The organism is Herbaspirillum camelliae, from assembly GCF_001929405.1.
GTDB lineage: Bacteria > Pseudomonadota > Gammaproteobacteria > Burkholderiales > Burkholderiaceae_D > Herbaspirillum > Herbaspirillum seropedicae.
The window spans coordinates 2,151,932-2,209,602 of the sequence record NZ_KV880769.1 but is presented as its reverse complement, the minus strand read 5'-3'; the positions used below and the strand labels follow the sequence as shown (position 1 = coordinate 2,209,602).

52 protein-coding genes (2 of these 52 running past the window's edge) are annotated in these 57,671 nt (G+C 63.9%); 28 read left to right on the top strand and 24 right to left on the bottom strand.

Annotated features, from left to right (window positions below; all coding sequences use genetic code 11):
• From tssF to BGK68_RS09860, 6 genes are all read right to left on the bottom strand, one after another.
• Positions 1-1,398, bottom strand: the 5' portion of a protein-coding gene (tssF, locus tag BGK68_RS09885; RefSeq protein WP_075256957.1) for a type VI secretion system baseplate subunit TssF. It extends 447 nt beyond the left edge of the window; only the first 1,398 of its 1,845 coding nucleotides appear in the window; the start codon lies at positions 1,396-1,398; its stop codon lies beyond the left edge, outside the window.
• The gene (tssE, locus tag BGK68_RS09880) at positions 1,399-1,887 is read right to left on the bottom strand and encodes a type VI secretion system baseplate subunit TssE (RefSeq protein ID WP_075256956.1); all 489 of its coding nucleotides are present in this window, start codon (positions 1,885-1,887) and stop codon (positions 1,399-1,401) included.
• 142 nt (positions 1,888-2,029) lie between these two features.
• Entirely contained in the window at positions 2,030-2,521 is a 492-nt protein-coding gene (locus BGK68_RS09875; RefSeq protein ID WP_013232779.1) for an Hcp family type VI secretion system effector, read from the bottom strand.
• 32 nt (positions 2,522-2,553) lie between these two features.
• Complete coding sequence (gene tssC, locus BGK68_RS09870) at positions 2,554-4,041, bottom strand: type VI secretion system contractile sheath large subunit (RefSeq protein ID WP_013232778.1); 1,488 nt, start codon at positions 4,039-4,041, stop codon at positions 2,554-2,556.
• Positions 4,042-4,052: 11 nt separating this feature from the next.
• The gene (gene tssB, locus BGK68_RS09865) at positions 4,053-4,553 is read right to left on the bottom strand and encodes a type VI secretion system contractile sheath small subunit (protein WP_013232777.1); all 501 of its coding nucleotides are present in this window, start codon (positions 4,551-4,553) and stop codon (positions 4,053-4,055) included.
• Between the two features lie 84 nt (positions 4,554-4,637).
• Entirely contained in the window at positions 4,638-5,270 is a 633-nt protein-coding gene (locus BGK68_RS09860; RefSeq protein WP_075256955.1) for an outer membrane protein assembly factor BamD, read from the bottom strand.
• A 406-nt stretch (positions 5,271-5,676) separates the two neighbouring features.
• On the opposite strand from BGK68_RS09860, the gene tssJ reads away from it, so the two are divergent.
• The 9 genes from tssJ (at position 5,677) to BGK68_RS09815 (ending at position 16,114) form a co-directional block, all read left to right on the top strand.
• On the top strand, positions 5,677-6,315 hold the full coding sequence (gene tssJ / locus BGK68_RS09855) for a type VI secretion system lipoprotein TssJ (RefSeq protein WP_216665912.1): 639 nt from the start codon (positions 5,677-5,679) through the stop codon (positions 6,313-6,315).
• 93 nt (positions 6,316-6,408) lie between these two features.
• The gene (tssK, locus tag BGK68_RS09850) at positions 6,409-7,755 is read left to right on the top strand and encodes a type VI secretion system baseplate subunit TssK (RefSeq protein WP_075256954.1); all 1,347 of its coding nucleotides are present in this window, start codon (positions 6,409-6,411) and stop codon (positions 7,753-7,755) included.
• Between the two features lie 2 nt (positions 7,756-7,757).
• Complete coding sequence (icmH, locus tag BGK68_RS09845; RefSeq protein WP_171941712.1) at positions 7,758-8,543, top strand: type IVB secretion system protein IcmH/DotU; 786 nt, start codon at positions 7,758-7,760, stop codon at positions 8,541-8,543.
• 37 nt (positions 8,544-8,580) lie between these two features.
• Positions 8,581-11,445 (top strand): type VI secretion system Vgr family protein, encoded by a 2,865-nt coding sequence (locus tag BGK68_RS09840; RefSeq protein ID WP_075256953.1) that lies wholly within the window; start codon positions 8,581-8,583, stop codon positions 11,443-11,445.
• 98 nt (positions 11,446-11,543) lie between these two features.
• A complete protein-coding gene (locus BGK68_RS09835; protein WP_075256952.1) occupies positions 11,544-11,978 on the top strand; it encodes a hypothetical protein in 435 nt (144 codons plus the stop codon).
• A gap of 21 nt (positions 11,979-11,999) precedes the next feature.
• Positions 12,000-12,203, top strand: a complete 204-nt coding sequence (locus BGK68_RS09830) for a hypothetical protein (protein ID WP_075256951.1) — start codon at positions 12,000-12,002, stop codon at positions 12,201-12,203.
• A 130-nt stretch (positions 12,204-12,333) separates the two neighbouring features.
• Positions 12,334-13,833, top strand: a complete 1,500-nt coding sequence (locus tag BGK68_RS09825) for an FAD-binding oxidoreductase (protein WP_075256950.1) — start codon at positions 12,334-12,336, stop codon at positions 13,831-13,833.
• Between the two features lie 4 nt (positions 13,834-13,837).
• Positions 13,838-15,238 carry a GGDEF domain-containing protein gene (locus BGK68_RS09820; protein WP_075256949.1) on the top strand — a complete coding sequence of 467 codons (1,401 nt, stop codon included), beginning with the start codon at positions 13,838-13,840 and terminating at the stop codon, positions 15,236-15,238.
• Between the two features lie 30 nt (positions 15,239-15,268).
• Positions 15,269-16,114: a TIGR02285 family protein gene (locus BGK68_RS09815; protein ID WP_075256948.1), complete on the top strand. Its 846-nt coding sequence runs from the start codon at positions 15,269-15,271 to the stop codon at positions 16,112-16,114.
• 29 nt (positions 16,115-16,143) lie between these two features.
• On the opposite strand, the gene BGK68_RS09810 is transcribed toward BGK68_RS09815, so the two are convergent.
• From BGK68_RS09810 to BGK68_RS09785, 6 genes are all read right to left on the bottom strand, one after another.
• On the bottom strand, positions 16,144-17,334 hold the full coding sequence (locus BGK68_RS09810; protein ID WP_075256947.1) for an AGE family epimerase/isomerase: 1,191 nt from the start codon (positions 17,332-17,334) through the stop codon (positions 16,144-16,146).
• Positions 17,335-17,355: 21 nt separating this feature from the next.
• A complete protein-coding gene (locus BGK68_RS09805; protein ID WP_143433005.1) occupies positions 17,356-18,390 on the bottom strand; it encodes an ABC transporter permease subunit in 1,035 nt (344 codons plus the stop codon).
• Positions 18,383-19,948, bottom strand: a complete 1,566-nt coding sequence (locus tag BGK68_RS09800; RefSeq protein WP_075256946.1) for a sugar ABC transporter ATP-binding protein — start codon at positions 19,946-19,948, stop codon at positions 18,383-18,385. The genes BGK68_RS09805 and BGK68_RS09800 overlap by 8 nt, the downstream gene beginning before the upstream one ends.
• A 118-nt stretch (positions 19,949-20,066) precedes the next feature.
• Positions 20,067-21,017, bottom strand: a complete 951-nt coding sequence (locus BGK68_RS09795) for an ABC transporter substrate-binding protein (protein WP_075256945.1) — start codon at positions 21,015-21,017, stop codon at positions 20,067-20,069.
• Positions 21,018-21,080: 63 nt separating this feature from the next.
• The gene (locus tag BGK68_RS09790; protein WP_075256944.1) at positions 21,081-21,698 is read right to left on the bottom strand and encodes a nucleoside/nucleotide kinase family protein; all 618 of its coding nucleotides are present in this window, start codon (positions 21,696-21,698) and stop codon (positions 21,081-21,083) included.
• A 381-nt stretch (positions 21,699-22,079) separates the two neighbouring features.
• Complete coding sequence (locus BGK68_RS09785) at positions 22,080-22,688, bottom strand: cysteine hydrolase family protein (protein ID WP_075256943.1); 609 nt, start codon at positions 22,686-22,688, stop codon at positions 22,080-22,082.
• Between the two features lie 94 nt (positions 22,689-22,782).
• On the opposite strand from BGK68_RS09785, the gene BGK68_RS09780 reads away from it, so the two are divergent.
• From BGK68_RS09780 to BGK68_RS09725, 12 genes are all read left to right on the top strand, one after another.
• Positions 22,783-23,700, top strand: a complete 918-nt coding sequence (locus BGK68_RS09780; protein ID WP_075256942.1) for a LysR family transcriptional regulator — start codon at positions 22,783-22,785, stop codon at positions 23,698-23,700.
• 230 nt (positions 23,701-23,930) lie between these two features.
• The gene (gene miaB / locus BGK68_RS09775; protein ID WP_075256941.1) at positions 23,931-25,271 is read left to right on the top strand and encodes a tRNA (N6-isopentenyl adenosine(37)-C2)-methylthiotransferase MiaB; all 1,341 of its coding nucleotides are present in this window, start codon (positions 23,931-23,933) and stop codon (positions 25,269-25,271) included.
• A gap of 30 nt (positions 25,272-25,301) precedes the next feature.
• On the top strand, positions 25,302-26,426 hold the full coding sequence (locus tag BGK68_RS09770) for a PhoH family protein (protein WP_075256940.1): 1,125 nt from the start codon (positions 25,302-25,304) through the stop codon (positions 26,424-26,426).
• A complete protein-coding gene (gene ybeY / locus BGK68_RS09765; RefSeq protein WP_075256939.1) occupies positions 26,413-26,868 on the top strand; it encodes an rRNA maturation RNase YbeY in 456 nt (151 codons plus the stop codon). Before BGK68_RS09770 ends, ybeY begins: the two co-directional genes overlap by 14 nt.
• 288 nt (positions 26,869-27,156) lie before the next feature.
• A complete protein-coding gene (locus tag BGK68_RS09760; RefSeq protein WP_075256938.1) occupies positions 27,157-28,800 on the top strand; it encodes a methyl-accepting chemotaxis protein in 1,644 nt (547 codons plus the stop codon).
• Positions 28,801-29,062: 262 nt separating this feature from the next.
• Entirely contained in the window at positions 29,063-29,941 is an 879-nt protein-coding gene (locus BGK68_RS09755; protein ID WP_075256937.1) for an HlyC/CorC family transporter, read from the top strand.
• 23 nt (positions 29,942-29,964) lie between these two features.
• Positions 29,965-31,590: an apolipoprotein N-acyltransferase gene (gene lnt / locus BGK68_RS09750; protein WP_075256936.1), complete on the top strand. Its 1,626-nt coding sequence runs from the start codon at positions 29,965-29,967 to the stop codon at positions 31,588-31,590.
• Between the two features lie 111 nt (positions 31,591-31,701).
• Entirely contained in the window at positions 31,702-32,619 is a 918-nt protein-coding gene (gene glyQ, locus BGK68_RS09745) for a glycine--tRNA ligase subunit alpha (RefSeq protein ID WP_069373073.1), read from the top strand.
• 75 nt (positions 32,620-32,694) lie between these two features.
• Entirely contained in the window at positions 32,695-34,815 is a 2,121-nt protein-coding gene (gene glyS, locus BGK68_RS09740) for a glycine--tRNA ligase subunit beta (protein ID WP_075256935.1), read from the top strand.
• A gap of 90 nt (positions 34,816-34,905) precedes the next feature.
• Positions 34,906-35,463, top strand: coding sequence for a D-glycero-beta-D-manno-heptose 1,7-bisphosphate 7-phosphatase (gene gmhB, locus BGK68_RS09735; protein ID WP_013232751.1), 558 nt, complete (start codon positions 34,906-34,908; stop codon positions 35,461-35,463).
• A gap of 61 nt (positions 35,464-35,524) precedes the next feature.
• Positions 35,525-36,328 carry a lysophospholipid acyltransferase family protein gene (locus tag BGK68_RS09730; protein WP_075256934.1) on the top strand — a complete coding sequence of 268 codons (804 nt, stop codon included), beginning with the start codon at positions 35,525-35,527 and terminating at the stop codon, positions 36,326-36,328.
• 37 nt (positions 36,329-36,365) lie between these two features.
• Positions 36,366-37,355: a M48 family metallopeptidase gene (locus BGK68_RS09725; RefSeq protein ID WP_075256933.1), complete on the top strand. Its 990-nt coding sequence runs from the start codon at positions 36,366-36,368 to the stop codon at positions 37,353-37,355.
• Between the two features lie 39 nt (positions 37,356-37,394).
• On the opposite strand, the gene BGK68_RS09720 is transcribed toward BGK68_RS09725, so the two are convergent.
• From BGK68_RS09720 to BGK68_RS09685, 8 genes are all read right to left on the bottom strand, one after another.
• On the bottom strand, positions 37,395-39,515 hold the full coding sequence (locus BGK68_RS09720) for a TonB-dependent receptor (RefSeq protein WP_075256932.1): 2,121 nt from the start codon (positions 39,513-39,515) through the stop codon (positions 37,395-37,397).
• 221 nt (positions 39,516-39,736) lie between these two features.
• On the bottom strand, positions 39,737-41,020 hold the full coding sequence (locus BGK68_RS09715; RefSeq protein WP_075256931.1) for a chloride channel protein: 1,284 nt from the start codon (positions 41,018-41,020) through the stop codon (positions 39,737-39,739).
• 105 nt (positions 41,021-41,125) lie between these two features.
• Positions 41,126-41,530 (bottom strand): lactoylglutathione lyase, encoded by a 405-nt coding sequence (gene gloA / locus BGK68_RS09710; protein ID WP_233149277.1) that lies wholly within the window; start codon positions 41,528-41,530, stop codon positions 41,126-41,128.
• Between the two features lie 204 nt (positions 41,531-41,734).
• Positions 41,735-42,109 carry a hypothetical protein gene (locus tag BGK68_RS09705; protein WP_075256929.1) on the bottom strand — a complete coding sequence of 125 codons (375 nt, stop codon included), beginning with the start codon at positions 42,107-42,109 and terminating at the stop codon, positions 41,735-41,737.
• Positions 42,110-42,294: 185 nt separating this feature from the next.
• A complete protein-coding gene (gene rsmA / locus BGK68_RS09700) occupies positions 42,295-43,077 on the bottom strand; it encodes a 16S rRNA (adenine(1518)-N(6)/adenine(1519)-N(6))-dimethyltransferase RsmA (protein WP_075256928.1) in 783 nt (260 codons plus the stop codon).
• 26 nt (positions 43,078-43,103) lie between these two features.
• Positions 43,104-44,126: a 4-hydroxythreonine-4-phosphate dehydrogenase PdxA gene (gene pdxA / locus BGK68_RS09695; RefSeq protein ID WP_075256927.1), complete on the bottom strand. Its 1,023-nt coding sequence runs from the start codon at positions 44,124-44,126 to the stop codon at positions 43,104-43,106.
• Between the two features lie 96 nt (positions 44,127-44,222).
• Positions 44,223-45,719 carry a peptidylprolyl isomerase gene (locus BGK68_RS09690; protein ID WP_075256926.1) on the bottom strand — a complete coding sequence of 499 codons (1,497 nt, stop codon included), beginning with the start codon at positions 45,717-45,719 and terminating at the stop codon, positions 44,223-44,225.
• Between the two features lie 23 nt (positions 45,720-45,742).
• Positions 45,743-48,043, bottom strand: a complete 2,301-nt coding sequence (locus BGK68_RS09685) for an LPS-assembly protein LptD (protein ID WP_075256925.1) — start codon at positions 48,041-48,043, stop codon at positions 45,743-45,745.
• A 97-nt stretch (positions 48,044-48,140) separates the two neighbouring features.
• Between BGK68_RS09685 and BGK68_RS09680 the strand changes: the two genes are divergently transcribed.
• The 5 genes from BGK68_RS09680 (at position 48,141) to upp (ending at position 53,269) form a co-directional block, all read left to right on the top strand.
• Complete coding sequence (locus BGK68_RS09680; protein ID WP_075256924.1) at positions 48,141-49,172, top strand: aminoglycoside phosphotransferase family protein; 1,032 nt, start codon at positions 48,141-48,143, stop codon at positions 49,170-49,172.
• A 10-nt stretch (positions 49,173-49,182) separates the two neighbouring features.
• Positions 49,183-49,899, top strand: a complete 717-nt coding sequence (gene murU / locus BGK68_RS09675; RefSeq protein WP_069373062.1) for an N-acetylmuramate alpha-1-phosphate uridylyltransferase MurU — start codon at positions 49,183-49,185, stop codon at positions 49,897-49,899.
• On the top strand, positions 49,896-51,242 hold the full coding sequence (locus BGK68_RS09670) for an aminopeptidase P N-terminal domain-containing protein (protein WP_075256923.1): 1,347 nt from the start codon (positions 49,896-49,898) through the stop codon (positions 51,240-51,242). The genes murU and BGK68_RS09670 overlap by 4 nt, the downstream gene beginning before the upstream one ends.
• A gap of 107 nt (positions 51,243-51,349) precedes the next feature.
• The gene (locus tag BGK68_RS09665; RefSeq protein WP_075256922.1) at positions 51,350-52,498 is read left to right on the top strand and encodes an FAD-dependent monooxygenase; all 1,149 of its coding nucleotides are present in this window, start codon (positions 51,350-51,352) and stop codon (positions 52,496-52,498) included.
• Positions 52,499-52,621: 123 nt separating this feature from the next.
• Complete coding sequence (gene upp / locus BGK68_RS09660) at positions 52,622-53,269, top strand: uracil phosphoribosyltransferase (protein WP_075256921.1); 648 nt, start codon at positions 52,622-52,624, stop codon at positions 53,267-53,269.
• 90 nt (positions 53,270-53,359) lie between these two features.
• Here the strand turns inward: upp and BGK68_RS09655 are convergent, their stop codons facing one another.
• The 4 genes from BGK68_RS09655 to BGK68_RS09640 form a co-directional block, all read right to left on the bottom strand.
• The gene (locus BGK68_RS09655; protein ID WP_075256920.1) at positions 53,360-54,799 is read right to left on the bottom strand and encodes an NAD(P)(+) transhydrogenase (Re/Si-specific) subunit beta; all 1,440 of its coding nucleotides are present in this window, start codon (positions 54,797-54,799) and stop codon (positions 53,360-53,362) included.
• The gene (locus BGK68_RS09650) at positions 54,796-55,110 is read right to left on the bottom strand and encodes an NAD(P) transhydrogenase subunit alpha (RefSeq protein WP_013232734.1); all 315 of its coding nucleotides are present in this window, start codon (positions 55,108-55,110) and stop codon (positions 54,796-54,798) included. The genes BGK68_RS09655 and BGK68_RS09650 overlap by 4 nt, the downstream gene beginning before the upstream one ends.
• A gap of 67 nt (positions 55,111-55,177) precedes the next feature.
• Positions 55,178-55,540 carry an aspartate 1-decarboxylase gene (panD, locus tag BGK68_RS09645; protein WP_006461708.1) on the bottom strand — a complete coding sequence of 121 codons (363 nt, stop codon included), beginning with the start codon at positions 55,538-55,540 and terminating at the stop codon, positions 55,178-55,180.
• Between the two features lie 69 nt (positions 55,541-55,609).
• Positions 55,610-56,725, bottom strand: coding sequence for a Re/Si-specific NAD(P)(+) transhydrogenase subunit alpha (locus tag BGK68_RS09640; protein WP_075256919.1), 1,116 nt, complete (start codon positions 56,723-56,725; stop codon positions 55,610-55,612).
• A gap of 164 nt (positions 56,726-56,889) precedes the next feature.
• Here BGK68_RS09640 and BGK68_RS09635 point away from each other — a divergent pair, with 164 nt between their 5' ends.
• Together BGK68_RS09635 and mnmA are read left to right on the top strand one after the other, a co-directional pair.
• A complete protein-coding gene (locus tag BGK68_RS09635) occupies positions 56,890-57,381 on the top strand; it encodes an NUDIX hydrolase (RefSeq protein ID WP_075256918.1) in 492 nt (163 codons plus the stop codon).
• Positions 57,382-57,417: 36 nt separating this feature from the next.
• A protein-coding gene (mnmA, locus tag BGK68_RS09630; protein WP_075256917.1) for a tRNA 2-thiouridine(34) synthase MnmA crosses the window boundary here: on the top strand, positions 57,418-57,671 show its 5' end (the start). The gene runs 853 nt beyond the window's last position; the window shows 254 of its 1,107 coding nt (coding positions 1-254); it begins with the start codon at positions 57,418-57,420; its stop codon lies off the right edge, out of view.

Below are 57,671 nucleotides of genomic sequence, written 5' to 3'. Positions count from 1 at the left end.
CAGCGCGGCCGAACGCACTAGTCCGCCGCCTTCCATCTGCAGATCGCCGCCGGGCAGGCCATAGGTGAGCGAGGCCGGCAGGTCGCGGTTGGTGCAGGTCAGTTCGATGGATAGCGTATCGGTCTCCACCTCGGCGGGATCGAAATCGATATCGACGATGGAGATCTCGGTCTCGTAGCCGGGGCTCTTCAAGGCCACCAGCTCGTCGCGGCGCATGGCCCAGTAGTGCCCTTCCTTTTCCGGCGACTGCCCATGGCGCAGCGAGTAGAAGGGACGGAACTGGGTCACCGATTCGCCCTGCGGGGTCTGCCGCACCAGTTGCACCGAATCGATGGAATAGACCTCATAGCCGAAGGCGCGACGGGCGTCCGGCACCACCGGATAGGAGGCGCCGGCATGGGTCAGGCGGATCGGGTCACCGCGCTGGCGGAACAGGTTGATGACCGGGGTGCAGCCCAACAGCAGATTGGCCGCGCTCACGCCGCCCAATTGGCGGGCTACGTGGGAATCGGCGCGCAGGCCCGACAGGCCCAGGTGCAGCGTGAACTTGCGCGTGCCGGTGGGCAGCACGGCCAGGATGGCGGCCAGGTCCAGGTCAAAGAAATTGAATTTCTCGGGGAAGCTGAAATATTCGGTCAGCAGCCGATAGGCCGGGTGCGAACGCGCGGGGAAATCGATCAGCGCATCGTCTTCGGCAAAACCCACCTCGGCCAGCGGTACCTTGCGCAAGGCGGTCCAGCGACCACTGTTGGGCAGTTCCACCCAGGCTGCGACGCTGCGCATGAACAGGCTGTCACGCAAGGCTGCGCAGAACGAGGCCTCGCCATCGATGAACACGCGCAGCGAGGACAGGCCCAGTTGCGCCAGCGTGAGCTGTTCGGAGGTGGTGTCGATGACGATGGACAGCGACGAGCTCACCGAGGTCGGCAGCGTGACTGCCTCGGGGGCTTCGATGATGGGGGCGAAGGTGGCGTGCGAGAGGCGGATCGGCGCTACGGTGACGTCGTAGGCGGTCTGGAACTTGCACGCCACGCCCTTGACCTGGCGCGTGGTCAGCGCAGTGCCGCGCGGGATCACGCTGGCGGTGGTCAACTGGGCGGCCGAGGCGGCGTAATCCATGCGCGCAATCGAGCAGGATGGGAAAGGCCGCAGGTAGTGCGGATAGAGCACCTCGAAGAGGGCTTCGGTGAATTCCGGATAATCGTCGTCGAGCCGCTTGGAGACGCGCGCATTGAGCAGTGCATAGGACTGGATCATGCGCTCGATGTGCGGATCTTCGCAGACCTCGCCGGACATCAGCAGGCTGCCGGCGATCTTGGGATAGCGTTCGGAAAACTCCCGCGAGTAGCGCCGCAGGAAGCTCAGTTCGCGTTCATAGTAGGGAAGCAGCTCTTGCACTTAGACTCCTATGCGCGTGGCGCGCCCCTTGCTGATCGAATACTGCAGGCTGGAAGGCTGCAGCACGGCGTCGAAGCTGACCGCCTCGCGGGCCGCATTGACGACCAGCAAGGCGCTGATGGCGAAATTGAGACGGTTGATGCTGCCTTCCTGCACCTCCAGCGAGGCGCGCACATTGCGCAGGCGCGGCTCGTGGCGGGCGATCGCCTCTTCCAGCGAGCGACAGATGGCGGTGCGGTCATCGAGGCTGGCCAGGCTCATGCCGGCGAAGTCGTTCAGACCATAGGCCACGATGGATTTGCCGCATTCGGGGAAATGCCGGAACAGCTGCTCCGGGACCACGGCGCGCGTATTGAGCATGGCCTCCAGATCGCGGGCCACGGCGTCCTTGAGTTCTTCGATCGACAGGCGGCTGACCACGGTATTGGGCGACACCCGGTCGCTCTCGTGCATGAGCCTGTCAAAGAGGCTGGGAGCAAAGCCTTTCATATGCCTTATCCGACGTTTAAGGTGTTCGAATTATTCAGCCGGGAACAAGCAAGACCCGCTGGCGCTGATGCCGCCGCGGGTCTCTTGCAACAGCGCGTGCGCCGCCGCCCAGGACGGCTGCGCACGCAGGTACAGCCAGGGATCAGATGACCTTGTTGGTCGACAGGTCCCAGCCGCCCGAGGTGTTGCCGGCGGTGCCGCCATCCTTCTTCTGCTGGGTGTACTTCCACTTGACGGTGGAGTACTTCAGGCCGACGGTTTCGTTGAGGATCTCGCCGGACTCGATGCTGGGCTTGACGCTGCTGATCATCACGTTGGTCAGTTCGATCTCGAAGTAGCGCACGCGCTCGCCCTTGCCGTCGGCGCGCATGAATTCGAACTTGGCCTTGGGAATGGTCTTGCCCGAGGACGAGTTCTGCAGCAGCAGCGGAGAGGCCAGGTCAGCGACCTTGGTGAAGACGATATCCTTGTGCTCGCAACGCTCGGCGGTGTGACCGCCGCCGGTGGAGGCCGTAGCCGACTTCGGCTGCAGGACTTCCCAGTCGACGGTCTTGCACTCGATCCAGTCCTTGTGCAGATCATCGGTCGATTCGCCCTTGATACCGTCGATTTGGAGGTAGACGTCAATTGCCATAACTTATCCTGTAAGTGTGAGGGAGGGAAAAATCAGGACTTGCCGGCCTGCGGCAGCTCCGCCACCAGGCGCAGCGACACAGACAGTTCATCCAGCTGAAAATGCGGACGCAGGAACGACACGGCGCGATACACACCCGGCCGTCCCGGCACTTCCGACACCTGTACCGAAGCCTCGCGCAGCGGGAACTGCGCCTTGGCTTCCTGCGTGGCATTGTCATCCAGCAGCACGTATTGGGAGATCCAGCGATTGAGGAAATCTTCCACGTTCGAGGCAGCGGCAAAGCTGCCGATCTTGTCGCGCATCATCGATTTCATGTAATGCGCGATGCGCGAGACGGCGAAGATGTATTGCAGCTGGGACGACAGGACTGCATTGGCATTGGCCGAATCGGTGTTGTACTTCTTCGGCTTCTGCGCGGACTGCGCGCCGAAGAAGGCGGCGTAGTCGGTGTTCTTGCAATGCACCAGCGAGATGAAGCCCAGGTCGGAGAGCTCCTTTTCACGGCGGTCGGTGATGGCGATTTCGGTGGGGCACTTCAGCGCCACTTCGCCCTCGTCGGTCTTGAAGGTGTGGGTCGGCAGGTCTTCCACCAGGCCGCCGCCTTCCACGCCGCGAATCGCCGCGCACCAGCCGAAGTCTTCGAAGGCCTTGGTCAGCTTGGTGCCGAAGGCGTAGGCGGCGTTGCACCAGAGGTACTTGGAATGGTCGCTGCCGTCGACGTCCTCGACGAAATTGAAGCCCTCGACGGTGGTGCCGTCCTTGGGATTGAACGGCAGGCGGCCCAGGAAGCGCGGCAGGGTCAGGCCGACATAGCGGGAATCCTCGGATTCACGGAAGGACTTCCACTTGGCGTATTCCACCGTATCGAAGACCTTGGACAGATCGCGCGGCTTGCCCAGGTCGGCATAGGACTCCAGGCCGAACAGTTCGGGCGAGGCGGCCGTGACGAAGGGTGCGTGCGAGGCCGCGGCAATGCGCGACATCTGCTCGATGAAATACATGTCCTCGGGCTGGCGGGTGATCTCGAAATCGCCCAGCAGCACGCCGAAGGGAGCGCCACCGAAGGTGCCGAATTCTTCTTCGTAGACCTTCTTGAACATGGCGCTCTGGTCGAATTCCAGTGCGGAGTTGAAGTCCTTGACCAGTTCCTTCTTGGTGGCGTTGAGGATCTTGATCTTCTGGTTCTCGCCCACCGTGGTGTTGCGCACCAGGTAGTTCAGGCCGGTCCAGCTGCCTTCCAGCTTCTGGAATTCCGGCGCGTGCATGATGGCGCTGACCTGGCTGGAGATCAACTTGTCCAGCTCTGCAATACGGGCATCCAGCGTCGCCGAGAGATTGCTGGAGACCACCACCGTCCCCTCCATGACCTGGTTCACCAGTTCGGTGATGAGGTCCTTGGCACGGTCATGTTCAGAGGCGGACTTGGCGACCTTGCTCTGTTCGACGATATCGTCCAGCAGGCTGGCGCTGGCCGCTGCGGGGGCAGCGGCCGTTTCGGAATGGAGTTGAGCGGACATGGCGTTCTCTTTTACTTGTTGGTTTGCTGACGCAGCTCGGCGAGCTTTTCGGTACTGTTGAGTACATCGTTGAGGATGTCTTCCAGCTTGTCATTGCCGGCGATCTTGTTGCGCAGGTCGGCCAGCTTGGTGCGGGCTTCGAGCAGCTTGCGCAGCGGTTCGACCTGTTGCACCACCGCCTCGGGACGGAAATCCTCCATCGAGCGGAACTTCAGTTCCACCGCGAATTCCCCGCCCTTGTCGGAAAGTTCGTTGGGCACGCGATAGACGGCGCGTGGTTCGATGGCCTTCATGACCTCATCGAAATTGTCGGGATCGACATTGACGAACTTTCGATCCTTCAGGCGCGGCTGCGGCACTTCCGAATTGCCGCCGAAATCACCGACCACGCCGGTGACGAAGGCCAGTTCCTTCTTCTCGATCGCGTCGCCGATCTCGACGTCATAGGTCATCTGCACACGCGGGGGACGGACCTTCTGGAGTTTCTTCTGGATGCTTTCTCTTTTTGCCATGACTGCTCCGCTGCTAAGGAATTAGGACGCCCCACCGCGATGAGGCCTTTCTGGAGGCGGGAGCACGCTCCCGCCCGCACTGCTTCACTTCAGGTTGCCGAAGGGATTGGGGCCGCTGCCGCCGCTGCTGGGCGCACTGCTGCTGCCAGCGTCGTCGTTGTCAGGGGCGACCGGCTGGGGCGCGGCCTTGCGTAGCACGCGGCCACGCTTGGCCACCGGGGGCTTGGCCGGCGGCGGCACCAGGGCGGCTTCGCCCAGGCTTTCGCGCAGGATCTTGGTCAGGTCCTGGGCTTCGGTCTTGACAGAACCGTTCAGGGCGTTCTGGGTGCGCAGATCGCCCAGCGCCTTGGTCGCCAGGCGCAGGCTGGCCACGGTCACGATGCTGTTGGCCACCTTGTCGGTCGGGTCACGCTTGAGGGCTTCCTGGGCGTTGACGATGGCGTCGCTGTAGTCGCCGCTGTCGAAGCGGATCTGGGCAATGCGCACCCACGGCGTCTTGTCAGCAGGGAAACGGGCGGCCACCACCTTCAGCACCGAAACGGCTTCATCGGTCTTGCCTTCGGTCTGTGCGGCATTGGCCTTGGCCACGCCGCTTTCGAGGGTGTTCTTGGCCTCGTCTTCCGGGCCGGGCTTGGATGAGGTATTGGCGCAGCCGCTGAGGACGGCCAGCAGTAATGCCGGGATGACCAGGCCTGTTTTTATTTTGTTAATGCGCATGCGGGATTACTCCTTTTTGTTTTTCGACAAGAAAAAACATCTGCGCGCGGGGCGCGCAAACGATCCATGCAGCACCCGGACATCTCCGAACGCTTACTATTCGAACTATTCAGACTTCAATGAATTCCCTGAGCGAGCTTTGCGCGAAAATCTGTGCGAAAAAAATGCACTTTTTATCCATCCCGCGCTCCAATCGCGACCAGCCGGTTGATGAGGCTGGTAACCAACTAATTAATTAAGTTTTAAGTTTTTTAAGTTAATTGTTTTTCGTAAGTTGAACTTAATGTTGCTCAAACGTATCGCATAGACAGAACAGTAGCGGGCCAGTTCCGCAATATGTAAAAACTTTCTAAATCGAGTGCATCAGGCACCTCCCGCTTACACAAATAAAACGCACGGGGCAGAGTTGAAAAGACCATCGATTACTAACAGCCTGGCCATCGGGACTGTTATTTTTTCCCTTTCCGGCTGCGCCGCCGTCGGCGCAGCCTCTGCCGTAGGGCAGGTTGCCAAATCGACAATGGAGGCGCTGGGCCTGAAGAAGCCCGATGCGCCCGAAGTACCGGATTCGATGAAGCAGCCCCGCTCGGTCTTCATCAAGCTGCACGCCTCCAAGGCGCTCAACCTGGATGCGCAGAAGCGGCCGCTGGCCCTGGTCGTAAAAATTTATAAGCTCAAGCAGAACATTAGTTTCCAGCAGGCGTCATATGAGACGTTTCTAAGTCCGCAGAAGGAAAAGGAACTGCTCGGGGCCGATCTTCTGGAGGTCAAGGAAGTTACACTGGTGCCCGGCCAGCGTTACGAAGCGGTCGAGAAAGTCAGTTACGAAGCCGGTTACGTTGGCGTGGTGGCGCTGTATGTCAACCCCGCCCAGCAACGCTGGCGCCTGGCTTTCAAGGCGGACGAGAGCGAAAAGAGCGGCATCACCGTCGGCTTGCAGTCCTGTTCAGTCACCGTCGGGGCAGGCGCCGCCGCCATCGACGCCCAGGGCCAGCCGCTGGAAAAGAACCTGATGCTCGCGCCCGTGCAGTGCCCGTCAAGCTGATCCGTGGCGGTGTCGATGGGCAGGCAAGGGCAATAGCAGAAAGATGGACATGACAGCAATAACAACATCATCACGTCAAATGGGGCAATACAAGTGAATCATTCCAATAAAGTCCTGTGGGGAGAAGGCCTGTTCCTGCGGCCGCAGCACTTCCAGCGCCAAGACCTCTATCACGAGACCCGGCTGCGCCAGACCGCCTCGGCCCTGCATCCCTATTGCTGGGGCGTATCGGCCCTGCAGGTGGACCGCGATGCACTGAACAACAATACCCTGCGCATCCTGGAGCTGTCGCTGATCTTCCAGGATGGCGAGATCTACAAGGCGCCCGATGGCGACGACCTGCCCGATCCCATCGAGCTGGGCGAGATCGCCCTGACGCAGCAGTCGGTCACCTTCTATGCGGCGCTGCCGGCAATGAAGAGCTTCGGCAGCAATTTCGCCCAGGCCGCTGGCGGCAACCAGTCCAATCGTTACCTGCTGGACAATAGCGAGACCCCCGATCTGTTCACCGAGGCCGCCAAGGCTGAGATGAGCTACCTGAAGAAGGCGGTGCGCCTGGTCTCGGAAAACGAACCGCGCGACTCGCTGGTGTGCATCCCCATCGTGCGCCTGCGTCGTTCCAATTCCTCGGGCTTCGAGATGGATCCCAACTTCGTGCCGCCCAGCCTGTCGGTGCATGCCGCGCCGCTGTTGCTGCTGCGCCTGCGCCGTCTGATGGATGCGCTGCAGGCCAAGGTCAGCGCGCTCTACGGCCATCACCGCGAGCCCAGCAAGAGCGTGGTGGAATTCCGTTCCGGCGACATCACCTCGTTCTGGCTGCTGCACACCGCCAGCACGGCCTACGCCAGCCTGTCGCATTACCTCCACAATCCCTTGCTGCACCCGGAACGTCTCTACGAACAGTTGCTGACCCTGGGCGGCTCGCTGATGACCTTCTCGCGCAGCGTCGCGCTGGCCGACCTGCCGGCCTACGATCACCAGGACCCAGGCCCGGCCTTCGTGCGCCTGGATGGCATCATCCGCGAATTGCTCGACACGGTGATTTCCTCGCGCTACTTCGCCATCGCCCTCCACGAGTCCAAGCCCTCCTATCACCTGGGCATGCTGGACTCGGGCAAGATCGACGAGAAGACCAATTTCTACCTGGCCGTCAACGCCGACCTGCCGGCCATCGAACTGGTCGATGTGGTGCCGCTGCGCTTCAAGATCGGCGCGCCGGACGATGTCGAGAAGTTCGTGCTGGCCGCGCTGCCGGGCGTGAAGCTGGTGCACTCGCCGCAAGTGCCTGCGGCGCTGCCGGTGCGGCCGGATACCTACTACTTCGCGCTGGAGAACAAGGGCGCCATGTACGAGCGCATGTTGCAGGCGCAATCGATCTGCATCTATGTCCCGGCGGGTATCCGGGATCTGAAACTTGAACTGTTGGCGGTGACCCAATGAACATGACCTCGGCTCCCTCCCTGCTCGACCAGGACAGCTTCCCGTCCTCCTCTCCATCGCCGACCTCGGCCAGCGCGCCGGTGAAGGCCAATTCGCTGCTGGACCTGATGTATGACGGTTTCTATGCCCTGTTCATGCTCAGGAATGGCAACGCACCGCTGGATGAGGCCTCCTTCGCCATCAAGATGCAGAAATTCCTCGGCGACGTGGAGCGCAACGCCAAGAAGCTGGATGTGTCGCCTGAAGATGTCTACGCCGCCAAGTATGCGTTCTGCGCCTCGGTGGATGAAATCATCCTGCGCTCCAACTTCACCATCCGCGATGCCTGGGAACGTCGTCCGCTGCAGCTGACCATGTTCGGCGACCAGCTGGCCGGCGAGAATTTCTTCAAGCAGCTGGAAGACCTGCGGGTGCGCGGCAATGCCCACGTGCAGGCGCTGGAAGTGTTCCACATGTGCCTGCTGCTGGGTTTCCAGGGCAAGTACGCGCTGGAGGGTCCGGAAAAGCTCGGCTACCTCACCGCCCGCCTGGGCGATGAAATCGCCCACATGAAAGGCAAGAGCGCCGGTTTCGCACCGCATTGGGCGCGCCCCGACGCCATCGTCAACAAGCTGCGCAACGATGTGCCGCTGTGGGCGGTGGGCTCGCTGTTCGCCCTCATCGCATTGTTTGCCTACCTGGGCTTGAACTGGATGCTCACCAGCGGCACCGAGAACGGCCTGGCCGGCTATACCGACATCGTCAAGCTGGCCCCGCGCACCGCCAACCTGACCATCACCCTGCCCTGATCCCATGCAGGGAGCGTAACCGACGACGTCCATCGCAATGAACCTGCCACTGCCCGATTCGCTCACCGCCGCCGTCACTGAATTGTTTGGTACCGGCCTGTCGCAGAACGCCCGCCTCATCACCATGACCACGGCGCAGTCCGCAGGCCTGCCCGAGACGCTGGCGGTGGAACGCTTCGAGGGCGAGGAAAGCGTCAATGACAACTTCCGCTTCGACATCGATGCGCTGTCCATCTCCACCGACCTCGACCTGAAACAGTTCATCGGCGCCGAGATCAGCCTGCGGCTGTTGCAGGCCGATGGCGGCACGCGCGCCTGGCATGGTTACTGCACCCAGGCCTCGTGGCTGGGCGCCGATGGCGGGCTGGCGCGCTACCGGCTGCGCCTGGAATCCTTCCTGGCCTTCCTGGATCGCCGCCATGACAGCTTCCTGTTCCAGGACATGACGGTCACCGATATTGCAGCAGCCGTGCTCAAGGAATACCCGCAGGCCAATTTCTCGCTGGACGTGACGCAGACGCTGGCCAAGCGCGACATCTGCACGCAGTATCGCGAGACTGACTACGCCTTCCTGCGCCGCATCCTGGCCTCCGAAGGCCTGAACTTCCGCTTCGAGCACGAACAGGACGACGCCCCGCAGCAGCACGACCAGTCGCAGCCGCATGCGCGCCACAAGCTGGTGATCTTCGACCGCAACGCCAAGGCGCCGGCACTGCCCGGTGGTGATGAGCACATCCGTTTCCATCGGGTGGCGGCCATGGAAGCCAGCGACGCCATCACCGACTTTGCCGCCGTGCGCAGCGTGCGCCCCAATGGCGTGGCGCTGGCCAGCTGGCATCCGGAAAAGCTCTCTTCTCCCTCGCATGAGGAAGGCTCGACCCTGGAGGCCGGAGAACTGCCTTCCCTGCCGGTCTACGACGGCACCGGGCAGCAGGACTTCGCCGACCAGGACGCTGCCGCCGCCCATGCCCAGCTGATGCTGCAGGCGCTGGAGATGCAGAACAAGCGCTTCGAGGGCGCTGGCGCTGCGCGCCAACTGGCAGCGGGAGCGCGCTTCACGCTGCTGCAGCACGAGCGCTATCCCGAGGGTGAGAACGCCTTCAAGGTCGTGAGCGTGCGCCATGCGGCGCGCAACAATGTCAGCGCCAACATCACCCGCATCCTCGCGCCGACGGCGGGCACGCTCTTTGGCGGCAGCGCTACCGCCGCCAGCGATGACGGCCTTCAGGCCGGCACCTACCGCAACAGCTTCACGGCCATCCGCGACAGTGTGCCGATGGTCCCGGCGGCCATCGCCGAGCGCCTCAAGCCGACCGCGCGAGGCACGCAGACGGCATTGGTCACGGGCGCGGCCGATGCGGCCGTCACGACCGACCGCAACCACCGCGTGAAGGTGCAATTCCACTGGCAGCGCGGCAAGTCGCCCAATCCGGGCGGGCTCAGCGATACCGGCAATCTCGACGACAAGGATGGCAACGCCAACGGCAACGACAGTTCCGGCACCTGGATCCGCGTGGCCGAGGCGCAGTCCGGCCCCAACTGGGGCAGCCAGTTCATCCCGCGCGTAGGCAGCGAGGTGCTGGTCGATTTCATCGAAGGCGATATCGATCGTCCGGTGGTCGTGGCCCAGCTCTACAATGGCAGCGACGCGCCGCCCTTCCCGGCCGGCGCCGATTCCGGCGTCAACCATGCCGGCACCATCTCCGGTTGGCATAGTACCGCCCATGACGGCAGCGGATTCAACCAGTGGGTGGTGGACGATACCCAGTCGCAGTTGCGCATGCGCCTTGCCTCCAGCACGGCCAAGTCACAGTTGAACCTGGGGCACCTGGTGGAACAGGCCGATACCGGCGCCCAGCGCGGCAGCTACCGGGGCCAGGGTTTCGAATTGCGCAGCGATGCCTGGGGCGTGGTACGCGGCGGCGAAGGCCTGCTGCTCTCCACTACCGCGCGCCCACTCAACGGCGCCAGCGTAACTGGCACGCAGATGGATGCGGCTGGCGCCATTGCGCAGCTCAAGGGCGCGAAGTCGCTGGCCCAGACGATGAGCGACTCGGCCACGCAGCAGCAAGCCCTCAGCAGCACCCAGGCGCTGCAGGCCAAGACCGATTTCCTGGCGCTGATCGATCCCAGTGATCAGGGCAAGCATCCGGCCAGCGTGAATGGCCAGGACGCGCTCAAGTCCGACGGCAGCACACGCAATACCGACGCCGCGCAGCCGGTGGAAAAATTCGCCAAGGCTGCCGTGCTGATGGATTCCCCCTCCAACATCAACTGGACCAGTAACGCCTCCACCTTGCTGTATGCCGCAGAGAACCTGCAATGGACCACCCAGGGCGACGTCCACTGGAGCGCCGCCGACACGGCCAGCGCCGCCGCCGGCAAAGCGGCCAGCTTCTACAGCCATGATGGCGGCATCCAGGCCTTCGCCGCCAATGGACCGGTTTCGCTGCAGGCCCATACGGACGCCCTGGAGATCCTGGCGGACAAGGATGTGACTGTTACCAGCGTCAACGACAGCATCGAGATCAAGGCGCGTCAGAAGATCGTGTTGCAGGCAGGACAGGCTTCGGTGACGCTGGAGGGCGGGAATATTACGTTTGCTTGTCCGGGGACGTTTTCGGTGAAGGGGGCGACGCATGCGTTTCCGGGGGGAGCGAGCGTCTCTCCGGATCTGATGGCGCTGCCAGACACCAAGTACAAGCTCTTCGACGAAGCCTTCGTGGTGAAGGACCCCAATGGGACTCCACTCTCTGACATCCCTTATCGGATCAAGAGTTCAGCCGGAGACCAGCTGGCGACCACCGCCAAGGACGGCATGAGCGAGCGCGTTAGCACGGAAGCCAGCGAGAACGTGGAGTTCGCCATGGAGTGGTTCAAGGTCGTGCCGGCCAAATCTTGAGCGGACAAACCAAGGTGAAAGAGGAAGTTGCATCGGAGCCTCGGAGAATGAGGGCATCTCGCTAAAGCCATACGGATTGATGCTTACGGATCAGGAAAATGAAAAGCAAGATACTTTTTTTCTTTGCTGGTACCGTTATAGCGAGTTTGTTTTTTTATGGCTATCTTGCCTGGAAATCCAGCATAACAAAGATTCACCGCCTCACCACACCTTTGCAGCTCAGTACCGAACAGGCGTCCAACGGCATGCTGCCAATCGGCACAAGCCTTTATTACGACACCTCCTTCCCCGAAGGATTTTCCCGCTACAAGATCTACGTCAACATTGATCGGATGCCATTGGAACTGGAGACCCTGCAGGATCCCACCATGATCGATCCGGTAGAGGCAACTGCGTTCAGTCAGGACGCACTCCTCAAACTACTCAGGCATCATCCCCTCACTAAAGATGACCTCCACGCGATCATCAATTCCGGCTATCTTTCCAAGGATGAAATTAAGGAAGTCCTGTCTGAATTCACGGACGGGAAATGATACTGTCCTACAAGAAGATCCGTGCTGACCATCAAGTATGCTGGCCGTCATGTGGCAGATCGCATGCACGCGAACAGGCTAGGACCCACTTCCACGGCGGCCAGCGAGAACGCGGAATTTGCGATGGAGTGGTTCAAGCTGCTGCCTGCCAAGACCTGGGCCGCTGCCCCTGCAACGCGCGACAATGCACCTGTGCATAAACTGTTGCACAACAATCCAACGTAACAAACATAAACTCATAAAACATCACAATACGTAATTGCCCTGTCTTCCCATGGGGTAGCCGCTGTTAGAATTCACGAGCTTCGTCAATCCTGGCGGGGCCACAGAAAAAACAATTTCAGCGGGGAAACGAATGGAAGATACCAAGGCATTGCCACGGCGCAAATTCCTTCAGACTGGGGCGGCGCTGCTCTATGCGGCCAGCGTGCCGGGGGTGGTCCAGGCGGCGCCGGCGCTGCATACGCCCAAGAACCTGCGCGCCCTGCGCAACAGCCTGCATGGCCGGCTGATCCTGCCGGGCGAAATGGGTTACGCCATGGCGGCGGCGCCTAACAATGCGCGCTATGCCGACATCCTTCCGCGCGCGGTGGCCATGTGCGCCGATGCCCACGATGTGCAGCTCTGCCTGCGCTGGGCGGCCGACCATCGCGAGAAGTTCGCGGTGCGCTCCGGTGGCCACAACTATGCGGGCTTCTCCACCACGACCGGCCTGCTCATCGATGTCAAGGCCATGAACAAGGTCTGGTACGACCTGGCCAAGAATCGCGGCTACATCCTCGCCGGCGCCAGCAACCAGGACATGGCCAATACCTTCAGCGGCACCGACTTCGCCATCCCTTCGGGACGCTGCCCCACCGTGGGCGCGAGCGGGCTGGTGCTGGGGGGCGGCTGGGGCTTCTCCGCCACCCATGCGGGCCTGACCTGCGACAGCCTGGTGCAGACCGATATCGTGCTGGCCAGCGGCCAGCAGGTCAGCGCCGACGCCCAGGGGCCGCATCGCGATCTGTTCTGGGCGCTGCGTGGCGGCGGCGGCGGCAACTTCGGCATCAATACCGCCTTCAGCTTCGAGCTGCATGAGGTCAAGGATGACGTGACCATCTTCAACATCGTCTGGCCCGGCCAGAAGCAGATCGAACTGCTGACCCTGCTGCAGGAAATCCAGAGCAACCACGCCACCCAGATCTCTACCCGCACCAAGGCCTACCCCGACGCACCGGGCCCCTTCCCGCGCCGCGAACAATTGCAGGTGACCACGCTGGGGCAATTCTTCGGGTCGAAGGACAAGGCGCTGGAGGCGCTGGCGCCGGCGCTGAAACTGGTCAAGCCGCTGCAGAGCGACATCCGCCAGATGCGCTACTGGCAGGCGCGCGACTATCTCATCACCGATGATCCCAATGGCATGTACGACCTGCGCTCTTCCTACGTGGCCGAGGCGCTGCCGCCGCAGGCGCTGGAAACCATGCTGCGCTACATGATGAAGTGGCCGGGCGGGTCGCTCCTGCCGGAGAACATGGGCATCCTCTTCGCCATCGGCGGCAAGGTGCGCGACGTGGCTGCGGACGCCACGGCCTACGTGCATCGCAACGCCAACTACATCTTCGAGATGGAATGCGCCTGGGCGCCCATCGACAAGCCCGACGTGGTGCGCCGCCAGCAGGAATGGCTCACGGAATACTTCGCGGCGATGCAGCCCTACATGCTGCCGCAGTCCTACGTCAACTTCCCCAGTCGCGAACTGCCGAACTGGGCGAGGGCCTATTACGGCAGCAACCTGGAGCGTCTCAAGCACGTCAAGCGGCAGTACGATCCGTCCAACCTGTTCAGCTTCGAGCAGAGCATCCCCCGCGCCTGAGACGATGAATCTGCTTTCCAAGAACTCCCTGGCGGTTCATCTGCTGCGCATCATCTTCGGGAGTTACTTCCTGGTTACGCTGGTGGTGACCTGCGTACAGCTTGGGGCGGAATACCGGCATGCCCGCTCCAGCGTGGACAATGAACTGCTGGCCATGGACCGTACCTTCGGTGCGAGCCTGGCCAGCTCCACGTGGCGCTTCCAGGGCGACGTGCAGAAGGCAACCCTGGCCGGCATCAGCAACCTGCCGGTGGTCACAGGGGTGAAGATCGAGGATCCTCAAGGACGGCTGGTGATGGCGCTGGGCAATATCATCGACAGCCACGGAGCGCAGGTGCATATCGAAGAAGACGGCAGCCAGAGCGCGGTGCGGACCGGCTTTCTCAATGCGGCCACCAGCCACCGCTTTCCCATCCTCTATCGCGATGAGCATGGGGTCGTGCACGACATCGGCAGCTGGACGGTCTATTCCAGCCGCCATGTGGTGATCGGCAAGGTGGCTTACGGCTTCACGCTGATCCTGATCAATTCGGTCATCAAGACGCTGGTGCTGTGGTTCATCTTCCTGTACGTGTTCCGCCGCTGGCTGGGCCAGCCCATCACGCGGCTGGCCGACTTCGTGCGCGAGCTGGACCTGAACCAGATGGAAACGCCGCGCAGCATCCACCTGCCGGGACGGCGTCGCCACGAGCTGCACTTCCTGGCCGACGCCATCAATCTCATGCTGACCAAGCTGCATCGCCACACCATCCACAACCACGCGCTCTACAAGGAACTGGAACAGGAAAAACAATCCCTGTCGGCGCTCAACCGATCGCTGGAACTGCGCATCGCCGAGCGCACGCGCGACCTGGCGCAGGCCAATGAACAGCTGCGCTCGCTGAGCCTCACCGATGGTCTCACCGGCATTGCCAACCGCCGCAGCTTCGATGAAACGCTGGAACAGGAGTGGCGGCGCAGCATGCGGCACGGCACGCCGCTGATGCTGGCCTTCATCGATGTGGACTGGTTCAAGCCCTACAATGACCACTACGGCCACCTGGCCGGCGATGCGGTGCTGCGCCAGGTAGCGCAGACCCTCAAGCAGTCCGTCGCGCGCGTGGGCGATACGGTGGCGCGGTATGGCGGTGAAGAGTTCGCCATCATCGCCGCCGATACCGATGGCCAGGCTGGCGCCGACATGCTGCGCCGCATGTGCGACGCCGTGCATGCGCTGGCCATTGCGCACGCGGGCTCGGCCATGGGCCGCATCACCATCAGCGCGGGCGTGGCCAGCTGCAACCCGGGCCAGCCCGGGGCCAGCCTGGACGGGCTGCTGCAGGCCGTCGACGCGGCGCTCTACCGCGCCAAGATGGAAGGACGCAACCGCGTCGTGCTGGCCACCGAACTGACCGTATCGCATTGATCCTGCACTGACCTGCCCTGAAAGCCAACCATGTGGTCCCGCCTGCTCCTGCTTCTGCTCACCTGCCTCCCGCTGCTGACACTACCGCCTGCGGGGCGGGCCAGTGAGCCGGACAACCAGATCATCTGGGGCCGGCACCATGTGCCGCCCTACATGATCCGTGAAGGGGAATGGGCGGGGCGGGGCATTTTCGATCTGACGCTGGGGGTGGTCACCTCGCACCTGCCGCAATATCAGCACGTGGACCTGGCCGCGCCCTTCCCGCGCGTGATCAGCGAGATCCGCAAAGGCAGCCACTGGTGCTATATCGGTGCGCTGCGCACCAGCGAGCGGGAGGCCTATGCCTACTTCTCGCTGCCGACCTCGATCTTCCTGCCCTTGCGCGTGATCGTGCGGCGCGACCGGCTGGCGCAGTTCAACCATCCGCAATCCTTGAAGAGCCTGTTGCAGAATCGCCAGTTGGTGACGTCGGTGATGCGCGACCGCTCCTACAGCCCGACGGTAGACCGGCTGCTGGCCGAGTATCCGGCGCGGGAAAACTATTCCGAACAGATCGAGGCCATCAGCATGCTGCTGGCCGGGCGCATCGACTACATGATCGAGCTGCCCTTGCTGGCCTTCTACCAGGCCCGTCTGCTCGGCCACGCCGATGAGCTGGCCGCCGTCCGCACCGAGGAAGCGGACGAGGTCGTGTTCAACCGGGTGATGTGTCCCAGGAATGAATGGGGGCGGCAGGTGATCGAGCACGTCAACCAGGTGCTGCTGGCCCAGCGCCCTACGCCGGGCTACCGCGCCATGGTGGAACGCTGGCATGACCCGGAATCGACGGCCGAGATCCGCAGGCTCTACGACAAGGTCTTCCTGAAGACGCCCTGAGCCTCCGGGCCGCGCCGGGGCTGTTGTCTCTATCCGGTCAGGCCGCCCACGGCCAGCACATCCCAGCAGGCGCCCATGGTGTGATAGTCCACCTTGCCGGCGGGGGACTTGGTGTCTTCCAGCTTGCTGCCATCGGCGGCGAGGATGCGGAACCACGCACCGTGCTGATGATCGACCATGTGCTGCCAGCTCCAGGCCCACAGCATGCGGTACTGGTCGCGGAACACCGGCTCGCCGGTGGCGCGCCACAGCCGCCAGGCGCTGGCGAAGGATTCGGCCTGCACCCAGAAATACTTGTCCTTGTCATAGGGTTCCAGATCGAGGCCGAAGCCGTAGATCAGGCCGCCGTGGATGGCATCCCAGCCGCAGGTCCAGGCCGCCTGGTGCAGTTCGATCGCGCGCGGCAGGAAGGCCGCATTGGGCGCGTGGCCGTGGGCGATGAGCAGCAGCTTGGCCCATTCGGTCTGGTGCCCGGTCTGGAAGCCCCAGGGCTTGAAGATGTTGCTGCGCTTGCCCTTGTTGTAGTCGAGGTCGGGCGTCCAGTCCTGGTGATAGTGCTCCCACACCAGGCCTTGCGTATGCCGCGCCAGGTCGAAGACGAAGCGCTCGATCAGGGCCAGGGCGCGCTCCAGGTAGCGGCGCTGGCCGGTGACTTCATAGGCGGCCAGGCAGGCTTCGCACATGTGCATGTTGGCGTTCTGGCCGCGATAGCCGATCAGTTCGCCCGCCGGCGTGATCTCATCGGCATAGGCGTTATGGGCTGGTTCAAAGAAGGCCGTCTCCATGCGGTCGAAGGCGTCGGCCACCGCATCCTCGCCGCACAGGCCGATGCGATGCGCATGGGCGCAGGCCAGCAGCACGAAGGCCTGGCCATAGGCCATCACAGTGGCGTCATCGATGCGCTCGTCCTGCAGGGTCCAGGCATAGAGTCCCTGCAGCGGCCCGCTGGCATGGCGAAAGCGCGCCAGCTCATCCCACGCGCGGCGCGCCTGCCGCAGGTAGCGCGCCTGGCCAGAGTGGGTGTAGGCCATGGCCTGCGTGAAGACCAGCCGGGTGGCGCTGACCAGGTGCCGATGGCCGGCGTTGTAGACGCGGCCATTGTCCTTGAGATAGTGGAAGAAGCCGCCCAGCGGATCGATGGCGTGACGGTCGTAGAAGGCCAGGGTATCGGCCACGTGGGCATGCAGGAAACGGCGGCTTTCGAAATCAGGCTGTGGCATGGTGCTTCCTTATCAGGCGAATCAGGCAGATTGGGCGGCGTCCTTCTGACGCCATTTGTCGAGGATCACGGCCAGCACGATCACCGCGCCCTTGGCCACGTACTGCCAGAAGGAGGACAGGCCGAGGATGGTCAGGCCGTTGTTCATCACCCCGATGATCAGCGCCCCCACCACGGTGCCCCAGATGGTCCCCACGCCGCCCATCAGGCTGGTACCGCCCAGCACGACGGCGGCGATGGCGTCGAGCTCATAGCCGCTGCCCCAGTTGCCGTTGGCGCCATACAGGCGGCTGGCCGACATGGCCCCGGCCAGGCCCGAGAAGAGGCCGCTGATCGAATAGACGAACAGCAGCACCAGGCCCACGCGAATACCCGTCAGGCGCGCTGCCTGCAGGTTGCCGCCGATGGCGTAGATGTGCATGCCCAGCACGGTCTTGCGCAGGATCACCCAGGACAGCAGCACCACCGCCACGGCCACCCAGATCAGCCAGGGCACGTGCAGGAAGTCGCCATTGCCTATCCATTCGAAACTGGGGATGTCATTGTTGAGCACGGTGGTGCCGTCGGCCAGCAGGTAGGCCGCGCCGCGAAACGCCGTCATCGTGCCCAGCGTGACCACGAAGGCATTGATGTTGAGGAAGGCCACCATGGCCCCGTTGACCATGCCCATGACCAGGCCGGAGAAGACGAACATCGGAATCGCCCAACCCGGTGCGGCGCTCAGCGAGACCTGCATGCCCAGCACGGCCGAGACGGCCAGCACCGAGCCCACCGAGAGGTCGATGCCGGCGGTGAGGATGACGAAGGTCATGCCGGCGGCCAGCACCAGGTTGATGGCGACCTGGCGCAGGATGTTCATGGTGTTTTCGGCACTGGCGAAATTGGAGGTGCCGTCGCCGCTGAGGTAGAGCGTGAGCGCATAGAACAACAGGTACAGCACCACCAGCACCGGCAGCATGCCCAGCCGGTGCAGCAGCCATTGCGCGGTGGTGGAAGAAGGCCGGCGGGCGCCGGGCAGGACGGCATCGTTGGTGTGCGTCATCTTGGTATCAGCCATGAGAGGGAGCCAGGGGAGTAGGAGAAGAGTGGGAGGCCGGCGCGGTGCGCGGGACATCGGTGTCGGTGGCCAGGCGCATGATGTTTTCCTGGGTGATGGCCGCGCCGGCGAGTTCGCCGGTGATCATGCCTTCGCGCATGACCAGCACGCGGTCGCAGATGCCGATCACCTCCGGCAGTTCGCTGGAGATGACCACCACCGCCACGCCCTGGCTGGCCAGCTTGTGGACAAGTTGATAGATCTCGCTCTTGGCATAGATATCCACACCCCGCGTGGGCTCGTCGAGGATCAGCACCTTGGGGGCGATCTCCAGCCAGCGCGCCAGCAAGACCTTTTGCTGGTTGCCGCCGGAGAGCTTGCCCACCGGGGTCTCGGGATGGGCGACCTTGACGTTGAGGCGCTGGATCGCCGCGCGCGCCACGCCGCCCAGCGAACGACTACGCACCAGGCCCAGGCGGGTGTGGCGCGAGGCCACGTTCATGGTCGCATTGGCAGCGACGGCCATCTGCAGGAACAAGCCCTGGCCCTTGCGGTCTTCGGGAACGTAGGCGATGCCGGCCCGCATGGCCGCACGCGGCTGGTCGATATGCACGGGGCGGCCATCAAGCAGGATCTCGCCGCCCGACCGGGGATCGGCGCCAAAGAGCAGGCGCGCCAGTTCGGTACGACCGGCGCCGACCAGGCCGGCAAAGCCCAGCACTTCACCGGCGCGCACGTCGAAGGAGGCGGGCCGGATCTTGCCGCCGGCCAGCGCGCGCACCTGCATGACCGTGGGCAATTGCGCCGCGTCGGCGGGGGCGATGCGCTGGTGCTGGTAGAACTCGCTGAGGGAGCGTCCCACCATCATCTGCACGATGCGTTCCGAGTCGATTTCATCTCGCGCCAGTTCACCGACGAAACTGCCATCGCGCAGCACCGTCACCCGGTCCGCCAGCGCATACACCTCGGCCATGCGGTGGCTGATGTAGATGATGGCCAGACCTTCGTCGCGCAGGCGGCGCACGACATTGAAGAGCTGCTCGGTCTCGCGTTCGGAGAGGGCGGCGGTGGGCTCGTCCATGATGACGATGCGGCTGCGGTGCACCAGCGCCCGGGCGATCTCGACCTGCTGCTGCTCGGCAATGGAGAGCCGGCCAGCCAGGTCGCTGGCCCGGAAGCTCGCGCCCAGCTGGCGCAGCACGGCGTCGGTACGGCTGCGCATGGCGGCGTGGTCGATCAGGCCCACGCGGGTGCGTAGCTCGCTGCCCATGAAGACATTGGCGGCCACGCTGATGTTGGGCGCCACCGCCAGTTCCTGATAGATGAGGTTGATGCCGGCGGCGCGGCTGGCACCCGGGTCGCGTAGGGCCACGGGCCGCCCATCAAGCAGGATCTCGCCCTGGTCGGGCGCATGCACGCCCGAGAGCACCTTCATGAGCGTGCTCTTGCCGGCGCCATTCTCACCCATGAGGGCGTGGATCTCGCCGGGGCGGATGGTCAGGTGCATGTCCGACAGCGCCAGCGTGGCGCCAAAGGACTTGCGGATGCCGCGCATCTGGAGCAAGGGAGTCTGGGTCATATCAACAGGAGTAAGGTCCGGGAAGCCGCCTTGCGCATGGTTCGCGTAGTTCAGGCGGCCGGCGTGGTTCACGTTGCTCGCCCCGCGCGCAGGGCGCGGGGCGCATCCCGCGCCAGGCTTACTTGGCCGGCACCCAGCCTTGGTAGTCGGCCACGTTGTCGCGCGTGATCAGCTTGACTGGCAGCAGCTTGACCTTCTGCTGCGGTGCGCGGCCGTTCATCACGGCGTAGCCGATGGCGACGCTCTCGGCAGCCATGCCGTAGGGGTCCTGCGCGGGGGAGGCGGCAAACAGCGACTTGCTGTCCTTGAGCGCGCGCTCGGCATCGGGCGCGCCATCCACCCCGCTGATCCACTTGATGTCGCTGCGCTTGGCCTGGCGGATGGCCAGTTCGGCGCCAATGGCGGTGGGATCGTTGATGGCGAAGACCGCATCGATCCTGGGCTGGGCCGCCAGCAGGTTGGACATGGTGGTCATGCCGCCATCGCGGCTGCCGCCGGCGTTCTGGTTGTCGGAGAGGATCTTGATGCCGGGCGACTTCTTGAACTCGGCCTTGCAGCCGGTCACCCTATCCATCACTGCGGACACCGGCGGACCATTGACGATGACCACATTGCCCTTGCCCTGCAGCTTCTCGGCCAGGAACTTGCACGACTCGGCCCCGGCCATGGTGTTATCCGACATCACCGTCACGTCCGCGCCCTCGGCGGCCACGTCCACGGCCACCACGACGATGCCGGCCTTCTGCGCCTTCTTCACGGCCGGGCCGACGCCCTTGGAATCGGCGGCGTTGAGCACGATCAGGTCAACCTTGTTGGCGATGAAATTCTCGATCTGGCCGACCTGGGTGTTGAGGTCGTACTTGGACGAGACCACGGTGACCTTGGCGTCCGGGTTGATCTTGTGGGCGCCGCTCTCGGCGCCCTTGGCGATGGCCACGAAGAACGGGTTGGCCAAGTCGCCCACGGTGACGCCCACCGATTTGAGCGGCTTGTCAGCGGCCAGGGCAGGCTGCGCGGCGGCGGCCAGCAACAGGGTGGAACAGGCGATGGCGAGGGTTTTCTTGATCATGCGGGTCTCCGTGAAGGGGGATTGTTGGTCTTCGGGCAGTACGGGGGCAGCAATGCCGGGACCTCAGTCCCAGCGAAAAATCAGATCGGCGCGGGGGCGCGTGGTCTCGATGAGGGCGGCATTGGCTTCGTCGCTGTCCATCACCCAGGCGCGGGCGGCCTCGGGGGTGCGGCCGAACTGGACGTGACGGGCGATGAGGCGCTGCACCCGCAGGGCCGGGTCGACATCCAGATACCAGCATTCATCGAGCAGCGGGTGCACGCGCGCCCAGTGGCCGCGCTCGAGCAGCAGGTAATTGCCTTCGGTGATGATGAGCTGGGTGCTGGCCGGGATGGGGATGGCGCCGGCGACGGCTTCCTCGATCTCGCGCAGGAATTGCGGCGCATAGATGAGTTCATCGCCGCTCTGGCTGCGCAGGCGGCTCAGCAGCGCCACGTAGCCAGCGCTGTCGAAGGTATCCTCGGCGCCTTTGCGGGCGGCGCGTCCCAACCGCGCCAGCTCGGCATTGGCGAGGTGGTAGCCATCCATGGGCAGCACCACCGCGCGCTCCCCGGCCTGTTCCAGCAAGGCCTGGGCCAGGGTGGACTTGCCGCTGCCGGGCGCGCCGGCGATGCCCAGTATCTTGCGTTGACCACTGGCGAGCAGGGCTTGCACCCTGTCGCGATAGACTGCCGACATCATCTTCGATCTATCCTTGTTGGGCTGCTGCCATTTCGGCAAAGCGAATGCAGCATCTGCATTCTGTTAGGGAACACGCCTGGTGCGCGCATGCTCCGATCTTCTCTCCCAGCCCATGAGCCGCGCCGGTCCTGCTATTGCAGTCGATGGCGCCGCATCACGGTGGTTTTTGGGCAGCCGATAAACTAACGCATGTACCTGCGCTTGTTCCTTGTCTCCACTGATTCTTGGTTTCAATTTCTAATTATTGCTAGTTCCTCGCCTTCAACGTGATGAAATTTTGTGAGCAAAACGGCGATATCGATCCGCTTCTCGATAAGTCGTGCAGTGAACGCAAAAAAAAGAGGACGCAGACGCGCCCTCCCCTGTGCTGATAAAGCGTTCTCAGACTGCTGGCAATGCGCCGGCATGGGCCACCACGGTGGCGTAGCGATCGGCCAGCTCCGCCAGCGCCACGCGCTGGATATCAGCCGCCGATAGCGCGGGCCCGCCCAGCGGATCAGGCAGGTCGCGGGTGGCGCAGGCGGCGGCCACGACGGTGCTGGCATAGCCATGGTCCAGCGCCGAGCGCACCGTCGCGCTCACGCACATGTGGGTGGCGAAGCCGGCGATGATGAGCGACTTGCGGCCGGTCTTCTTCAGGGTCTCATCCAGCGTAGTGCCGGCAAAGGAATTGGGCAGGCTCTTGGTGATGACGGCCTCGTCCGGCTGCGGCTGCACGCCGTCGATGATGGCCACATGCGGCCCCTGGGGATCGAACATCGCGCCGCCCGGCTTGCCGTGGTGGACCACATGGATCACCGGCGCAGCGGCTGCGCGCGCGTGTTCCAGCAGTACGGCGATCTCGGCCACGGCTGCGCCGATGCCGGCCAGCGGTGCGCGGCCTGTGGTGTATTCGGTCTGGTGGTCGATGATGACCAGCACGGCTTCCTGCCACGAGGAGGCGCGTGGCGAACCGCCGGCGATCTGGATCAGGGTCTGGGGTGTGCTCATGGAAAACTCCTTGCTGAAAAGAGGACGAAGCGGGATGCAGGCATCTTAGTCCGATAAAATTCGCACCACCATTCAACGTGATCGCCATCTGACTGTGAAAAAATTAACAGCCCGCCCCGCATCCCGTCCCGCCTCCCGCCACCATGCTGCACGGGCGGCCCTGCATGCCGACTGGGAAAGCCTGCGCAGCTTCGCCGCCTTCGTCGATGCGGGCAGCTTTTCGGGCGCGGCGCGCGTGCTGGGCGTGACCCATGCCACCATCGGCCGGCGCCTGCAGCAGTTGGAGCAGACCCTGGCCGCGCCCCTGTTCATCCGCCGCGCCGACGATATCGAACTGACCCGCCTGGGCGAGAGCGTGCTGGTGGCCGCGCGCGCCATGCAGGACCAGACCCGCCAGCTGGCGCGCACCCTGGCCGGCGAAGACCTGCGCATGGAGGGCAAGCTGCGCCTGGCCTGCACCGATGCCATGGGTACGCTGTTCCTGGCCCCGCGCCTGCCCAGCCTGTTGCAGCAATGGCCCGCCCTGGACATCGAACTGGCCATGGGCCACCAGACCTTGAGCCTGGCCCGGCGCGAGGCCGACCTGGCCCTGCGTTTTGCCCGGCCCCAGGACGGTGAGCTGATCGCGCGCCGCCTGGGCGTGGTGCGCTTCTACCTGTGCGGCACCGCCGATCAGGTGGCGGCCTGGCGCCGCCAGCGCGGCAGCGCCCCGGTGATCGGCTATGACGACAGCGTGCCGGACATCCCCGAGACGCGCTGGCTGGCCGCCCACGCCGACGGCAACCCGGTGCGCCTGCGCAGCGCCAGCCTGGTGGCGCAGTGCATGGCCGCGCGCGCCGGGGTCGGGCTGGCCTTGCTGCCCAGCTATCTGCTGGCGCCTGAGCTGCAGACTGTGGAGAGCACGCCACAGCTGGTGCGGGAGCTGTGGGCCGTGTTCCACCGCGACCTCAAGGCCTTGCCCAGGCTGCGCGCCGTGCTGGAGTGGCTGCAGGCTTGCTGTCAGCAACTATGAGCGCGCCGCCGCAAGCCCGGCCAAGCGCCTGCCCGCCCCGCCCGGTGCGGCTTGCGGTGCTATAATCGCGTTCCTCCGGAAATGGGCTCCTGCCCCGCTGCAAGGGCTGTTCTTCCTGTCTGGCAAGAGCGCATCCGAACCCGATTGCAGCGGTCCTCCGCCACGCCGGCGCGCGCATGTTGGCATGCGTTTTCCCAGCGCTCATGGCGCTCATGGCCTCATAACGATCTATGCAGAAAAAAGTATTCATCAAAACCTTCGGCTGCCAGATGAACGAGTACGACTCGGACAAGATGGCTGACGTGCTCAATGCCTCCGATGGCCTCATCAAGACCGACCGCCCGGAAGAGGCGGACGTGATCTTGCTCAACACCTGTTCCATCCGCGAAAAGGCGCAGGAGAAGGTGTTTTCGGACCTGGGCCGGCTGCGCGCGCTGAAGAAGGACAATCCCGACCTCTTGATCGGCGTGGGTGGCTGCGTGGCCTCGCAGGAAGGCGAGGCCATCATCAAGCGCGCACCTTTCGTGGACATGGTGTTCGGCCCGCAGACCCTGCACCGCTTGCCGCAGATGATTTCGGAGCGGCGCTACAGTGGCCGCCCGCAGGTCGATATCAGCTTCCCCGAGATCGAGAAATTCGACCACCTGCCGCCGGCGCGCGTGGAAGGGGCGAGCGCCTATGTCTCCATCATGGAAGGCTGCAGCAAGTATTGCAGCTACTGCGTGGTGCCTTACACCCGCGGCGAGGAAGTCTCGCGCCGCTTCGAGGATGTTCTGACCGAAGTGGCCGGGCTGGCCGACCAGGGCGTCAAGGAAATCATGCTACTGGGCCAGAACGTCAATGCCTATCGGGGCGTAATGGAAGATGGCGAGATGGCCGACTTCGCGCTGTTGATCGAATACATCGCCGAGCTGCCCGGCATCGAGCGCATCCGCTTCGTGACCAGCCATCCCAAGGAATTCTCGCAGCGCCTCATCGACACCTATGCCAAGGTGCCCAAGCTGTGCAACCACCTCTACCTGCCTGCGCAGCACGGTTCGGACCGCACGCTGGCAGCGATGAAGCGCGGCTATACGGCGCTGGAATACAAGTCGGTGATCCGCCGCATGCGCAAGGTGCGTCCGGATATCACGGTGCAGTCGGACTTCATCGTGGGCTTTCCTGGCGAGACCGAGGAAGATTTCGAGGCGCTCATGAAGCTGGTGGCCGATGTGGGCTTTGACAACAGTTTCTCCTTCATCTTCAGCGCGCGCCCCGGCACACCGGCGGCCAACCTGCCGGATGACACCCCGCAGGAAGTCAAGCTGGCGCGCCTGCAGCGCCTGCAGGCCGCGCTCAACGACAATGCCGCCAGGATCAGTGCGGCCCAGGTCGGGACCGTGCAACGCGTGCTGGTAGAAGGCGTCTCCAAGCGCCGCGAGCATGAACTGCAGGGCCGTACCGAGAGCAACCGCGTGGTCAACTTCGATGGCGGCCCGAACGGCCAGCGCCTGATCGGACAGATCATCGAGGTCAGCGTGACCGAAGCCTTCCCCTTTTCGCTGCGTGGCGAGATCGTGACCCAGCATTGATGTTTCAATCCCCCTAACCGGAATCGTGCATTGAAAAAAATTCCCAACCAGCCGCACCACTTCACGCCCCAGCCGCTGGACAACAGGCGCCTGGCCAACCTGTGCGGTGCGCTCGATGAAAACCTGCGCCAGATCTCGGCGGCGCTGGATGTGACCATCTTCCGTCGCGGCGACCGCTTCATCGTCACCGGCACCAATGCCGAGCGCGCCGTCGAAGTGCTGGAGCGCTTCTACGACAAGGCCGACCGCCCGGTGGCGGTGGATGATATCCAGCTGGCCTTGGTCGAGCAGCGCGCCAACGCCGCCGCCGATGAAGAAGCGGGCCTGCCGCCCTTGCCGGCGCGCCGTGGCAAGGCCGCCGCCGTGGCTGCTGCAGTCGAAGAAGACAAGGACAGCCAGGATCCGCTGCCCGAAAGCCCGGTACTGAAGACCCGCAAGCACGACCTGCGCGGTCGCACGCCCCACCAGAGCCAGTACCTGAACGCCATCCTGGAACACGACATCACCTTCGGCGTGGGTCCGGCCGGCACCGGCAAGACCTACCTGGCCGTGGCCTGCGCGGTCGATGCGCTGGAACGCGACGCCGTGCAGCGCATCGTGCTCACGCGCCCGGCGGTGGAAGCGGGCGAGCGCCTGGGCTTCCTGCCGGGCGACCTGGCGCAGAAGGTCGATCCCTATCTACGTCCGCTGTATGACGCGCTGTACGACCTGCTGGGCTTTGATCGCACGCAGAAGCTCTTCGAGAAGCAGGCCATCGAGATCGCACCGCTGGCCTACATGCGCGGCCGCACGCTCAACCACGCCTTCATCATCCTCGACGAAGCGCAGAACACCACGCCGGAACAGATGAAGATGTTCCTGACCCGCATCGGTTTCGGCAGCAAGGCCGTCATCACTGGCGACGTCACCCAGGTGGACCTGCACCATGGCCAGAAGAGCGGCCTGGTCGATGCGATCTCGGTGCTGCACGATGTGCGTGGCATCGCCTTCTCGCGCTTTACCAGCGCCGACGTGGTGCGCCATCCGCTGGTGGCGCGCATCGTCGATGCCTATGACGCCGCTGGCAACAGCAAACCCGATACCGCGCGCGCTACCGCCCGCACTGCGACCAACCTCCTGACCAAATCCGCCAAGCCGCGCCATGCCAAAACATAAACTCACGCTGTCGGTGCAATATGCCGATGAGCGTCTCAAGAAGACCATTACCACCCCCCTGCTGCGCCGCTGGGTGCAAGCCGCGCTGTTCGCACCGGCTGAACTGACGCTGCGTTTCGTGGGCTCCGAAGAAGGCCGCGACCTCAACCGCGACTATCGCGGCAAGGACTACGCCACCAACGTGCTGACCTTTGCCTATACCGAAGATGAAGACAGCGAAGTGACCGAGGCCGACATCATCTTCTGCACCGACGTGCTGGAGAAGGAAGCCGCTGAGCAGAAGAAGAGCGTGGAAGAACATACGGCCCACCTGGTGGTGCATGGCGTGCTGCATGCACAGGGGTATGACCACGAGGACGATGAGGAAGCCGAAGAGATGGAAGCGCTGGAGACCGAGATTCTGGCGGCTCTGGGTTATGCCAATCCCTATGCGGCGCGTTGATGGCCTGACTACTGGAACATGGCTCCCACGACGGTCTGCTGCTGCAGGCCGTTTTTTTGGATGCGCGGATGGCCAGGCAGTCATTATTTATCACTCTGCCTATCGAAAAATTGATCGATGACGCTGTTGCGATCAGCAAATGATTCTTTTGATGTCGCCGTATCAACAATGCGAGGGTGAATTCAGCAATATTTTCCTGCATTTCAGGAAAACCCCGATGGGAATCATGGCTGTACTGAACAAGAATGCCTCTCATACCAAACAAAAACTTATTTCGGGGAGGTTGTCATGAAGAACTTGAAGATCGGCCATCGTCTTGGCCTTGGCTTTGCCGCCGTACTCATCCTGCTGGTGGCGGTCGCCGCCTTCGGCCTGCAGCAAGTGTCGCGCCTGAACGATCGTATCGTCCTCCTGACCTCCGTCGATGAGGGCAAGCTGGAAGCCTTGTCCAAAGTGCAATTCGCTATCGGCCTGCGCGCCATCGCTGCGCGCAACCTGACCTTGGTGCCGTCGGCGGCTGAACAAAAGAATGACCTGGACCTGGTCGGTTCGGCGCAAAAGGACATCGATGCCGGCATGGCCGAGCTGGGCCGCCTGATGCAGCATCCGGCCAGCTCGCCGCAGGAACGCGAGATGCTGGACAATCTGCGCCAGCTGGAAGCGCAATACCTGCCGGTGGCGGTCAATATCGTCAAGCTGGTCACCTCGCAACAAGGTGACGCGGCGCGGACTTCGCTGGTCAAGGATTGCATGCCCATCCTCAATCGCGTCATCGCCCAGGTCGAACAATTCAACAAGCTGCTGCGCAAGAATTCCCAAGCCAACGTGGAAGAGGCCGAAGCCGCCTATACCCTGGCCAAGTGGACCATGCTGGCCGCCAGCCTGGCAGCCCTGACACTGGGCGGTGTAGTGGCCTGGCTGCTGACCCGCTCCATCTCCCGTCCGCTGGCCCAGGCCGTGAGCGTGGCGCAGAGCGTGCAATCGGGTGACCTGGGCAGCCGCATCGAAGTCACCAGCAAGGATGAGCTCGGCCAGCTGATGAGCGCCCTCAAGGGCATGAACGACAGCCTGGTGAACATCGTCGGCGAAGTGCGCCAGGGCACCGACACCATTGCCGTGGCCTCCGATGAAATCAAGCAAGGCAACCTGGACCTGTCCAACCGTACCGAACAACAGGCCGGTTCCCTGCAGGAAACCGCCTCGGCGATGGAGCAGCTCACCGCCACCGTCAAGCAGAACGCCGACAATGCCCGTGAAGCCAACCGCCTGGCCGACAACGCTTCGCAAGTGGCCGCCCGGGGCGGCGCCGCCGTGGGCCGCGTGGTCGACACCATGAACTCCATCAGCGCGTCCTCGCACAAGATCGTGGACATCATCAGCGTCATCGACGGCATCGCCTTCCAGACCAATATCCTGGCCTTGAATGCCGCTGTGGAAGCCGCCCGTGCCGGTGAACAGGGACGCGGCTTTGCGGTGGTGGCCTCCGAGGTGCGCACCCTGGCGCAGCGCTCGGCAGTGGCTGCCAAGGAAATCGAGGCGCTCATCAATGAATCCGTCGCCAAGGTCGTCACCGGTGAAAAGCAGGTCAGCGAAGCCGGTTCGACCATGCATGAAGTCGTGCAGAGCATCAAGAGCGTGACCCACATCATGCAGGACATCAGCGCGGCCAGCGCCGAGCAGACCAGCGGCCTGGAACAGATCAACCGCGCCGTGGCCCAGATCGACGAAGCCACCCAGCAGAATGCTGCCCTGGTCGAGCAAGCCGCGGCCGCCGCTGCCTCGATGCAACAGCAGAGCGTGGCGCTGACCGAAGTGGTCAGCATCTTCAAGCTCAGCCCCGTCCAGGCCGCACCCCAGTACTTGCGCTCGGAAGAACGGCAGACCGCTGTCGTGTCCGGGCCGGTGCACATGGAGGCGCTCAGCTACGCATGAGACAACGCAGCCCGGACCGGGCTGCTGCAATAACGACAGCAAGAGCAATACCGTTTCCCTGATGAAGTCCTTGCCGGCATCCGTGATGCCGGCTTTTTTTTGCACGCGCACCTCTGACCTGCCGGTCGTGCTTTCCGGCGAGCAAGAAGATGATGAACAACACGCGGGGCAGGCTTGCCTTGGCCGGCCCTTTAGTGGACTTGTCACATAATTGTTGTATCCTATGGCTCTTCGAAACTACGTCGGGCTCGCGCCTAACGCCATGCAAGATCACCCTAGTAGCGTCAAGTCTGACGCTAAACCCCATCGTTCGCTGTTCGAACGACTCACCGCACTGATTTCCCCCGAACCCGAAAACCGGGCAGAACTGCTCGAAGTGTTGCACGATGCACACGAGCGCAATCTCATCGATGCCGATGCGCTGTCGATGATCGAAGGCGTGTTCCAGGTGTCCGACCTGGCCGTGCGCGACATCATGGTCCCGCGCTCGCAGATGGACACCATCGATATTTCCAAGCCCATCGAAACCTGGATGCCCGAAGTGCTGGCGACCTCGCACTCGCGCTTCCCGGCAGTCGATGGCGAACGCGACAAGGTGGTCGGCATCCTGCTGGCCAAGGACCTGCTGCGCTATTACGCCGAAGAATCCTTCGATGTGCGCGACATGCTGCGCCCGGCCATCTTCATTCCCGAATCCAAGCGCCTGAATGTGCTGCTGCGCGATTTCCGCGCCAACCGCAACCACATGGCCGTGGTGGTGGATGAATACGGCGGCGTGGCTGGCCTGATCACCATCGAGGATGTGCTGGAACAGATCGTCGGCGACATCGAGGATGAATACGATTTCGACGAAGCCGAAGACAATGTGCTGGCCTTGAAGGATGGCCCGCACGGTGCGCGCTGGCGCGTCAAGGCCTTGACCGAGATCGAGCAGTTCAACGAAGAAGTGGGCAGCCGCTTCTCCGACGAAGACGCCGACACCATCGGCGGCCTGGTGGCCAACCATGTGGGCCGGGTGCCGCGCAAGGGCGACGAGTTCGATATCGACGGCCTGCACTTCGAGGTGCTGCGCGCCGATGCGCGCCAGGTGCATGTGTTGCTGGTATCGCAATTACCGCCGGCGCCGGTCAACGACCAATAGCGCCTGATCCTGCCGGTCCGATTGTGAATTCCCCCTCCCCTCACGACCTGCCCCTCCCGCACGGGCAGACCGCTGCGCGCGGTCGCCTGGGCGCGGCAGCCTGGCTGCTCATGCCGGTGGCTGCGGGCGCCATCAACGTGTTTGCCTTTGCGCCCTTCAAGCTGTGGCCCTTGCAGATCCTGGCGCTGGCCTGGCTGTTCCACGGCGTGCTGGCGCAACCGCAGGCGAGCGTACGCAGCCAGTTCCTGCGCGGCTGGCTGTACGGCTTTGGCTGGGCAGCAGCGGGCGTGCACTGGCTCTACATCAGCATGCATGACTACGGCGGCATGCCGGCCTGGATGGCGGCGCTGGCCGTGGCCCTGCTGGCGCTCTATCTTGGTCTGTACGCGGGGGCGGCGACAGCGGCGGCCAGTTGGCTGCGCACGCGCTGGTCGTCCTCGCCGCTGGTGCTGGCGCTGTTCATGCTGCCGGCGCTATGGGCGCTGGCGGAATGGGCGCGCGGCTGGGTCTTTACGGGTTTCCCCTGGCTGATCTCGGGTTATGCCCATACCGCCGGGCCGCTGGCCGGCTTTGCGCCGGTGGGCGGGGTCTACCTGGTCGGTTGGGTCGCCGCGCTGATCGCGGGCAGCCTGGCGCTGTTGTGGATGGGCCTGTCCCGCAAGGGCGTGGCCGGCACCGGCCAGCGCATCATCCTGCCGCTGTGCGCGGCGGCCTTGCTGTGCGCTGGCGGCGTGGCGCTGCGCCTGGTGAAATGGACTGCACCGCAAGGGCAGCCGATCTCGGTGCGGCTCCTGCAGGGCAATATCCCGCAGGAAATGAAATTCTCCAATGACGCCCTGGTCGCCACGCTGGGCATGTACGAGCAGATGATCAGTGCGGCCCCGGCCGACCTGATCGCCACGCCCGAGACCGCCATTCCGCTGTTGCCGCAGCAGTTGCCGCCGGATTACCTGGAGCGCATCGCCCGTTTTGCGCAGGTCAGCGGCAGCCATCTGGCGCTGGGTATTCCCCTCTCCGACGGGCCGCAGCTGTACGCCAACTCGGTGCTGGGCTTCGGCCCGGGCATGGGGTCGGCGCTCTTGCCTTATCGTTACGACAAGCATCATCTGGTGCCCTTCGGTGAATTCATCCCGCCGGGTTTCCGCTGGTTCGTCGACATGATGCACATCCCGCTGGGCGACATGACGCGCGGTGCGCCGGTGCAATCGCCCTTTGGCGTGAAAGACCAATGGGTGCTGCCCAACATCTGCTACGAAGACCTGTTCGGCGAGGAGATCGCCGGCCAGCTGCGCGCGGCCTATCGCGCCGCCCAGCCGGAGGCCAGCGTGCTGCTCAACCTGTCCAACATCGCCTGGTTCGGCAATTCGATCGCCCTGCCCCAGCATCTGCAGATCTCGCAGATGCGCACCCTGGAGACGGGCCGCCCGATGCTGCGCGCCACCAATACGGGCGCAACCGCCGTGATCCTGCCGGGCGGCGCCACCAGTGAACTGCCACCCTTCACGCGCGGCGTGCTGGCCGGCCAGGTACAAGGCTACGGCGGCCAGACGCCATACATTCTGCTGGGCAACAAGCTGGTGCTGGGCCTGGCCTTGCTGGCGCTGCTGCTGGCCTGGGGTCGCAACAAGGCGGCCCGCATCCGCCATTGATGCCCAGACGCTGAGATGCCGACCGGGCAAAACCGGGTCAAAGGCCCCAAAAGGCGCTAAAATCCGAGGTTTTCGCAATTCCTCCGCCGGTTCGCCAGGCAACCACACACGATGCTGACATTTCAACAAATCATCCTCAAGTTGCAAGAATATTGGGACGCTCAGGGCTGCGCACTGCTGCAACCCTACGACATGGAAGTCGGCGCGGGCACCTCGCACACCGCGACCTTCCTGCGCGCGATCGGTCCGGAACCCTGGCGTGCCGCCTACGTCCAGCCTTCGCGCCGTCCCAAGGATGGCCGCTATGGCGAGAACCCCAACCGCATGCAGCACTACTACCAGTACCAGGTGGTGTTGAAGCCGGCGCCGGAAAACATCCTGGACCTGTACCTGGGTTCGCTGGAAGCGCTGGGCCTGGACCTGAAGCAGAATGACGTGCGCTTCGTCGAGGACGACTGGGAAAACCCCACCCTGGGTGCCTGGGGCCTGGGCTGGGAAGTGTGGCTGAACGGCATGGAAGTGACCCAGTTCACCTACTTCCAGCAGGTCGGCGGCCTGGACTGCAAGCCGGTGCTGGGCGAGATCACCTACGGCATCGAGCGTCTGGCCATGTACCTGCAGGGCGTGGAAAACGTCTATGACCTGGTCTGGACCGAGTGGACCGAGAACGGCGTCAAGAAGCACCTGACCTATGGCGACGTGTTCCACCAGAACGAAGTGGAACAATCCACCTTCAACTTCGAGTACTCCAACACCGAGTTCCTGTTCTCGCTGTTTAGCAACTACGAAGCCGAGGCCAAGCGCCTCATGGAAGTGCCGCTGGCGCTGCCGGCCTACGAACAGGTGCTCAAGGCCGCCCACACCTTCAACATGCTCGACGCCCGTGGCGCCATCTCGGTCACCGAGCGCGCGGCCTACATCGGCCGCATCCGCAATCTCTCGCGGGCGGTGGCGCAGGCCTACTTCGAATCGCGCGAGCGCCTGGGCTTCCCGATGCTGGGCCAGGGTCCGGCCAAGGCTGCGGCCTGAAGCGCAACGCCATGACATGATGCGGCGCTGGTCCTTCCCGACCGGCGTCCCGAGCAAGACAGCAAGACAGACAACATGAACCAGACACTCCTCGTAGAACTCGTCACCGAAGAACTGCCTCCCAAGGCCTTGGCCAAGCTGGGCGATGCCTTCGCCACGGGCATCTTCAATGGCCTGCAAAGCCGCGGCTATCTCGAATCCGATGCCACCGCCACCGCCTATGCGACCCCGCGCCGCCTGGCCGTCTCGATCACCCAGGTGCGCGCCGCCTCGCCGGACAAATCGATCCGCGAAAAAGTGCTGCCGGTGAGCGTCGCCCTGGACGCCGAAGGCCGCCCGTCGGCGCCGCTGGTGAAGAAGCTGGCCGCACTGGCCGCCTCCACGGGCGCCACCGTGATCACCCCGGACCAGCTGGAACGCGCCCAGGATGGCAAGGCCGAAAGCTTCTTCTACACCTATACCGCCAAGGGTTCGGCGCTGGCCGTGGGCCTGCAGGCAGCGCTCGACGAGAGCCTGTCCAAGCTGCCCATCCCCAAGGTCATGAGCTACCAGCGCCAGTTCGGCCGTGCCGCCGGCGAGACGGTGCATTTCGTGCGTCCGGCCCACTACCTGGTGGCGCTGCTGGGCAACGATGTGGTGCCGATCAATACGCTGGGCCTGGATGCGGGCCGCACCACGCTGGGCCATCGCTTCCTGTCTTCCGGCGCGCTGCAGATCGCTTCGCCCGACGTCTATGTCGAGGCACTGGCTACGCAAGGCAAGGTCATCGCCAGCTTCACCGAGCGCCGCGAGAAGATCCGCGCCGCGCTGCTGGCCAAGGCTGGCGCCGACCAGGTGCTGATGCCCGAATCGCTGCTGGACGAAGTCACTGCGCTGGTGGAATGGCCGGTGGTCTATGAATGCAAGTTCGAGGACGAATTCCTGGCGGTGCCGCAGGAATGCCTGATCCTGACCATGCAGACCAACCAGAAGTATTTTGCGCTGACCGACGCCAATGGCCGTCTGCGTTCGCGCTTCCTGATCGTCTCCAACCTGGAGACCGCGCATCCCGAACACATCATCGGCGGCAACGAGCGCGTGGTGCGCCCGCGCCTGTCGGACGCCAAGTTCTTCTTCGAGCAGGACAAGAAGAAGACCCTGGCCGATCGCGTGCCGCAGCTGGCCAACGTGGTCTATCACAACAAGCTGGGCAACCAGTTGCAACGCACCGAGCGCGTGCAGGCGCTGGCCGGCAAGATCGCCAGCCTGCTGGGCGGCGACGTCAAGCTGGCCGAACGCGGCGCGCTGCTGGCCAAGGCCGACCTGCTCACCGACATGGTGGGCGAGTTCCCTGAGCTGCAAGGCATCATGGGCACGTACTATGCGCGTCACGATGGCGAAGCGGACGAAGTCGCACTGGCCGCCTCCGAACACTACCAGCCGCGCTTTGCCGGCGACGCCCTGCCGACCACCGCCACCGGCACCGCCGTGGCCCTGGCCGACAAGCTGGAAACCCTGGTCGGCATCTGGGGCATCGGCCTGCAGCCCACCGGCGACAAGGACCCCTTCGCCCTGCGCCGGCACGCCCTGGGCGTGCTGCGCATGCTGGTGGAAAAGCGCCTGCCGCTGTCGCTGACCGCCTTGCTGGATGCGGCCGCCGGACTGTTCGCCGGCAACGCCAACTTCAAGGACCCGCGCGCGGACGTGCAAGCCTTCATCTACGACCGCCTGCGCGGCCTGCTGCGCGAGCGCGGCTTTGCGCAGAACGAAGTGGAAGCCGTGGTGGCGCAGCAACCCGAGGTGCTGGACAACGTGGTGGAACGCCTGCAGGCCGTGCAAGCCTTCGCCGCCCTGCCCGAAGCCGAGGCCCTGGCTGCGGCCAACAAGCGCATCACCAACATTCTCAAGAAGATCGAAGGCGTGGCCATCGACGCCCACGGCGCCGTGCAGGAAAGCCTGCTGCAGGAAGCGGCCGAGCAAGGCCTCTTCGCGGCCATGCAGACCACCCGTCCGCAGGTCGAGGCGGCCTATGCCAAGGGTGACTTTGCCGGGGCCTTGAAGGCACTGGCGCAGTTGCGCCAGAATGTCGATGCCTTCTTCAACGACGTCATGGTCAATGCCGAGGACGAGCAACTGCGCAAGAACCGCCAGGCCTTGCTGGCTGCGCTGCACGGCATGCTCAACCAGGTCGCCGACATCTCCAAGCTGGCGGCGTAAGACCTGCGCCCCCAGCCGTTTTTGCAGTACCGCTCCGCCGCGCATGGGCCTGTTCCTGCGCGGCGGTGTTCATGAAGGGAAGCCGCTGGCATGAAACTGATCATCCTCGACCGCGATGGCGTCATCAACCAGGATTCGGACGCCTTCATCAAGTCGCCCGACGAGTGGATCCCCATCAAGGGATCGCTGGAAGCCATTGCACGCCTGAACCAGGCCGGTTACCGGGTGGTGGTGGCGACCAACCAGTCGGGCGTGGCGCGCGGCCTGTTCGACATCAAGACCCTCAACGCCATCCACCAGAAGATGCACACCGCCGCCCAGCAGGCGGGCGCGGACATCGACGCGGTGTTCTTCTGCCCGCACTCGGCCGACGACAATTGCGATTGCCGCAAGCCCAAGCCGGGCATGTTCCACGAGATCGCCAAGCGCTTCAATATCAGCCTGCGCGGCGGCGTGGTCACCGTGGGCGATTCGCTGCGCGACCTGCAGGCCGGCTACGTGGCTGGGTGCGCGCCCTGCCTGGTGCTGACCGGCAAGGGCGAGAAGACCCAGGCCAAGGGCGGCTTGCCGCCGGGCACGCTGGTCTTCCCGGATTTATCGGCCGTGGTTGATTTCATCCTGAAACCGGTGGTCGGCGTTTCGGTATAGTGCGGGCCATCCGCCTGGCTGCGGAGCCTGTCCATTCACAACATCAACATGCCTCATCGGCATGGGAGAAACGATTTTGCGCCTTGTCCTGATTCTTCGCTCGGTGGTCTTCATGGTCCTCATGGCCGTGGCCACCATCATCTGGTCCTTCGCCTGCCTGCTGTCGGCGCCCTTCCCCTATCCCCAGCGCTACTGGTGGACCTCGCGCTGGAACGTCTTCGTGATCTGGACCGCGCGCGTGATCTGCGGCATCCGTTACGAGATCCGCGGCGCCGAGAACCTCCCGGACGCCCCGGTGATCCTGCTCTCCAAGCACCAGTCGGCCTGGGAGACCATCTTCTATGTCATCAACATGCCGCGTCCGCTGGTGTTCGTATTCAAGAAGGAACTGACCTACGTTCCCTTCTTCGGCTGGGGCATCGCCCTGCTGCGCATGATCCCGATCGACCGCAAGAAGGGTCGCGACGCCTTCGCCCAGGTGCTGGAGCACGGCACACGCCGTCTGCGCGACGGCCAGTGGATCATGATGTTCCCCGAAGGCACGCGCACCACCGTGGGCTCGCAGGGCAAGTACAAGGCCGGCGGTTCGCGCCTGGCGGTGGAAACCAATACCCTGGTCGTGCCCATTGCGATGAACTCCGGCCAATGCTGGCCCAAGGGCAGCTTCATCAAGAAACCGGGGCTCATCACGGTGTCCATCGGCAAGCCGATTTCGCCGGAAGGCTTGAATCCCCAGGAGTTGAACGAGCGCGTCGAAAATTGGATAGAATCCGAGATGCGCGTGATTTCGCCGGACGTCTATAAAAACAGCGCGCCCCGGCCAGCCGCTTCAGCCGCTACTTCCAGCGATGCTGCACGGTCTTGATCCTTAGCCAACAGCAACACAGGACGCCGCCACTGCCTTGATACTGCTCCGCAAACCCAAGCCCAATCCCGACCAGCTCTCGCTGCAACTGGACTTGTTTGCGGCGCCCACTCCCGCGTCCTCCGCGACGGCAGTGCCCGTGGCCGATCCTGGCCCGGCCCTGCCTTCACCGACCGTACAGCCGCCACTCATCGTCACCCCCAATCCGGTGGTCCACGCCGCGCCGCTGCCCACGCCCCTGATCCCCGACGTGCCGGCACCCGCCAGCCCGCTGCTGGCGCCGCCCAGCGGCCGGCCGGCCGATGGCAAGCGCCGTATCCAGCTGGGTGAGCACACCATCGACTTCGCCCTGCTGCGCTCCAAGCGTCGCACCATCGGTTTTCTGGTCAGCGACGAGGGCTTGCGCGTGACCGCGCCCAAATGGGTGACGCTGGGCGAGATCGACAACGCCATCCGCGAAAAGCAGCGCTGGATCCTCTCCAAGCTCAACGAGCGCCGCGAGCGTTCGGCGCGTCGCCTGCAACCGCAGATGCAATGGCGCGACGGTGCCACCCTGCCCTACCTGGGCAGCGACATCACCCTGCGCATCCGCACCGGGCAGCGCCAGGCGGTGTACCTCGATGAGCTCACGCGCGAGCTCAACATCAGCCTGCCCGCCGACGCCGGCGAGCAGCAGTTGAAGGATCGCGTGCAGGGCTGGATACAGGCGCGCGCCGAAGAACTGTTCGGCAAGCGGCTCATGATCTATGCCGAAAAACTGGGCGTGCAATATCGCTCCTACGCCCTGTCCTCGGCCACCACGCAATGGGGCTCCTGTACCTCGGATGCGCGCATCCGCCTGAACTGGCGGCTGATGCATTTCGCCCTGCCGCTGATCGACTACGTGATCGCGCATGAGCTCGCGCATCTGCGCGAGATGAACCACAGCCCGCGCTTCTGGGCTACGGTGCAATCGATCTTCCCCGAATTCGAATCCGCCAAGAAGGCGCTGCGCGACAGCGCGCCGGAGACCATGCCGATCTTCTGAGCGGCATGGCCCGCGCCGCCTTGTACCCGGTGCGCTCTCTCAGAAACTCACGTTCACCCCCACATCCAGCGACCGTCCATAGCCCGGCAAAGCTTGCAGGCTGCCGCTCCTGGCTTGCGCCAGCCCGGCCAGATAGACGCCGCCCAGCGGCTCGGCATAGTTGCGATTGAACAGGTTGCTGATACCCGCCGAGACGCTGATGTGCTGGTTGAAGCGATAGCTGCTCTTGAGATTGACCACGCTGTAGCTGGCCGTGACCGGTTCCAGGCGATTGCTGTCCACCCGGCTCTTACGCGCCACGTAGTTCAGCTCGGCGCGATTGGTCCATGCGCCCCAGCTCTGTTCCAGCGCGGCCAGGATGTTGAGCGGCATCATGTGATACAGGTTGCCGCCATCGACGCGCTTGCCGCGCGTGAGGCCGGCCTTGCCGGTGAAGGCGATGTCGCCCAGGCTGGCGTCGCGCCAGAGCGGCCATTTCCACGCGGCGTTGATGCCGTAGAGGCGGGCATCGTGATTGGCGAATTGCAGATAGGCCCCCGACGCAGCCGCCACACCATAGGGATTGAAGCGGCCGATGGGATCGGCATCGATATAGTTCTCGACGTAGCTGAAGTAGGGTGTGAGCCTGAAGAACCAGCGGCGCTCGCTACCCTCACCGCCCTCGCTGTCTTCGCTGTGCCAGTCGGCCGTGCCTGAGAGCGTGTGCGCAACTTCAGGCTTGAGATCGATGTCGCCCACGTAACCGTTGCCATCCCCGAACCAGTTGGTCATGCGCATGGCCATGCCGCCACGGCCCCAGGTATAGCGCTCGTACAGGTTGGGCGAGCGGGTCTTGCGAGCGTAACCGAACTCATAGCGGCTGCCAGCATCGGCTTCCAGCCGGGCCAGTGCGGTCAGGTCGATGTTGTTGTCGGTCTTGGCGTGGCCGCGCGCATTGAAGGCGTTGGCGGCATTGAGGTCAGGCTGGTTCATCATGTTGGTGCCATAGGACTGCACATTGCCGGTATCGGTCTTGACCAGTTCGTCGCGCAAGCCCAGCAGGGTGCTCCAGCGGGCGTCGAGCTTGTGCTCCCATTCGGCGAAGAGCGCGAAACGATCGCGCTTGCCGCCGTTGATATTCACATAGGTGCGCGGGCTCATCATCATCGAGCCGGCTACTGGCGGCCAGACGTCGTCGAGATGGAAGCTATGGTATTCGTGGCCCACGCGCAGCACGCTGCTGCTGTCGGCAGCGAGGTCGATATCGGCGCGCAACGCATAACCAAGGTCGCGGCCTTGTGTCTGCATGGGCATGGTGCCGCGCCGTTCGGTGCCGAAGAAACCCATCTCATGCTCGGTACGCTGCCAGTACAGCTTGCCGGACAGCCTGCCCCAGTCGAAACGACGTTCGTAGCCCAGGTTGGCGAAGGTGGAGCGGTTGCCGGTCATGTCCATGTATTCGTTGGGAAAGCCCTGGTAGGGAATGTACTGCTGGCCCACCTTCACTACCAATTGCTGGCCCTCGCCGCGCGCGGCCAGAGTGAGCGCATGGTTGTTGCTCTGGTAGAGACTGGAGAGCACCTTGTCGCCATTGCCGTTGACGTAACTCTCGGCGCGCGACTGGCTGGCCACGTAGGCTACGGAGAGCTGGTCACTGGCCACGGTGGCATTGACCGAAGCCGACACCTCCGAATTGACGCTGCGTGCCGACGCCGAGAAACCACCCTTGGTCAGCCATTGCCCGGGCTGGCTCGCAAACTGCGGTGCAGGCGAACTCAGTTCAATGCTGCCGCCGATGCTGTCGCCACCCACGCTGACTGGCGTGATGCCGGCGATCACGCGCGTCATGCCCACCTGCGCGGGCGGCATGTACGACATCGGCGCATTCATCTGGTTGCCGCAGGCAGCCGTGACTTCCATGCCGTCCAGCCGGATCTTGAGGCGATCTGCGGCAAAGCCATTGAGCACCGGCAAGGCCGATACACCGCCTCCGGCGGCGGTGGCGTAACCGGGCTGGTCATTGAGCAGCGCAGCGCTGTCGGCACTGGGTGGTGTCGTGGAGGGCTTGTCGCTGCGTACCGTGATGGCAGGCAGCGGCGTCTGTTCATCACTGCTTGCGAACACATCGCCGCACACGGTGAAAGCCAGCGCGATGGCGCAGGCGCATGGAGTCAATTGCATGGAAATCCCCTGTGGTTGTCTTTATCGATACCGTCTGCGAGCAAACGGGAAGGCGGGATTATGGACAGGGGACAGGATGGGAAGCTGCGACATATTGTCGCGTTGGACGCCACGGCACGAGGAGATGGCCGCAAAAGCGCCATGCACGCGCCTCTCTCGACGCTGCGTCAAATTGACGCAGCGTTTTGACGAGTTTCAGCAGGAAAAACGATCTGCCGATCTCAGGGTTTCAGGTAGCGCTCCGCCAGGGTTTCATACAAGGGCGGTGCGAACACCTTGGAGACCGCCGAGGCGATCAGCGCGGTAGCCATCAGCGAAATGACCAAGGCGTGACCATCGACCATTTCCATGACGATCACGAAGGCGGTGATGGGTGACTGCGTCACGGCCGCAAGATAGCCCACCATGGCCAGCGCCACCAGCATGGGGAGCGAGGTGCCGCCGAAGAGCAAGTGCAGCAGGTTGCCGAAGCCAGCGCCGATGGACAGCGAAGGCGCGAAGATGCCGCCCGGCAGGCCCGGCAGATAGGAGCCGATCATGGAAGCGAACTTGAGGAAAGGGTAGAACACCGACAGCCCCTGACCATCATTGAGCAAACCATGCGCCTGCTCGTAGCCGCTGCCGAAGGTGGCGCCGCCTGCGGCCACGCCGATGACGGCGACGATGAAGCCGCAGACCGCCGCGAAGACCACCGGGCGCTCGGCGCGCAGTGTCACCAGCGCTGGCGGAATCCAGCGCGTGGGGTTGAGGATGAGCCAGCAGAACAGCCCGCCGGCCACGCCCATGAGCACGGCCGTGACGATCACCGCCAGGATCAGCCGGCCACTGGTCTCACCCGGAAAGGCGATGGAACCGAAGTAGGTGTAGTTGCCATTGATGGACAGCGCCACCAGGCCGGCGAAGATGATGGTGGTGATGACCACGCCACTGGCGCGCTGCTCGAAGCTGCGCGAGAGTTCCTCGATGGCGAACACGATGCCGGCCAGCGGGGTGTTGAAGGCAGCAGCCAGACCGGCGGCGGCGCCGGCCAGGATCAGGCGGCGCTCCATGTGCTCGTAGCCGGACGGATACAGGCGGCGCAGGTTGTACATGATGGCTGCGCCAATCTGCACCGTCGGACCCTCGCGGCCAATGGTCATGCCCCCGGCGATGGCCACCACCGACAGCACGATCTTGCCCAGCAATACGCGCAGCGACAGCAGCGTGCTGCCGCGCTCGGCAGTATCGCCATGCAGCGTGGCGATGGCCTGCGGGATGCCGCTGCCTTCGGAGCCCGGGAAGTAGCGGCGCGTGAGCCATACGCAAGCCGCGCAGACGGCTGGCGTGAGCAGCAGCGGCAACCAGGGCGAGCGGTGTTCGATGCTGCGGAACACGCCGAAACCGAGCTCGATGGCCTGGGCGTAGAGCACCGCGACCAGGCCGACGATGACGGCGCCGCTCCAGAGGATGCCGTATTCGACCCACAGGCGGCGCAGGTGGCTTTTGGATAGTTGGTAGAGACTCAATTGGCGTTCCTGCTGTTCTTGTGATGATGCGCTTGAAGGCAAGGGCCTGCCGGGGCAATGAAAAAAGCCCGCGTGAGCGGGCTGGCAGGCTGACCGACGGCGGCCTCAGTCGGCGGCGTCGAACTGTTCCTTCTTCTGGATGAATTCGATCTTGTAGCCATCCGGGTCGGTGACGAAGGCGATCACGGTCTTGCCATGCTTCATCGGACCGGCTTCACGGGTGACCGTGCCCCCTTTGGCCTTGACCGCGTCGCAGGCGGCATAGGCGTCGTCAACTTCGATGGCGATGTGGCCGTAGCCGGTGCCCAGGTCGTAGGCATCGGTGTCCCAGTTGTGGGTCAGTTCCAGCACGGTGTGGTCGCGCTCCTCGCCATAGCCGACGAAGGCCAGGGTGAACTTGCCGTCGGGATAGTCATTCTTGCGCAGCAGCTTCATGCCCAGCACCTGGGTGTAGAAATCGATGGAGCGATCCAGATTTCCCACGCGCAGCATCGTATGCAACATTCTCACTTGGCGACTCCTTTTCATAGCTAATGTGAAGCAAGGTGACATTATCCCCCATTTGGGCGCCGCCCGCCGGCAGGGGGCCACGGACCGGCCGACAACAAAAAAAACGGACAACCCTGCGGTTGTCCGTCTTCCTCAAGATGGCTGGATGTCGTCAGCCTGGCTCACCGACCAGATGAGCACTTCGTGGCGCCTCTATCACTGCCATCAACGCCCGTAATAGTAGTAATCGGGACGTTCATCGTAGCGATAGGTGCGCACCTCGGTGCGCTCCACATAGCGCACCGGGCGCGGCGGCGGCGGTGCGTAATAGCGCGGCTGTTCATAGACCACCTGTTGCGGCGGCTGGTAATACACCGGCTGCGGCGCTTCATAGTAGACCTGCTGCGGCGGGGCCTGGTAGACCGGCGCGCTGTTGGCGTTGGCGATCAGGGAACCGATGGCGACGGCCCCGATGATCCCGGCAGCGATGGCCACTCCGTTGCCGCCACGGTCATGCGCCATGGCGGGCGTGCTCACGACGGCAGCCGAGGCAAGAAGGGTGGTGGCGATCAATACCGATGCGATTTTTTTGCTGGCCATGATTGGCTCCTGTCAAAGAAGTCCGCGCTTTCTGCCCTCCACTTCTGGCTTCTACTCTCGCGGCACGATTCCAATATAGACCAGCTTCAGTTCGAATCCATCAAATATGAATCTTCGTTACAGTTCTTACGGCTCGACGACAGGCTGTGACAATTGCCGCTCCCCCTCTCGCGTAACGCAGAAGCTCATTGCTGGCGTGCAGCCAGCAGATTGGCCAGGGCCACGAACTGTTCCATCGGCACGGCTTCCGGGCGCGCCTGCGGGTCGATGCCGGCCTGGCGCAGTTCATCCTCGCTGAACAAGCCGGCCACGCAATTGCGGATCACCTTGCGCCGCTGCGAGAACGCCTTGGTCACGACCTGTTCCAGCAAGGCCTGCTGGCAAGCCAGCGGCTGGGCCAGCGGAATCATGCGCACGATGGCCGAATCGACCTTGGGCGGCGGATCGAACGCGGTGGGCGGCACCACGAACAGCAATTCCATGTGATAGCGCCATTGCAGCATCACCGACAGGCGGCCATAGGCCTTGCTGCCCGGCTCGGCCACCATGCGCTCGACCACTTCCTTCTGCAGCATGAAGTGCTGGTCCTGCACTTGCGGGGCGATCTCGGCCAGATGGAACAGCAGCGGGCTGGAGATGTTGTAGGGCAGGTTGCCGACCACGCGCAGCTTGCGGCCCTCGGGCACCGGGATGGTAGAAAAATCGAACTTGAGCGCATCGGCTGAATGCACCGTCAGGCGCGCGGCATCGAAGCGTTTCTTGAGGCGTTCGACCAGGTCGCGGTCCAGCTCCACCACGTGCAGGTGGCGCAGTCCTTCCAGCAGCAGTGCGGTCATGGCGGCCAGTCCGGGACCGATCTCGACCATGGCGTCGTCGGCTGCGGGGGCGATGGAAGTGATGATGTCGTGCAGCACCATCTCATCGGTAAGGAAGTTCTGGCCGAAGCGTTTGCGCGGGATATGTTTCATGGGGATTCCAGTGTTCTTGCGATGATTCAGGCGCGCTTCTGGCGGCGCGCCATGTCGGCGGCGGCACGCACGGCCACCAGCATGCTGCCATGGTCGGCATGACCCAGGCCGGCGGCGGCCAGGTCGAGGGCAGTGCCATGATCGACCGAGGTGCGAATGAGCGGCAGGCCCAGGGTGATATTGATGCCGTGGCCGAAGCTGGCGAATTTCAGGACCGGCAGGCCCTGGTCGTGGTACATGGCCAGCACGCAGTCGGCGTCTTCCAGGTATTTGGGCTGGAACAGGGTATCGGCCGGATACGGTCCACGCGCGTCGATGCCGCGCGCGCGCGCCGCTTCCAGCGCGGGGCTGATGACCTCGATTTCTTCACGGCCCAGGTAGCCATTCTCACCGGCGTGCGGGTTCAAGCCCGTGACCAGGATGCGCGGGCGGGCGATGCCGAACTTGCTGCGCAGGTCGGCGTGCAGGATGTCCAGCGTGCGCGCCAGGCTGTCGGCGGTAATCGCCGCCGGGACATCCTTCAGGGCCAGGTGGGTGGTGGCCAGCGCCACGCGCAGGTGCGGCGACTGGCCGCCGGCCAGCATCATCACCACTTGCGGCGTGTGGGTGACCTCGGCCAGGTATTCGGTATGCCCGGTAAAAGCCACGCCGGCATCGTTGATGGTGCTCTTTTGCAGCGGTGCGGTGACGATGGCTGCGAATGCGCCCGCCAAGGCGCCCTGCACGGCCAGGTCCAGCGCCTGCAGGACGGCGCGACCATTGCGCGCATCCAGCAAGCCAGGACGGACCGGCTCGGCCACCGGGCAATCGATGACGGTGAGGCAATCGGTGGGGAAATGCGGCAAGCCACTGTTGCGCCAGGCCTGGATGGAGATGGCGGCCACGCGCATCTGCGCATCGATCTCATAGGCGCTCTGGGCCAGCAGGGCGGCGTCGCCCAGGAGGATGCAGCGCACCTCGTGGCGCAGCTCCCAGGCGGCGCGCAGCGAGATCTCGGGACCAATGCCTGCCGGTTCACCGCAGGTCAGCGCGAGGATGGGTCGGTTCATGGCGTCTCACGATATCGGGGCTTCAAAAATGCAAGGGCCGGCTGTGCGGCCGGCCTCTTGCGCGGACAAGGGCGCAGATGCGCCCGCTGCCGGGACTTATTCGTCGTTGCGGTATTCGACGTAGGCGCGGTCGCGGATCTGGCGCATCCAGTCTTCGGTGGCCTCTTCGATCTTGCGTTCGCGGATGGCCTGGCGCGCAGCCTGGCGGGCGCGCTCCTTGGAGGCGTCATCGGTCTTGCGCTCCACCACCTGGATGAGGTGATAGCCGAACGGCGTCTCGATGGGCTGGCTGACTTCGCCCGGCTTCAACTGATCCATGGCGCGCTCGAATTCCGGCACGGTATCGCCCGGATAGACCCAGCCCAGGTCACCGCCCTTGGAGGCGGACAAGTCATTGGAATACAGCTTGGCCAGTTCCTCGAAGGTGGCCGAACCGTGGTCCAGGCGCTCCTTGAGTTCAGTCAGCTTGCGCTTGGCTTCGGCGGCGGTGACGACCTGGTTGACCTTGATGAGGATGTGTCGCACATGGGTCTGCTGCACCGCCGGCGCTGCCGCCTGGGCGCCATCAGCGGCACGGCGACCCACCAGCTTGAGGATGTGGAAGCCATTGCCGCTCTTCAACAGACCGCTGACCTGGCCATCCTGCAGCTTGGCCACGCCATCCAGGAACAGCTGCGGCAGGCGATCGGCAGGACGCCAGCCGAGGTCGCCGCCGGAGAGCGCGTCGGAGGAGTCGGAATAGGCGGCGGCGGTCTTGGCGAAGTCGGCACCGGTCTTCAGCTGGCGCAGCACATCCTCGGCACGCTCGCGGCGCTGGGCCAGTTGCTCGGGGGTGGCGTTCTCGGGCACGCGGATGAGGATCTGGGCGATATCCAGTTCCTGGCGCTGGCCGCCGGCGTTGGCTTCGGCGGCAAGGTAGTTGTCGACCTCGGACTCGGTGACCACCACCTTGTTGTCCACTTCGCGCTCGCGCAGGCGCTGGCTGAGTATTTCGCGGCGGATCTCTTCACGGAAGCTGGCGTAGTTCATGCCTTCGGCTTCCAGGCGGGTGCGGAATTGCGCCATGGACAGCTTGTTCTGGTCGGCGATGCGCTGCATGGCGCGGTCCAGCATGGCGTCATCGACAACGATACCGTTTTCCTTGGCCATCTGGGCCTGGGCGCGCTCGACGATCATGCGCTCCACCAGCTGGCGCACCAGTTGGTCACGCGGGGGCAATTGCACGTTCTGCGCGGACATGCGCTTGACCACGCTGGCCAAGCGATCGGCCACTTCCTGGCGGGTGATGACTTCGTTGTTGACCACGACCATGATCGAATCGACTGGACGGGGCTCCATGCGTGCCTGGCTGGGCGCGGGCGCTGCTGCAGTGGCCTTGGCCGGCGCCGGCGCGGCTGCCTTGGCGGGCGCAGCCGGGCTGGCGGCGGGCGGCGTACCCTTGGCAGGAGCCGGCTGGGCCGAGGTTTCTGGCGGAGTGACCGGGATGATGGTCGTGGCGAACTGCGCCTGCGCATTGCTGATCACGCCCAGCATGCACAGCAGCGCGGTCACTGTTTTGGTTGTTGCGAGGAGTGGTGTACGCATATTACGCATGGACTGTCGTTGGTTCGAAAAGGTTAGAAGTTGTTGCCGGGGGTAGAGTCTGGCAGGTTCACTTTCTGGTAGCCAGGCACGCTGCTCTTGATGGCGTCCATGGGGTTGGAACCGATCTGGGAGAAGCCGTTGAGTTCAAGCTGGAAGAAGAAGCCCGTGGATGCCTTGGTGGACGAGGTCGGGATACGTTGCGCCACCACGCGGAAGACCCAGCAGTCGGCCTTGTATTCGAGACCCAGCAAGCCTTCGGCCACGGTACGGTCGGGAATGGAGTAGTTGATGCGGCCCACCGCGTAGAGACGCTGGGACAGCGGCCACTGGCCCGACACGTCGACCTGCTTGAGCGGATCGAGTACGCCCGTGTAGGGATTGACGTAGGTGCGGTCCAGACGGTATTGCAGGTTCAACACCCGCTTGGGCGCCGGTTGCCAGCGGATCCCGAAGTTGGAACGCACCATCTGGCGCAAGGTCTCGCTGTACTGCACCGTATTGTCGGTGGAGAATTCACGCGTGATCTGGCCGCCCAGCGCCAGCAGCAGATCGGACTTGCTGCCCAGGCTGCCGGAGGACGTGGTGGTGCTGGCCGTGGTCGAGGTGCTGGTGAGGTCGACTTTGGGGTCGGCAAAGTAATAACGCTGGCCGACGGTGGCGCGCAGGCGCTCCAAGCCGTTTTCCTCGATCAGGCGCGAGGTCACGGCCGCTGTCAGTTGGTTGGCGTCGCTGATGCGGTCGTGGCCGACGAAGCGGTTCTCGCTGAAGATCTGCGCGAAGTTGAAGTCTGCCAGGCCGGAGTCGAAGATCGGCAGCTTGGTCTGGTCGCGGTAGGGCGTACGCACGTAGAACAGCCGCGGCTCCAACGTCTGGGTCATGCTGCGCCCGAGCAGGTCGGATTCGCGCTCGAAGATCAGCCCCGAATCCAGCGACAGCGTGGGCACCGTGCGCGTAAGGTTGGTCTGCTGGCCCGGCGCGAGATTGTTCAGCTTGTAGCTGGTCGCGTCCAGCATGACCTTGGGCGTGATGAAGTAACCCGGCCGCACGATGGGGTAGGACACCGACTGGGTCAGGTAGGCGCGATCGCCGCCGACCAGGCTACCACTGGAAAAGCGCGTGAAGTCGGCCACGGTATTGAAATCGAAACCGCCAATATCGTATCGGGTGCCGTTGAAGGTAATCTGCGGCACGCGGTCATACGGCTTGACGATAGGGGCGTTCACGTCTTGCAGCAACTGGTACTTGGAGACCTGACCCACCAGGGTCCAGTAGGTGCTGCTGTAGGTCAGGCTGGCGGTGCGTGGCAACAGGCGCGTGGTACTGCCGGTGATGGAGTGAGAGAAATCGGACGCATAATCATTGTCCGAAGCCTTGTTCAGATTCCAATCCAGTTGCAGTCCCGGCGCCAGAATTTGGGTATGGCGCGAAGACAGCGAATAGCGCCCCGTCCCCGTCACCCTGTCCTGAATGCCTTCGGCGGTGAACATCCCATTATAGGACTCGCCCAGGTAGCGCGTCTCGGCCCCCATCTGCAATCCGCGCCGGGCGATGTACTTGGGCACCAGCGTCAGGTCATAGTTGGGCGCCAGATTGAAGTAATAAGGCACGGCAAGCTCGAAACCGCCGGTGCTGGTCGCGCCGATGGTGGGAGGCAGCACACCGGACTTGCGCTCTCCTGAGAGGGCGAAGGACATCCAGGGGGCCCCCAGGATCGGCACATCCTTGAAATACAGCAGGCCGCCGCGCACGGTACCGACGTCGCGTCCGCTGTCCAGGTCCATGGTGTTGGCGCGCAGATACCAGTCGGGATCGGGCGCCTCGCAGGTGCTGTAGGTTCCCTGGGTCACCAGCGCCCGGTCGTCGGAGATGAAATCGATGCGCTCGGCCTTGCCGCGCCCGCCATTCTTGCCGATCAGATAAGTCGGGCTGCTGACATACCCCGCGCCGGTCCCCATGTTCATTTCGGCGTGGTCACCGGTGTACTGGTCCTGCAGGCGGCGCATCCAGACGTGGCCGGTGGCTTCGACCTCGTCCTGGATGATGCGGTATTCGGCCTTGTCGGCCTTGATGGTGGTCGGTCCCTTGACCACTTCGACGTCGCGATCCAGGTTGACCTGGCGGTCAGGGCGGCCGGTCATCTGCTCGGCGCTGACGTTGACGGGAGCGTCCTGGTCCTGCGCAGGCGCGGCGGCCGGCGCGGGCATGGACATCTGCGCATACACGGAAAGGGGCAACAGCGCCGAGGCCGAGGCCACGGCCATTGCCGAGGAGAACAGACGCGCCAGCCGCCAGTTGACAGTACGTTCAGTTAAAGACTTGGAAAACCGGATCATGAAAAGAGTGGTCAGATACCGTGCAGGCGGATTTTTTGGGATGAATCCCTTATTATATGGGAACTCAACCTCGTCAAACGATTTCCTCCGATAGTTCATGTCTTCACCTGGCTCCACCCCTGATCCCCGTCTGTCCGAACTGCATGCCTGGCTGGCCTCCCTGGCCGATACCCCGGTGCTGCCCGCTACCCTGCGTCCGGCCTCGGCCGACGCCAGCTTCCGCCGCTATTTCCGGGTGGATACCCCGGATGGCGGCTCGGCCATCGTCATGGATGCGCCTCCTCCCCAGGAGGACGTGCGCCCCTTCGTCGAGGTGGCAGGCCTGTTCGCCGCGACCGGCGTGACCGTCCCCAAGGTGTTGGCGCAGGACTGCGACCGCGGCTTCCTGCTGCTCTCCGACCTGGGTTCGACCACCTACCTGTCGCAACTGTCGGCCGATAGCGCGCACGCACTATACATGGATGCGATCGAGGCCCTGGTACTTTTACAAGCGCAAAGCAAGCCCGAAGCCCTGCCCGAATACGACCGCGCCCTGCTGCTGCGCGAGCTGGAGCTGTTCCGCGAGTGGTATATCGGCAAGCACCTGGGCGTGACGCTCACCGACGAACAGAACGCGGTGCTGGACAAGACCTTCGACGCCATCCTGGCCAACAACCTGGCCCAACCTCAGGTCTACGTGCATCGCGACTACCATTCGCGCAACTTGATGGTGCTGCCCAAGGGCAACCCGGGCATTCTCGATTTCCAGGATGCGGTCTATGGCCCCATCACCTACGACCTGGTCTCGCTGCTGCGCGACGCCTACATCCAGTGGGATGAAGAGATGGTGCTGGACTGGGCCATCCGCTACTGGGAAAAGGCGCGCCGCGCCGGCCTGCCGGTCACGCCCGACATCGATACCTTCTACCGCGACTTCGAATGGATGGGCCTGCAGCGCCACCTGAAGGTGCTGGGCATCTTCGCCCGCCTGTGGCACCGCGACGGCAAGGATGGCTACCTCAAGGACATCCCGCTGGTGATGGAATACACCCTCAAGACCGCGCGCCGCTACGTGGCCTTCACGCCGCTGGTGCGCCTGATCGAGAAGCTGGAGCAGGAACACGCGCCCAAGTTCGGCTACACCTTCTGAGGCGCCGACCATGAAAGCCATGATCTTCGCAGCCGGCCGCGGTGAGCGCATGCGTCCGCTGACCGATAGCTGCCCCAAGCCGCTCCTGAAAGTCCGTGGCCGCCCGCTCATCGTCTGGCAGATCCTCTCGCTGGTACGCGCCGGCATCACCGAGATCGTCATCAATCACGCCCATCTGGGCCAGATGATCGAGGACACCCTCGGCGACGGCAGCCGCTTCGGCGCCCGACTGCTCTACTCGCCCGAAGGCACGGCGCTGGAGACTGCCGGTGGCATCGCCCAGGCGCGCCACCTGCTGGGGGAGGAGCCGTTCATCGCGGTCTCGGGCGACATCTGGTGCCCGCATTTCGACTACAGCGAACTGCTGACCGTGCTGGAAGACGAAGACCCCTGGGGCAAGCCGCTGCCGGAAGACCAGCGCGACATGGCCTGGCTGTACCTGGTCAAGAATCCGCCCTTCCATCCCGAGGGCGACTTCGCCCTGAACAACTTTGCGCTGGCCAACGAAGGCCAGCCCAAGCTGACCTTCGCCAACATCGGCGTGTATCGCCCGCAGATGTTCGACGGCATCCCCCCCGGGACCCACGCCAAGCTGGGACCGCTGCTGCGCCAATACGCCGACCAGGGCCGCATCGGCGGCGATGTCTATCGGGGTGAATGGCACAACGTCGGCACCATCGACCAACTGGAAGCACTGAACCTGCCACCGCAAGGAAACCGACCATGAGCTTCGACGCCTCCCCCTTCGCCGCCCGCCGCGCCCGCCTGCTGGCCAGCCTGCAACAAGCCGGGGGCGGCGTGGCCATCATCCCGACCGCGCCCGAGGTGATGCGCAACCGTGACGCCGATTATCCGTATCGCCACGACAGCTATTTCTACTACCTGACCGGGTTCACCGAGCCGGAAGCGGTTCTTGTGCTGGTAGCCGGCAAGGAAAACCGCAGCATCCTGTTCTGTCGCGACAAGAACCTGGAACGCGAGATCTGGGACGGCTATCGCCACGGTCCGCAGGCCGCGCAGCAACTGTTCGCGCTGGACGCGGCGCATCCCATCGAAGAACTCGACAAGAGCATGCCCGCCCTGCTCTCCGACGCCCGCGCCGTGTACTACGCGCTGGGCCACGATGACAAGCGCGATGCGCAGTTGCAGCGCTGGCTGCAAGGCGTGCGCGCCCTGGCTCGCAGCGGCGTGTCGGCGCCTGCGGCCGTGGTCGATGTGAGTGTGCTGCTGGATGACATGCGCCTGTTCAAGGACGCCTACGAGATCGACGTCATGAAGCGCGCCGGCATCATCTCCGCCGAAGCGCATTGCCGCGCCATGCGCATCTGCCGTCCTGGCCTGCGCGAATACCATCTGGAAGCCGAACTGCTGCACGAATTCCGCCGCAACGGTTCGCAATACCCGGCCTATGGCTCCATCGTCGCCACCGGCGCCAACAGTTGCGTGCTGCACTATCGCGCGGGTGACGCCGAGATCAAGGACGGCGACCTGGTCCTGATCGATGCCGGTTGCGAACTGGACAGCTACGCCGCCGACATCACCCGCACCTTCCCGGCCAATGGCGCCTTCAGCGGCCCGCAGAAGGCGCTCTACGAGATCGTGCTGGCCGCACAGGCCGCTGCCATCGCCGAGACCGCGCCCGGCAAACGCTTCATGGATGGCCATGACGCCGCCGTACGCGTACTGGCGCAGGGCATGCTCGATACCGGTCTGCTGGACAAGTCCAAGGTCGGCTCGCTGGAGGATGTGATCGAGAAAGGCGACTATCGCCAGTTCTACATGCACCGTACCGGCCACTGGCTGGGCATGGACGTGCATGACGTGGGCGACTACCGCGACCCCGCCACGGCCGACGGCAACAAACCCTGGCGCACCCTGCAACCTGGCATGGTGCTGACCATCGAGCCGGGCATCTATGTGCGCCCGGGCGAGGGCGTGCCGGAGCAGTTCTGGAACATCGGCATCCGCATCGAGGATGACGCGCACGTCACCCCCTCCGGCTGCGAACTCTTGACCACGGGCGTGCCCAGCAAGGTCGAGGATATCGAAGCCCTGATGCGCCAGGGCTGAACCGCCCACCGCTGCAGGCCGCGCATGCGCCGGATCAAGCCCGTCCGGCGCGGCTCCGCTACAATGACGCCTTCCTGAATCTTCTGTAGAAGGCATCTCCCGGCATCATGGAATCCGTCGATTTCGACCTGATCATCTGCGGCGGCGGCCCGGTCGGCCAGAGCGTGGCCGGCCTGCTGGCGCGTCGCCAATTGCCTGCCGCACGCATCGCGCTGGTGGACATGAAGTCGCCCGAACAGGCGGCGACCGACCCCCGCACCATCGCCCTGTCCTACGGCAGCCGCCAGATCCTCGATGAACTGGGCGCCTGGGACGATATCGGGCGTAGCGCCACCGCCATCGAGCAGATCCACGTCTCGCGCCGCGGCCACTTCGGCCGCACCCTGCTGGACCGCAAGGATTACCAGTTGCCCGCGCTGGGCTATGTAGCGCGCTATGGCGAAGTCAACCGCGCCCTGGCCTCGGCCATCGCCCCGCTGGGGCTGAGCCTGATGCGGCCTGCCGAAGCCCAGCAGATCGAGGAAGAAGACGAGCACGTCGCCGTCACGCTGAAGGATGGCCGCATACTGCGCGCGCAGTTGGTGGTCCAGGCCGAAGGCGGTGTCTTCGGCGAGCAGCAGCACAAGACCCTGCAGCGCGATTATCAGCAACTCGGCATCATCGCCCATGTGCAGGCCGATGGCGTGATCGCCCATCGCGCCTTCGAACGTTTCACCGATGAAGGCCCGCTGGCCCTGCTGCCGCAGGACGACGGCTATGCGCTGGTGTGGTGCGTGCGCCCGGCCACCGGCGAACAATTGATGGCGCTGGAGGATGCCGGCTTCCTGGCGGCCTTGCAGCGCACCTTCGGCGAACGGGTGGGCCGCTTTACCCGCATCAGAGCGCGCCACGCCTTCCCGCTGGGCTTGAACGCCCGCCCCGGCCAGAGCCGGCGCGTGGTGGCCATCGGTAATGCCGCCCAGACCCTGCACCCGGTGGCCGGCCAGGGCCTGAACCTGGGCCTGCGTGACGCCCGCGTGCTGGCCGATGTGCTGGCGCGGGAGATCTCCCCCCAGGCCTTGCAGGCCTTCGAGCGCCAGCGCGGCCAGGATCGCAGCCTGACCATCCGACTGACGGACCTGATGGCCCGCATCTTTGCCGGCTCGCCCCAGGGTTCTCCCCTGCAAGCGGCACTGGGCCTGTCGCTGGGCGCCATCGACCTGCTCCCCGGGGCGCGCGGCCTGCTGGCCGAGCACATGATGTTCGGTCGCCGATGAGGTGAATAATGCTGCAGTTGCGCGACGTCCTGTCGTCGCGCAGGCGGTCAGGAAATGCGACAATGCTGACTTGCGGCGTCCGCCGCTCCACCCAGCATTCCATCCAGCAGATCTGCATTTGCCATGAAACAAGACCCGCGCTTCAAGAATCTCTTCATCCTCGACCACCCGCTGATCCAGCACAAGCTCTCGCACATGCGCGACAAGCGCACCTCCACGCGCACCTTCCGCGACCTGCTGCGCGAGATCACGCTGCTGATGGGTTACGAGATCACCCGCGACCTGCCGCTAACCACCGAGACCATCGAGACCCCGCTGGTGACCTATGAAGCCCCGGTGATCGCCGGCAAGAAGCTGGCCGTGGTGCCGGTGCTGCGCGCGGGCGTGGGCATGAGCGATGGCCTGCTGGAACTGATCCCCTCGGCACGCGTGGGCCATATCGGCGTCTACCGCGATGAACATCACAAGCCGGTGGAATACCTGGTGCGCCTGCCGGACCTGCAGGACCGCATCATGATCCTGTGCGACCCCATGGTCGCCACCGGCAACTCGGCCGTCTATGCCGTGGACGCCTTGAAGAAACGCGGCGTGCCAGCCTCGCATATCATGTTCGTGGCGCTGGTGGCGGCGCCGGAAGGCGTGCAGGTGTTTGCCGATGCCCACCCCGACGTCAAGCTCTACGTCGCTTCGCTGGATTCGCATCTGGATGAGGATGCCTACATCGTGCCGGGCCTGGGCGATGCCGGGGATCGTATTTTCGGCACCAAGTAAACGCCGCTCTCCGCTTCTGCGGAAGCAAAGAAAAACGGGCTACGCAATCACTGCGCAGCCCGTTGTCATTTCTGCTGGGGCAGATGAAACTCAGTCCACCGCCTTGACCATATCTTCGATGACCTTCTTGGCGTCGCCAAAGACCATCATGGTCTTGTCCATGTAGAACAGTTCATTGTCCAGGCCGGCGTAACCGGCGGCCATGGAGCGCTTGTTCACGATCACGGTCTTGGCCTTGTAGGCTTCCAGAATCGGCATGCCCGCGATGGGCGACTTGGGGTCCTTGGCCGCCGGGTTGACCACGTCGTTGGCTCCCAGCACCAGCACTACATCGGCCTGGGCGAATTCGCTGTTGATGTCTTCCATCTCGAAGACCTGGTCATAGGGCACTTCGGCCTCGGCCAGCAGCACGTTCATGTGACCCGGCATGCGGCCGGCCACGGGGTGGATCGCATATTTCACGGTCACGCCGTTGTGGGTCAGCTTTTCGGTCAATTCCTTCAGCGCGTGCTGCGCGCGCGCCACTGCCAGGCCGTAACCCGGCACGATGATGACGGTTTCGGCATTGCCCATCAGGAAGGCCGCATCATCGGCCGATCCCGACTTGACGTTGCGCTGCTGCTGCGCGCCGCCACCGGCCGCCGCTGCCTCGCCGCCAAACCCGCCCAGGAGCACGTTGAAGAAGGAGCGGTTCATCGCCTTGCACATGATGTAGGAGAGGATCGCACCGGAAGAACCGACCAGCGAACCGGCGATGATAAGCATGGAGTTGTTCAGCGAAAAACCGATGCCCGCCGCCGCCCAGCCGGAATAGCTGTTCAACATTGACACCACCACCGGCATGTCGGCGCCGCCGATGGGGATGATGATGAGCACGCCCAGCGCAAAGGCAATGGCCGCCATGATGATGAAGGGCAGCCAGTTCTGCGTCAGCACGAAGATGATGCCGAAGCCGATCATGGCCACGGCCAGCAGCAGGTTCAGGAAATGCTGGCCGGCGAAGTTGACCGGCGCGCCCTGGAACAGGCGGAACTTGTACTTGCCCGAGAGCTTGCCGAAGGCGATCACCGAGCCGGAGAAGGTGATGGCGCCCACGAAGGTGCCGATGAACAGTTCCACCCGGTTGCCCACGGGGATCAACTGCCCGTGCGCCGAAATACCCAGCGCCCACGGCTCGGCCACTGCCGCCACCGCAATACAGACTGCCGCCAGACCAATGAGCGAGTGCATCGCCGCCACCAGTTCGGGCATCTTGGTCATCTCGACGCTGCGCGCGAGATAGGCGCCGATGCCGCCACCGACGATCACGCCGCCGGCCACCAGCAGGTAACCGATGTCACCGGAAGGATTGCCGCCCTCGCCCTTGATCTTGACGATCAGCGCCAGCGTGGTCAGCACCGCGATCACCATGCCGGCGATGCCGAAGCTGTTGCCGCGCCGCGCCGTAGCTGGATGCGACAGGCCCTTCAAGGCCTGGATGAAGCAGATCGATGCGATCAGGTACAGCAGGGTCACCAGGTTCATGCTCATGCTTGTTCTCCCGACTTGGCCTTGGGCTCTTTCTTCTTGAACATTTCCAGCATGCGCTGGGTCACCATGAAGCCGCCAAACACATTGACCGCCGCCAGCGCCACGGCCAGCGTGCCGGCGATGCGGCCTACCGGGCCTTCTGTCAGGCCTGCGGCCAGCATGGCGCCGATGATGATGATGGCCGAGATGGCATTGGTCACCGCCATCAGGGGCGTATGCAGGGCGGGGGTCACGGTCCAGACCACGTGATAGCCGACGTAGATGGCCAGCACGAAGATGATCAGGTTGATGATGGTATGGCTGACTTCCATGGTGTTCCTCCTTGTTGTGCGGTCCGCCGGTAAAACTACAAGCGGGCCGAACGGTTCTTGGTGAGGGTCAGATCGCTTTGAGGCTGGTGATGCGGTTCTTGTCGTCCACGAAGACCACCTTGGGCTTGTAGGTGGCGACTTCCTCATCGCTCATCGGCGCATAGGTACAGATGATGAGCAGGTCGCCCAGGTGCGCCAGGCGGGCTGCCGCGCCGTTCAACGATATCTCGCCGCTGCCGCGCTTGCCGCGGATGGCGTAGGTGGAAAAACGTTCGCCGTTGTTGACGTTGTAGAGTTCGATCTTCTCGAACTCGCGGATGTCGGCGGCTTCCAGCAGGTCTTCGTCGATTCCGCAGGAGCCTTCGTAGTTCAGGTCGCACTGGGTGACCGAGGCGCGATGGATCTTCGCGCGCAGCATGATGCGTTGCATGTACTTCTTCCTTCTTGATTCCGTGGATGATGGGCTTGGTTGCCCGGGTATTCTGCCGGGCCGGCAGATTCATTTGCGCAGGATCTCGCCGCCCTGGCAGAGCAGCGTGGCCGCGACGATATCGTCTTCCCTGTTGATGACCAGCTTGCCTTCGGCATCGATGATCAGTTTCAGGAAATCCAGCACGTTGCGGGCATACAGCGCCGAGGCATCGGCCGCCACCAGAGCCGCCAGGTTGCCTTCGCCGATGATGTGCACACCATGCTTGATGACGGTCTTGCCGGGTTCCGACAAGGGACAGTTGCCGCCCTGGTCGACCGCCATGTCCAGGATCACTGAACCGGGCTTCATGGCCTTGACCGTGTCTTCGCTGATCAGCACCGGCGCCTTGCGTCCGGGGATCAGGGCGGTGGTGATGATGATGTCGGCCTGTTTGGCGCGTTCGTGGACCAGCTCGGCCTGGCGCTTCATCCAGTCCGGCGGCATGGGGCGGGCATAGCCGCCCACGCCCTGGGCAATCTCTTTTTCTTCCTCGGTCAGGAAGGGAACGTCCAGGAACTTGGCGCCCAGCGATTCGATCTGTTCCTTCACGGCAGGGCGCACGTCGGAGGCTTCGATCACCGCCCCCAGCCGCTTGGCCGTCGCGATGGCCTGCAGGCCGGCCACGCCGGCGCCCATGATGAGCATGCGCGCGGCCTTGACGGTGCCAGCGGCGGTCATGAGCATGGGCATGAAGCGCTGGTAGGTATTGGCGGCCATGAGCACGGCCTTGTAGCCGGCAATGTTGGCCTGCGAGGACAGCACGTCCATGGACTGCGCCCGGGTGGTGCGGGGGGCGGCTTCCAGGGCGAAGGCAGTGAGGCCGGCGGCGGCCATGGCGGCGATGTTGTCGGCGTCGAAGGGGTTGAGCATGCCGATGACGACGGTGCCAGGCTTGATGCGGGCGCGTTCGGCCTGGTCAGGGGCGCGCACCTTGAGGAGGATTTCCGCGGTAAAGACAGCGTCGGCGCTGCCGATGCTGGCGCCGACGGCGACGAAGGCTTCGTCGGGAATGCTGGACTTCAGGCCCGCGGACGACTGGACCATCACTTCGTGCTTTGCGGCAACCAGCTTCTTGACGGTTTCCGGGGTCGCCGCAACCCGCGTTTCTCCGTCCCGGCTTTCGGCGGGAATCCCAATCCTCATGCGAAGCTCCTTGTTGTTGAATTCTTACCGCGATCTTACACGACTCATCTTGCCCGCCGACAGATTTGCGGCTTCGGCAGACAAGGCGCCATCGGCCCGCGGCGGGGCTTCGCGCTGAAGAGTCGGCGGCGACAGGGTAAAATGCCGGATTCACGAGGTCATCAATGTCTGAAGTCTGGAAACCCTCTGTCACCGTGGCCGCCATCATCGAGCGCGGCGGCCGCTTCCTGATGGTGGAAGAGCATAGCGCGGGTGGATTGCGCATCAACCAGCCGGCCGGCCATCTGGAACCGGGCGAGTCCCTGATCGAGGCGGCCGCGCGCGAGGCGCTGGAAGAATCGGCGCACATCTTCACGCCAACGGCGCTGGTCGGCACTTATCTTTCACGCAACGTGTCGTCCTCGCGCGGCGGCCTGTCGGTCACCTACCTGCGCTTCGCCTTCGCCGGCACGGTGGGCGAACCGCTCGAACGAGCGCTGGATGAGGGCATCCTGCGCGTTCTCTGGATGACGCGCGAGGAACTGGCGGCTTGTGCTGAACGCCACCGCAGCCCGCTGGTGCTGCGTTGCGTGGACGACTACCTGGCCGGCCAGCGGGCGCCGCTGGAACTGGTGCATACCGATCCCAGCGCGATCGGGCCCGTGGCGGATCAATAAGTAGCAGCGCGGCTGCGCGCATGGAACGGATAGAACATGAGCAAGAAAAGAGTGGTCATCGGCATGTCGGGCGGCGTGGATTCGTCGGTCTCGGCGTGGCTGCTGAAGGAACAGGGGTATGAGGTCATCGGCCTGTTCATGAAGAACTGGGAAGACGACGACGATTCGGAATACTGCTCCACCCGTGAAGACTGGATCGACGCGGTCAGCGTGGCCGATGTGGTGGGCGTGGATATCGAAGCAGTGAACTTCGCTTCTGAATACAAGGACCGCGTCTTCGCCGAATTCCT

Excerpts from the sequence above, each read along its gene's own strand:
- BGK68_RS09875 (WP_013232779.1), bottom strand. The coding sequence starts at position 2,521 with ATGGCAATTGACGTCTACCTCCAAATCGACGGTATCAAGGGCGAATCG.
- BGK68_RS09800 (WP_075256946.1), bottom strand. The coding sequence starts at position 19,948 with ATGACCCAGACTCCCTTGCTCCAGATGCGCGGCATCCGCAAGTCCTTT.
- pdxA (WP_075256927.1), bottom strand. The coding sequence starts at position 44,126 with ATGAACCGACCCATCCTCGCGCTGACCTGCGGTGAACCGGCAGGCATT.
- BGK68_RS09760 (WP_075256938.1), top strand. The coding sequence starts at position 27,157 with ATGAAGAACTTGAAGATCGGCCATCGTCTTGGCCTTGGCTTTGCCGCC.
- BGK68_RS09690 (WP_075256926.1), bottom strand. The coding sequence starts at position 45,719 with ATGCGTAATATGCGTACACCACTCCTCGCAACAACCAAAACAGTGACC.
- BGK68_RS09835 (WP_075256952.1), top strand. The coding sequence starts at position 11,544 with ATGAAAAGCAAGATACTTTTTTTCTTTGCTGGTACCGTTATAGCGAGT.
- murU (WP_069373062.1), top strand. The coding sequence starts at position 49,183 with ATGAAAGCCATGATCTTCGCAGCCGGCCGCGGTGAGCGCATGCGTCCG.
- BGK68_RS09815 (WP_075256948.1), top strand. The coding sequence starts at position 15,269 with ATGTGGTCCCGCCTGCTCCTGCTTCTGCTCACCTGCCTCCCGCTGCTG.
- BGK68_RS09670 (WP_075256923.1), top strand. The coding sequence starts at position 49,896 with ATGAGCTTCGACGCCTCCCCCTTCGCCGCCCGCCGCGCCCGCCTGCTG.
- BGK68_RS09805 (WP_143433005.1), bottom strand. The coding sequence starts at position 18,390 with ATGGCTGATACCAAGATGACGCACACCAACGATGCCGTCCTGCCCGGC.
- BGK68_RS09755 (WP_075256937.1), top strand. The coding sequence starts at position 29,063 with ATGCAAGATCACCCTAGTAGCGTCAAGTCTGACGCTAAACCCCATCGT.
- icmH (WP_171941712.1), top strand. The coding sequence starts at position 7,758 with ATGACCTCGGCTCCCTCCCTGCTCGACCAGGACAGCTTCCCGTCCTCC.
- BGK68_RS09790 (WP_075256944.1), bottom strand. The coding sequence starts at position 21,698 with ATGATGTCGGCAGTCTATCGCGACAGGGTGCAAGCCCTGCTCGCCAGT.
- glyS (WP_075256935.1), top strand. The coding sequence starts at position 32,695 with ATGAACCAGACACTCCTCGTAGAACTCGTCACCGAAGAACTGCCTCCC.
- BGK68_RS09680 (WP_075256924.1), top strand. The coding sequence starts at position 48,141 with ATGTCTTCACCTGGCTCCACCCCTGATCCCCGTCTGTCCGAACTGCAT.
- miaB (WP_075256941.1), top strand. The coding sequence starts at position 23,931 with ATGCAGAAAAAAGTATTCATCAAAACCTTCGGCTGCCAGATGAACGAG.
- BGK68_RS09810 (WP_075256947.1), bottom strand. The coding sequence starts at position 17,334 with ATGCCACAGCCTGATTTCGAAAGCCGCCGTTTCCTGCATGCCCACGTG.
- BGK68_RS09860 (WP_075256955.1), bottom strand. The coding sequence starts at position 5,270 with ATGCGCATTAACAAAATAAAAACAGGCCTGGTCATCCCGGCATTACTG.
- glyQ (WP_069373073.1), top strand. The coding sequence starts at position 31,702 with ATGCTGACATTTCAACAAATCATCCTCAAGTTGCAAGAATATTGGGAC.
- BGK68_RS09820 (WP_075256949.1), top strand. The coding sequence starts at position 13,838 with ATGAATCTGCTTTCCAAGAACTCCCTGGCGGTTCATCTGCTGCGCATC.
- BGK68_RS09665 (WP_075256922.1), top strand. The coding sequence starts at position 51,350 with ATGGAATCCGTCGATTTCGACCTGATCATCTGCGGCGGCGGCCCGGTC.
- rsmA (WP_075256928.1), bottom strand. The coding sequence starts at position 43,077 with ATGAAACATATCCCGCGCAAACGCTTCGGCCAGAACTTCCTTACCGAT.
- BGK68_RS09650 (WP_013232734.1), bottom strand. The coding sequence starts at position 55,110 with ATGGAAGTCAGCCATACCATCATCAACCTGATCATCTTCGTGCTGGCC.
- BGK68_RS09635 (WP_075256918.1), top strand. The coding sequence starts at position 56,890 with ATGTCTGAAGTCTGGAAACCCTCTGTCACCGTGGCCGCCATCATCGAG.
- panD (WP_006461708.1), bottom strand. The coding sequence starts at position 55,540 with ATGCAACGCATCATGCTGCGCGCGAAGATCCATCGCGCCTCGGTCACC.
- BGK68_RS09795 (WP_075256945.1), bottom strand. The coding sequence starts at position 21,017 with ATGATCAAGAAAACCCTCGCCATCGCCTGTTCCACCCTGTTGCTGGCC.
- BGK68_RS09655 (WP_075256920.1), bottom strand. The coding sequence starts at position 54,799 with ATGAGCATGAACCTGGTGACCCTGCTGTACCTGATCGCATCGATCTGC.
- BGK68_RS09730 (WP_075256934.1), top strand. The coding sequence starts at position 35,525 with ATGGGAGAAACGATTTTGCGCCTTGTCCTGATTCTTCGCTCGGTGGTC.
- BGK68_RS09720 (WP_075256932.1), bottom strand. The coding sequence starts at position 39,515 with ATGCAATTGACTCCATGCGCCTGCGCCATCGCGCTGGCTTTCACCGTG.
- BGK68_RS09685 (WP_075256925.1), bottom strand. The coding sequence starts at position 48,043 with ATGATCCGGTTTTCCAAGTCTTTAACTGAACGTACTGTCAACTGGCGG.
- BGK68_RS09785 (WP_075256943.1), bottom strand. The coding sequence starts at position 22,688 with ATGAGCACACCCCAGACCCTGATCCAGATCGCCGGCGGTTCGCCACGC.
- tssC (WP_013232778.1), bottom strand. The coding sequence starts at position 4,041 with ATGTCCGCTCAACTCCATTCCGAAACGGCCGCTGCCCCCGCAGCGGCC.
- BGK68_RS09705 (WP_075256929.1), bottom strand. The coding sequence starts at position 42,109 with ATGGCCAGCAAAAAAATCGCATCGGTATTGATCGCCACCACCCTTCTT.
- BGK68_RS09825 (WP_075256950.1), top strand. The coding sequence starts at position 12,334 with ATGGAAGATACCAAGGCATTGCCACGGCGCAAATTCCTTCAGACTGGG.
- gmhB (WP_013232751.1), top strand. The coding sequence starts at position 34,906 with ATGAAACTGATCATCCTCGACCGCGATGGCGTCATCAACCAGGATTCG.
- BGK68_RS09640 (WP_075256919.1), bottom strand. The coding sequence starts at position 56,725 with ATGAGGATTGGGATTCCCGCCGAAAGCCGGGACGGAGAAACGCGGGTT.
- ybeY (WP_075256939.1), top strand. The coding sequence starts at position 26,413 with ATGCCAAAACATAAACTCACGCTGTCGGTGCAATATGCCGATGAGCGT.
- upp (WP_075256921.1), top strand. The coding sequence starts at position 52,622 with ATGAAACAAGACCCGCGCTTCAAGAATCTCTTCATCCTCGACCACCCG.
- BGK68_RS09840 (WP_075256953.1), top strand. The coding sequence starts at position 8,581 with ATGAACCTGCCACTGCCCGATTCGCTCACCGCCGCCGTCACTGAATTG.
- tssB (WP_013232777.1), bottom strand. The coding sequence starts at position 4,553 with ATGGCAAAAAGAGAAAGCATCCAGAAGAAACTCCAGAAGGTCCGTCCC.
- tssE (WP_075256956.1), bottom strand. The coding sequence starts at position 1,887 with ATGAAAGGCTTTGCTCCCAGCCTCTTTGACAGGCTCATGCACGAGAGC.